The following is a 57671-nucleotide window of genomic DNA, read 5'->3' as shown; positions in this document are numbered from 1 at the left end:
TTTTATATTCAAGTCCTGGACGTTCGTTCTGATGCTGAGGCGGTAACGTTTTCTTTGGCTGCTTTGTTGACACGTCAGACCACTCCTTCCTTTTTATCTCGTTTATTTTTATGTGTTGCTCATTTTTTTATGTATTTCGCTCTTGTTTTCATTAAAATGTATGATTTTCAGCATCGTGGAAAAATTATACACAACAAGTGACTGGAGGCGACAACATGGAACAAGAACATAAAGGATCGGAACAAGCAAAGTCATTATGGCTAGCTGATAGTGAGAAGCCCTCTTTTCCTACTGTCAGCGAAGATCTTACAGCAGATGTCATCATTGTCGGTGCTGGTATTACCGGTATCGCTACTGCATTTGAAATGACAGAACGCGGACTGGATGTCATCATCATAGATGCTGATCAAGTATTGCAAGGAACCACCGGACATACAACAGCGAAAATTACCTCCCAGCATGATGTGTACTATCATGATCTGATTCAACATATTGGTATGCCGAAAGCCCGTTTATATGTAAAAGCAAATGAAAAAGCTAAGGAACTCATCCAAGCACGTGTGAAAGAGTATGACATTGATTGTCATCTTGAGGTAAAAGATGCTTATCTTTATACAACAGAAGAAAACGGCGTCAAAAAGTTAAAGAAGGAATTAGATGCGTACAAACAGCTCGGTATCGATCGCGAATGGAAAACAGCGCTCCCGTTTGATGCTGGCATCAAGGCAGCCCTCGCCATGACGCAGCAGGCACAATTTCATCCTCTTCATTATCTTCATGCACTGATCGATCAGCTCATTGACAGAGGCGTGCGCATATTTGAACAGACAACGGCAGTCGATGTAAAAGAAGGAAAACACCCTGCTGTCATCACAAAAAGTGGCCATCATCTGATGGGGCGCTCTATCATTTCATGCTCACACTTTCCTTTTTACGATGGCAAAGGACTGTATTTCACGCGAATCCATCCTGAGCAATCTTATGTCGTCGCAGCCAAAACAAAAAAACCGCTTCCTGACGGCATGTACTTAGGAATTGATCAGCCTGCCCATTCATTAAGAACGGCGAAATTCCATGGAGAAGATGTCGTGCTCATCGGTGGACAAGGCCATAAAACCGGACAAGGCGGAGATGAATCCGCACACTATGAAGCACTAGAAAAGTTTGGTGAAGCCACCCTTGGTATAACGGAAGTCCTTTACCGCTGGTCCACGCACGATATGGTCACAATGGATCAAATCCCTTACATTGGCCGCCTGACATCGCATCATTCGAATATTTTTGTGGCAACAGGCTTTAGAAAATGGGGCATGACCACAAGCCACGTAGCAGCGACACTGATCGGAGATTTGATCGAAGGAAAATCGAATCCTTACGAATCCATCTTTACTCCATCAAGACTCGTATCAGACGCATTCGTAAAAGACTTTATCAAAGAAAACACCAATGTTGCAGCAAAGCTGATCAGCGGTAAATTAAAGCGAGCTGATCAAACAATTGATGATTTAAAACCGGGTGAAGGCGGCATTGTATCTTATGAGCACAAAAAATGTGGCGCTTTTAAGTCAGAGGACGGCGATCTCTTTCTTGTCGATACAACCTGTACTCACTTAGGCTGCGAAGTCGCGTGGAATAATAGTGACCGCACGTGGGACTGTCCTTGTCACGGGTCTCGTTTCTCCATTACGGGAGAAGTAGTAGAAGGTCCGGCGAAAAAACCACTAAAAAGGTCATATAAAGAACAGTAAAATTTCACTGTTTCCCCTTTAAAAAATCCAATATTATCCGATAAAAAACATAAAGTCTGATATTTTTGATGATCATGGGGGGACAAACACATTGTTATTTAAAAAAGAGAGTAAAAAGAAAAACACTGCTTTTTTCACACAGCAGGATGATGGGATAAAACGAATCAATTTTCCGGAGAATACGGACATTGCCAAACAAATTAAAATGATTGATTTGACGCAGCAAGACCTTTTTATCTTGAAACAGCTGAATCCAATCGTTCAAGATGAAATTGAACATATCGTCGATAAATTTTATAAAAACCTAGAAGTCGAGTCTTCCTTGATGCACATCATTCAAGATAACAGCTCAGTCGAGCGTTTAAAGAAAACACTACGCATTCATATTAGTGAAATGTTTGCCGGTGTGATTGACGAATCTTATGTGGCCAAAAGAATTAAAATTGCACAAGTTCATTTAAGAATTGGACTTCAACCTAAATGGTATATGGCAGCCTTCCAAGACCTATTGCTATCCATTATGGATTTATTTGCCCAGCATATCCAAGATTTCAAAGAATATCAGACGGCAGTGAAAGCGACGACGAAAATTTTAAATCTAGAGCAGCAGCTTGTCCTAGATACGTTCCAAAATGAATACTCTAAAGTTCGTGATGAAGCAGAACTACAGCAAAAAGAGCTTCATACAAAAATTACAGAAACATCTAATTCACTTGCTTCTCTCTTCTCAAACACAACAAATGCAGTGGACAAACTTGTATCAAAATCTGATGAGATGGCGGATATGTCACAGGCTGGCACAAAGATCTCAGCACAAGTTGAAGAGAAATCAATTGGCGGTAAAAAAGAGTTAGAAATTCAGCAGACGCAAATGAACCAAATTGACGGCAGTATGACAAAGATTGAAACAGAAATTAAACGCTTAGAAGAAATTGCGAAACAAATTGAACAAATTTTTGGGATCGTCACAGGTATTGCGGAGCAAACGAATTTACTATCTTTAAACGCTTCAATCGAATCAGCTCGAGCAGGTGAACATGGCAAAGGCTTTGCTGTCGTTGCAAATGAGGTTCGCAAATTATCAGAGGATACAAAGAAAACGGTTTCAACTGTATCTGAGCTCGTCAACAACACAAATTCACAAATCGCCATTGTGTCACAGCATATTGCTGATGTGAATTTACTTGTGACAGACAGTAAAGAAAAAATGACCCAAATCAACTCGCTATTCGATGATATCGTCAGCAGCATGAACTTAAGCAAAAACCAAAACGGAAAAATTGAAATAGATTTGCAAACATTCCTAAACGAATTGAAAGAAGTCAAACAAACAGTGTCCCAAGTGGCAAGTTCGGTCGAGTCTTTAACGAGTCTGACAAATCACTGATCCAGTCATTCTTCTTCTGTTTTAGTATAATAGAGGAAAAGATAGAAAAGGCGGGATTTGATTGACAGCAATTTGCCTAGTCAGACACGGAGAAACCGATTGGAATGCAGCAAAACGAATTCAAGGACGAACAGATATCCCTTTAAATGACACTGGTAAATGGCAAGCGGAACAAACCGGTCTTTACTTAAAAAATGCCCACTGGGATGTTGTCATTTCCAGTCCGCTATCAAGGGCAAAAGAAACAGCTCATTTGATTTTACAGCATGTACATGCACCGCTCGTGATCATGGACGATTTTATTGAACGTGACTATGGCGACGCTGAAGGCATGTCATTTGAGGAACGTCAGAAACTGTTTCCAAATAAACAGTATCCAAATATGGAACCACTATCGGCACTTCAAGATCGAATGCTAGAAGGTATTGAAAAAGTGAGAGCAACCTACCCAGATCAACGGGTACTAATCGTAGCACACGGTGCTGCCATCCATGCCTTACTCACCTCACTAGCTGACAAACATATGGGTATTAAGGATACAAGACTTGAGAATGCCTGCTTAAATTATGTGGAATGGACAGATGGTGAATGGAAGGTGAACGATTACAACGTGGTCAGCCATTTAACACAATCTGCCCCTTCTTAAAGAACCTGTTTTCATAACAGGTTCTTTTTCATGTCAAAAATAATGATAAAATAATATTTTTTTATATCGAAATTCGAAATAGATGATAGCCTTTTCTACCTATTTTATGGCATTTCGGGTATCGAATGTTTATCCTCAAATGGATCATGAGAAAAAAAGCACGATTCCTTTTTAATAGAAAACCGTTGGAAATACAGAATAAACATATTTTACCATCATTTCCAAGCGACTTAATTCCCTATTTTTCGCTAGGACTTCCACAAAAATTCGGGTCTACTCTTATTTGCCTATCTCTATTAAACTGAAAATACAGAATAATCAAACGGATCATTCTAATAGACTACGGATGATTATTCTGAAATAAGAAAAAGGGATGTGGAATGTGCGTGAAAAAGAAAAATGTGATGACAAGTGTTTTATTGGCTGTCCCTCTTCTGTTTTCAGCAGGGTTTGGAGGCTCGATGGCAAATGCCGAGACTGCCTCAAAGTCAGAAAGTGAAAAAAGCTATATCGTTGGCTTTAAAGCTTCTGCCACCACAAACAGCTCTAAGAAACAAGCAGTGACACAAAATGGTGGGAAATTAGAAAAACAATACCGCCTCATTAATGCTGCACAAGTGAAGATGTCTGAACAAGCCGCAAAAAAACTTGAACACGACCCTAGCATTGCTTATGTAGAAGAAGACCACAAAGCAGAAGCATATGCACAAACCGTCCCTTATGGTATCCCTCAAATCAAAGCTCCAGCCGTACACGCTCAAGGTTATAAAGGTGCTAACGTCAAAGTAGCTGTCCTTGATACTGGAATCCACGCCGCACACCCTGACTTAAATGTTGCAGGCGGTGCTAGCTTCGTCCCTTCAGAGCCAAATGCCACACAAGACTTTCAATCACACGGAACTCACGTAGCCGGAACCATTGCTGCCCTTGATAACACGATTGGTGTTCTTGGGGTTGCGCCAAGCGCCTCCTTGTATGCCGTTAAAGTGTTAGATCGTTATGGCGATGGACAATACAGCTGGATTATCAGCGGTATTGAATGGGCTGTTGCCAATAACATGGATGTCATCAATATGAGCTTAGGCGGACCAAACGGCTCCACAGCGCTTAAAAATGCTGTAGACACAGCGAATAATCGCGGAGTAGTTGTCGTTGCCGCAGCAGGGAATTCAGGTTCAACTGGCTCTACTAGCACCGTTGGCTATCCTGCTAAATACGACTCAACCATTGCTGTTGCCAACGTGAACAGCAACAATGTCAGAAACTCATCTTCTAGCGCAGGTCCTGAATTAGATGTTTCTGCACCTGGTACATCGATTTTAAGTACAGTACCAAGCAGTGGATATACATCTTATACGGGAACATCGATGGCATCTCCTCATGTAGCAGGAGCAGCAGCGCTTATCCTTTCTAAGTATCCGAATCTATCGACTTCTCAGGTTCGTCAGCGCTTAGAAAATACGGCAACACCGCTTGGTAATTCGTTCTATTATGGAAAAGGATTAATTAACGTTCAAGCAGCTTCTAACTAAAATAAGTGTGACAAAAAATCCGGCTAACTGAGCCGGATTTTTTTATTTATTGCTTTTTCGATGTTTCCTCTTTTTTCGCTGCCTTTTCCATATCGATGATTCTCTCCATCATCGTTGGGTGCCCATAGCGGAATATTTTCACTAAAAGTGGCGGATTGACTTGGGAAAGCCCTGATTTTGCAAGCTTTTGAAATGACGTCACCCCCGCCTCTCCATCCTTTGTCAAGTTCACAGCATATTCATCAGCTGCACGTTCTTGATGTCTTGACACAGCATTTGTAAAAGGAGAAGCAACAAATGACAGCATAGATACAATGATCAACAGAAGCGGAAGAGCAGCAACGTCATGTGGTGCCTTCAGACGAAATGGAGAAGCGCCTTTTTGGTAAAGGTAAAAATAAAGACGGTCAATGGCAAAAAATCCAACCAGAGACAGCACTAAATATCCTGCTAAACCGATATACACATGCTTCATCACGTAATGTCCCATCTCATGCGCCATGATAAATAAGATTTCACGGTCTTTCAGCTTTTGAAGTGTCGTATCCCACAAAACAATACGCTTATTTTCACCAATTCCTGTGACGTAAGCATTCATCGTGTTTGTTTTCTCTGACATGTTGACTTCATATACATGATCTGCTGGAATGTGTGCTTTCTCTGCAAGAGTTAATATCTTTTTCTCAAGCGCTTGATCCTTCAATGGGTAAAAATCATTGTAGAGTGGATCAATAACGACCGGCTGTATAAAGAAGAGAAATAGAGTAACTGGAACGGTTAAACACCAAGCATACAGCCACCAATACTTCCTTTTCTTTTGAATGAGCCAAAAGAACACAATCGCGCATAGAACAAGCAGTGGATATTGAATCCAAAAATCAAGCGTTTGGTCTTTTAGCCAACTTGCCGTGCTTTGTGCTGAAACACCGTAGTTCAAGGACAACTGGTAGCTCACCCACTTGACCGGCAATGTGATCAGCATCGTCAAAAATGACAGCACAAACACATACACAAGTTTGCTCAAAAGGTCAAAACGAGCTGCTGCCAAGCTCCAATCTGCTAATTTCCTTGAAAACCCTGAAATGAGCAAAAGGAAAAAGACATACCAATCTAAAGGAATTGTCATAAAGTACAACAGGTTACGAATGTTCGAGTAATTTCCACTGATCAAAAGCTCATGGCTTGTCATAAATGTATGCGGGTCTGCACTTGTCCCTTTCACACTGTCAGGGACAGATGAATCCCCCATTAGAAATAAGTAAGAATAAATAAAAAGACCGTACAATATGTATGCTACCGTTGCAAGAGCTACCCATTTGCGTACTCGCACTGGTCAGCCTCCTTTCCATTTCTCTCTCTATTGTAATCACGCACGTTTTTGTTTAGAACCTGTCTCATGTGGCTCCATCATAGCATGCCCTATCTGAAAAAGCTTGAGTGAAAAAAATGATTATGCTGTTCAAAAATCGGAGAAACTAACCATAAAAAAGTGAGTTGGAGGTTCATCATGAAGAAAATCCTTGCAGGAATTGTGATCTTTGGGCTTTTACTGATTACCTTCTTTTATGTGTTCAGCCGGACAAGTGACATCTTCGATGAAAATCGAGCAGAGAAATTATTGCTTTCACCGACGAACCAGTCTATTTCTTATGAAATAGATGATAAAGATACAACTGAGGATCTAATTGAACAATTAAACAAAGGGAAACAAACAAGCAGCCATCTCAAAAAGAATGTAAAGAAGCCAGATTATATCGCCAAGGTCATGTTCGGACGGACAAATGGCACTTCTTTTCAGCTATGGACCAACCGCTCTCAAGTTGTTTTTTTAGTAGACGGCACCTATTATGAATTAAATCAAAAACAGTCAAATTCCTTTCGAAAACAGGTACAAGAAGCGATTCAAAAAGGAGACTCTTCATAGGAGACTCCCCAGCGTGTAGACAAACCCTCGCATTCTTTGTCAGTCCTGCGTGCTGGTGCTCACGAATGTGAAATTCGCTCCGCGCCAGTACTCGTCCTTCCTAAACTTCAAAGGTTTTCTATCACACTGAAAAGAAGACAAAGGGCTAAAATAAACAACATTTTAGCCCTTTGTCAACAATCTGAGGAGCCTCTTCAAGAGGCTCCCTTTTTATTTACTTGTTTCTGCTTGGTACTTGTCTTTTAGCGCTCTTCTTAAAATTTTACCAGTCGTGTTTTTTGGAATATCATCAATGAAATGGATCGTTTGGGGCTGCTTATATTTCGCCAAATAGCGTGAACAATGTGTGATGATGTCTTCTTGATTGATGTGAGCATGTTTCTTAGGGGAAATGTAACAGACAACAGCCTCTCCTGTGTTTGGATCTGGCACACCGATGACAACGGCTTCTGCTACAGCTTCATGTTGATAAAGCACTTCTTCTACTTCTCTTGGATAGACATTATACCCACCAACGAGAATCATATCCTTTTTTCGATCGACGATATAAATATATCCGTCTTCATCTCTTCTCGCCAAATCTCCTGTGTACAGCCAGCCGTCTTTCAGGGCCGCCTCTGTGTCTTCTGGCATTTGATAATAGCCTTTCATAATGTTTGGCCCTTTTGCGATCAGTTCTCCGACTTCGTTTGGTCCAACTTCCTCTCCAAGTTCATTCACAATCTTATTTTTCACATTCATAATATCAGTGCCGACCGAGCCTGGTTTTCTTTTTCCATCAAGGGGATTGAATGCCGTCACTGGGGAAGCCTCTGATAATCCGTAACCCTCTAGCACCGTGACACCGAACTTTTCTTCAAAACCGTGAAGTAAAGCAACAGGCATGGACGCACCGCCTGATATACAAATCCTCACCGACTTCATCGCTTCCTCATGACCGTCCTGGCGGTATAAATAGTTATACATGGTTGGAACACCAACAAATAGCGTTGGTTTTTCTTTCTCCATCATTCGTAAAAGCTCTGATGGGCTGAAATGCGGCAGGACATAGATGGTCGCTCCATGAATCAAAGGGGCATTCATACAGACGGTCAAACAAAACACATGGAACATCGGCAAAGCAGCAATCACCTTGTCCTTCTCATCAATTGACAGGTACTCCGCAATGTCTCTTGCATTTGAATATAGGTTAACATGAGTGAGCATTGCCCCTTTTGGTTTTCCTGTTGTGCCAGATGTAAATAAAATAACGGCCGTATCGTCAGGTTGTATGACAGGATGCTCAGTTTCCGGCGCATCTCCAGACACAAGCTTTCCGAAGAAAACAAGACGATCAGATACTTCTTTTAAACTTGACCTGCACGCAGATTCATTTTGTGCACAAATAATGACTCGTTCAATAGATGGAAGCTGTTCATACACCTGCTCGTATATCGGCAGAAGCTGATCCGGTGCAACAATCCCTTTTACATCACCAGTGACAAGCATATAGCCGATTTCACTTGGCGTATATGTTGGATTGACAGGTACAACAACAAGTCCTGCCTTTAATGCACCAAAAAATGAAATCACAAAATGCGGTGAATTTCCTAAAATCAGCGCGATATGATCTCCCGCTTGAAACCCTTCGCTCACTAAACCATCTGCAAAACGTTCGATACTTGTCATCAGTTCTTGATAGGTCCACTTGTTCCCTTCAAAGATCAGTGCGACGTTCTCTCCCTTGGTCATCGCAGTCTGCTCAAGATTTTTGATCAAATCCATTCTCCCACCCCTTATACTTCATCAATGAATGAATAGCCATTCATTTTATGACCAAACATTCCTCCTTTCTATTATAATAGACAATCGAAAAAATTCACAAGATCAAATGTAAACCGCTTTCATCTCTTTCATTAGAAAAAGCACCGCTATCTCTAGCCGTGCTTGTCCTTGCTTAATAAATCAAATCCAGAAAATCTTCTTTTGATACGTTACCAAAATAATGGCGCATATCCATGTCTTCTAATACATCACTAATGGTTTTGCGATCATATTGCTGCCCAATGAGTCGTTTCTCAATATCAGCAATATCCCCTACACCGAAGAAGTCACCAAAAATTTTGCAGTCTTGAATGATGCCTTTTTTCACTTCTAATCGAAGATCAATCGATCCAGCTGGAAAACGCTTAGAGTGCTGCAAGTTAAACTTAGGTGAACGGCCGTAGTTCCATTCCCATTTTTGGTATCGATCACGAGAAATCTCATGAATCTTCTCCCAATCCTTTTCTGTCAGCTGATACTCAGGCACGTCTCCGTTCGTGTCAAAAATATAGCTTAAAAGAATTTTTCTAAATTCTTCTGTTGTCATCTTTTGATCCATCAGTTCACTAATATTCGCAACCCTGCTTCTAATGGATTTGATGCCTTTTGATTCGATCTTTTCTTTCTTCACATTTAATGCCGAGACAACATGTTCGATTTCTGAATCAAATAATAGGGTGCCGTGACTGAAGATACGTCCTCGTGTAGCAAATTGAGCATTCCCCGAAATTTTACGCCCATCTGCCATGATGTCATTTCTGCCGCTTAATTCCGCTTTGACGCCAAGCTTTTCAAGCGCTTTGATGACTGGCTCGGTGAATTTTTTAAAGTTATGAAAGCTGTCCCCATCGTCTTTTGTAATAAAACTGAAGTTCAAGTTTCCTTTGTCATGGTAAACTGCACCACCGCCAGATAACCTGCGAACGACTTTGATGCCATTGTCTTCCACATATTTTGTGTTGATTTCTTCTATTGTATTTTGGTTCTTTCCAATAATAATAGACGGCTGGTTGATGTAAAACAGCAAATACGTTTCTTCTGGATCTAAATATTTTAAGCAATACTCTTCAATTGCTAAATTAATCATTGGATCATAATGTTGCTCGTTATCGATAAACAGCATCTCTATCTTCCTTCCTTGTTCCATCTAAGCCCTGAATGGGCAAGCTGTATATTGCCAGTATATAACGCCTGTGCTTCATTGACTAGGTCTTTATGCCGACCGAAATGAGGCAGATGGGTGATGATGAGCTCCCCAACATTTGCTTCACTGGCCAGCTTCCCTACTTCAGTACTGTTCATATGTCCTGCACCCGATCCGTCTTGTCCGGCGTAAAAGTTGCTTTCGGCAATAAGTAAGTCTGCATCCTTGCTAAAAGGGATAAATGCATCTTGATAGCTGGAGTCGGCTGTATACACCACCACAGCCTCATGTGCCTGAATTCTCATCGCATAGCATTCTGCCGGATGAACCGTTTTCAAAAAATCAATTTGAAATGGTCCGATTTGAATGCCCTCTTCTGGGTGATAAGGTTTTGTCTTTGTATGTACATCATCAGAGAGCCGCTGAAATGCTGCTTGATCCCCGGTATGTCCGTAGATCGTCAGCGGACCACTGCTTTTTCCTAAATGATAACCCACTAGCTTCGCATATTGGAGAGGTCCGATATCTGCAATATGATCGTGATGATAATGAGAAAGGAGTACAGCATCTAGTTCTTCTATATCAATGTATTGCTGAAGCTTTGACAGAACTCCGCTCCCGCAGTCGACAAGCAGACGAAAACCATCTGATTCAAAAAGATAACCTGATGTGGCTTCACCAGCTGCTGGAAATCCTCCGTAGCAGCCAATCACGGTTAATTTCATCGTCATATTTCCTCCTTTTCAAAAAATCCCCTTCTTACAATATACCCATTTTTCATAAAAAAAGCATTCTTCTTGCCTATTGTTACAAAACAGATTGACAATTATAAATCTGTTATAATACAATGATAGCAATAAAACGTATTGGAGGATGACAAATGCTAGGAAAAATCACTGAGTTTTTTAGAAATTTGCCTTCAAAAAAATGCACAAAATGTGGAAATGATTTAATGGAACAGCACGAGTGTTACGGTAATGAATGTGAGGAATGCTCACAAGTAAGTTATCTTAAATAAGGAAATAAATAGAATAAAAAAGCACTTTTTTCCTCCTTCGTCAGTTGGAGTCAAAAGTGCTTTTTATTTTTTCTGAAAAATAGGTAAAAAGGTAAAACCCTTGGTACAGAAGGGTTTTTTAGTATTTTCATATGATGACTTTTAGTTCGGAAGGCACTTTTTATTGACTTAAAACAACGAAGGGGGTTCGAAGTGTCCATTTTTTCAAATAATTTTGTATTTTCTTAATATAATTTAATCGTGGACGAACCTCTTTAATTTTAGTTATACTTTAATTCATATATTAAAACTTAATATAATGGGAATATTCCTTTAATGAATATGTTAGGGAGGAAATCTATGAAAAAATTAAAATTTGGATTAGCAACTCAAATCCTAATCGGTCTTATTCTCGGTGTCGTGGTTGGTGCGATCTTTTTCGGTAACCCTGGTGTTGAGACATATTTAAAACCAATTGGAGACTTCTTCTTACGACTCATTAAGATGATTGTCATTCCGATTGTCGTATCTAGCTTAATTTTAGGTGTTGCAGGTGCGGGTGATGGTAAAAAAGTAGGGAAGCTTGGTTTTAGAACCATTCTTTATTTTGAAATTATCACAACGTTTGCGATCATCCTTGGTCTTGTGCTTGCGAACTTTGTTCAACCAGGTGCAGGCGTTGACTTTGGACATACAGAAAAACAGGATATTAGCCAGTATGTTGAAACGGAAAAAGAACAAAGCAGTAAATCAGTTGCTGATACGTTCCTTCATATCGTTCCGACGAACTTCTTCCAATCATTGGCGGAAGGTGATTTGCTTGCGATTATTTTCTTCACTGTATTATTCGCACTTGGCGTTTCAGCGATTGGTGAACGCGGCAAACCAGTGCTCGCCTTCTTTGAAGGTGTGTCACATGCGATGTTCCATGTCGTCAATGTTGTGATGAAAGCTGCACCATTTGGTGTGTTCGCACTCATTGGTGTGACAGTATCAAAATTTGGTCTTGAATCTCTCGTTTCATTAGGTAAGCTCGTAGGTCTTGTTTATTTTGCGCTCGCTCTCTTCCTTATCGTTGTATTCGGAATTATTGGAAAGATGATTGGCGTCAATATTTTCAGATTTCTTGCTTACATGAAAGACGAAATGCTTCTCGCCTTTAGTACATCCAGCTCTGAAACAGTTTTACCGAGAGTCATGGATAAAATGGAGCGCATCGGGTGTCCAAAAGGAATTGTTTCTTTTGTTATCCCAATTGGTTATACGTTTAATCTGGACGGCTCCGTCTTGTATCAAGCCATTGCGGCGCTTTTCTTAGCGCAGGTATATGGCATTGACCTCACGATCGTACAGCAGCTCACACTAATCCTTGTATTGATGGTGACATCAAAAGGAATGGCTGCCGTTCCTGGTACATCCTTTGTTGTATTACTTGCAACACTTGGAACGATCGGTGTTCCTGCTGAAGGTCTAGCCTTTATTGCAGGTGTTGATCGTATCATGGATATGGCAAGAACCGTTGTCAACTTAACTGGTAATGCACTTGCAGCTGTCGTGATGTCTAAATGGGAAGGGCAATATGACCCTGAAAAAGGACACCGCGTGATGACTGGACAAGATGTACCTGAGCCAACACAACTTTCAAGCTAATCAAAAAGAACCCCGATCATGGGGTTCTTTTTTTATACTGTGATTAATTTGCTTTGAACATAGTGGTACAGAAGATTGGCTGTATGAATCAAGGAGTCTTCATGGGTTCTTTCAAAGGCATGCGAAGAGTCAATGCCAGGTCCAATCAGTCCATGAATGATATCATGCCCTGCTCGAATCGCTGCCGACGCATCTGAGCCATAATAAGGGTAAATATCAAGGCGGTAATCGATTTTATTTGCCTCAGCTAATGCTGCTAAATGTTTGCGCAGACCATAGTGATAAGGACCGCTAGAATCCTTCACACATATTGACACACTGTATTCATCGGTTGATTGACCATCACCGATGGCTCCCATATCAACAGCTAAATATTCCACCGTTTCTTCCGGGATATTCGAGTTCCCACCATATCCGATTTCTTCATTATTTGAAATTAAGAAATGTGTCGTATGCGGCAATGTGATGTTCTCTGTTTGAATGCGGTGAATCAATCTCAGTAACAACGCCACACTTGCCTTATCATCAAGGTGTCTTGATTTAATAAAACCTGAAGACGTCACTTCCACTCTAGGATCAAATGAGATAAAGTCTCCTACTTGAATGCCGAGTGCTTGCACATCGTCTGCATTTTTCACTTTCTCATCTAAGCGAATCTCCATATTTTCTTGATTTCGCTTCGCTTTTCCAGCATCCTCATATACATGAACGGACGTTTGATGCATCAGAATGGTACCTGTGTATGTACGACCTGTTACTGTTTCAATTTCACAATACTCGCCTTCTATCGAGTTATATTGAAAGCCTCCAATGAGTGCAAGACGCAGCCGGCCATTTGATTTAATTTCTTTGACCATCGCACCAAGCGTATCGACATGTGCTGTCAGCATGCGGTGTTCCTTGTCATCTGTTCCTTTTAGGGTGGCAATTAATCCGCCTTTTCGATTTCGCTTCGTTTCAATATGTAAATCTTGTAAAAAACGTTCGACAAAGCCAATCACTTTCTCAGTATTTCCTGATGGACTTGGGATTGACACAAGCTTTTGAATAAGCTGAACCGTTTCATTTACTTCCGTTGTCATTCGGCATATCCTCCTTCATCTAAAAGAAATTCTTTCCAAGCATGCCTTTTTTCAGCATCCTTCTTAAAATATATCGCTTCGGGTTCCTGATGTCTAATTTCTAATCAAAAAAACCATTCTCATGGAAGAGAAAGGTTTTTTTGATTAAGCTTCTTCTTGTTTCATTTTTCTTATGTTCCAAGCAAAGTATGCTGTTGTTGCAGCCATCATGATGATGGCTACTGTTCCAAGAATCGCTGCTTGGTGCCATAAATAACTGTTATCACCGCTTGCAATGATCGTTCTAAATCCGTTGATGGTATACGTCATTGGAAGCAGACTGTGAATGACTTGGAAGAATTTTGGTACAAGCTCAAGCGGGAATGTACCCGCACTTGCTGCAAGCTGAAGAACCAAGATAATGACGGCAATGAAGCGTCCTGGATTCCCCATCGTCGTCGCAAGAAGTTGAATGATCGCTAGGAATGTCAGACTGACGATGATTGCAAAGAGATAGAAGCGCCAGAGGCTTTCCACTTCAAGTCCAAGTCCAAAGATGAGCATGGAGCTTGCAATCACTGCCTGCAAGATACCGACTAAGAGAAGCACACTATATTTGCTGACAAACCATTCAAACGCATTTCTAGGGCGTCCTGCAGGATCTTTCATTGGGAATACAACAGTCAACATTAGAGCTCCAACAAAGAGTCCCATTGATAAAATATATGGTGTGAGCCCTGTTCCATAGTTATCAATTTTTTTCGCTGTATCATTCTCTGTTTTGACTGGACTTGCAATCATATTGTAGTTGTCCTGCCCCGCATCAATGTCTCCTGTTTCATCTGCAGCGCTTTTTAGCTTATCAGAAAGCTTTCCAGTTCCACTTTTTAAGTCACCTAATCCTTTATCAAGGGATTTTGACCCTTCAGCCAGTTTAGATGAGTTGCTTTGGATACTCGCTGATCCACTTTCTAGTTTATTCAATGCTGCACTAAGCTGGCTTGAACCATTTGCCAGTTTATCCGCACCACTTTTCGCTGTATCAAGCTTTCCATTTGCTGTTTGCAGGCCATCTTGTAATTTCCCTTGGCCCGTTTGAAGCTTCAGTGCACCTTGATACAATTTATTCGTACCGGATGTCATTTGATCAATCGCATTTTGTATGGCGACTGTCGATGTATACAGCTGTTCTGTTTTCTCTGGCAGCTGCTTGACTTGCTGTAGCTGTGCTTTTGCAGATGCAACCGCAGACTGAACTTCACTTGCGTCAGGCAGTTCCTGCAGTGCCGCTAAGCTTTGCTCAAGACCAGACAAATCAGGCAGTTCAATTTTAGGAAGACTGTCTAGCTGATCCATTGCCGCCTTTTTCTCTTCATCTGTCATCGAGCTGTTTTGAATAATACTTTTTACTTTTGCATCTCGATTAGATAATGCTTCTTTTAAAGAAGCAAGTTTGGTACTGAACGTTTTTGCATCTTCTTTCACCTGATCAATCTTAGGCGCCATCTTTTCAAGATTCGCTAATTCAGGTGAAGACAATACTTTCTCCACAGCAGCGATTTTTTCTGAAAATGACTGTGCTTTATTGTTCAGCTGCTCAATGCCTGCTGTGAATTGCGGCATTTTAGAAGAAAGCTGCTCATGTCCTTCACGGCTTGTGTTTAACCCTTCGGTCAATGTATCAATTCCTGTGCCAAGCTCACCAAATTTCTGATCAATCGTTTGATAGCCTGTTAAGAGCTGACCAAGACCGCTATCAAGAGATTGAATGCCAGTGTTCAGTTCACCCATTTTTCCTGCAAACTGATGAACACCTTCGCTATACGTTAACGTTCCTTCTGCCAATTTCGCCAGATTGTCTTTTAACTTTTGGCTACCGTCTTTTGCGCTTTTTGTTCCGTCATCAATTTTCTTCGCTCCATCGCTTGCTTGATCTAATCCTTTTGCAATCGTTTTGAAGTTATCAAAGATGACCTCTGCATAATTTTCTGTGACTTCCTTTGAAACCGAATCTTTTAATTTGATAATGGCGTTATTCGCAATTTGAGACGCAGCATAGTTTGCGCCTGGATTCGTATAATATTTCAGATTCGATTTTTTCGGATGTTTGTCTAGTACTGTACTCGCATTTTTCGAGAAATCTTTCGGAATCTCGACGACGAGATAATAGTCTTCGTTATTTAACCCTTTGATGGCCTTTTCTTCACTATCAACAAAATGCCATTTAAAACTATCGTTTTTCTTCAATTCCTTCACTAAATCATCGCCCACTTGAAGGGTTTTGCCGTCATAATGACTGCCTTCATCCAAGTTGACAACCGCTACAGGTAATTGATCAACTGTACCATATGGATCCCAGTAAGCTTTTAAAAATACACCACTATAAATCAGTGGAATAAATAAGACAGCTAAAATCGGGATCAGTAGTTTTTTGCTCGTCACAATGTCTTTCCATTGATTCCGAATTACATTCATTGCTGTTTTCCTCCCATTGATGAATGACTAAATTAAGAATTCGGTCATTTGAACTCAAAAAAAATTATGTTGTTGCAGACAGTCCTTTTAGTACATAAAGCTCGAGCGATTCAGCGACCTCTTCTTTTGTTAAAGGCTCATATCGCTTTTCCCAGTCAAAAATAAGTGCAATATATAGTTTCACCATCACAAATGCCGTCAATTCAGGATCACAGGGCTTAATGTCGCCTTTTTCAATCGCTTCTTTTACTTTTGTTTTAATATAGCGAATGATCATCTGCTCCATTTTTTCAATCATTTCTTTCACTGCTGATGTGCCAAGCTCCGCATTTTCCTGAAAGATTTTAATTGTAAGCTGGTGGTTTTTTCGAAATTCTAATATTGCAAAGAGTGCTAAATGAAGGTTTTCTGAGAAACTATTCCTCTCATCTATTGCTTCATCTGCAATTTTCCTCATCTCCATTAACAGTGATGTGAAAATTTCATCGAACAGCTCTTCTTTGTTTTTGAAAAAAGTATAAATCGTTCCTTTTCCAACGTTGGCAAGCTTTGCTACAAGGTCCATTGTCGTGGCTTTATACCCGAACTGGGTAAATGCCTTTGTTGCTCCATCTAAAATCATTTGTCTCCTATCAACACTCATGATCTCACTCCCAAAATGACTATTTGAACGTTTCGGTCATTAAGTACAGAAAGTAATATACCACATCCTTTTCCTCAGATGCAACAACTTTGTTCAATTTTATTATTCACCACTCTTTTCTAAACATACGAACATGAAAAACTCCCTTTCCATGACAGAAAAGGGAGTTTGTTTTTTATGAAAATAGATAAGATACAGCTTCTGAGATGGCAGCTTTTCCTTGATCAATACAATCAGGAATCCCAACACCTTCAAATGCAGCACCCGTGATATAAATACCAGGATATGATTGCTTAAACGTTTCTCGCATCGTCGAAATCTCTTTTTGATGACCCACATGATATTGCGGCATGCTTGTTTTCCAGCGAGTCACTGTCGTCAGCTCTGGATCTGCTTTAATATCCATGATTTTCTTCAAATCCTCCAGCACGATGCTCACGATTTGATGATCAGACTGTTCGACAATTGATTCATCGCCAGCTTTCCCAACGTATGCACGGAGCAATGTTTTTCCTTTAGGTGCAGTGTGAGGCCATTTCTTATTTGTCCACGTACATGCTGTAATGGAGAAATCACTATTTCTTGAGATGACAAAACCAGTACCATCATATTCATTGTGAACATCTTCTTCTTTAAATCCGAGTGCAACTGTTGCAACAGAAGTCGATGTCATGTCATGCAAGTACTCAAGCCCTGCTTCTTTTGGAAACATGGAATAGATCGATTGATGAGGAGTTGTCACAATGGCAGAATCTGCAAAAAGCGTTTGACCGCTGTCTAATTGAACGCCATAACCTCCCTCGGCTTTTTCGATCTGGGTCACTTTTGTCCCTTTGTAAATCTTCGTCAGCTTGAGTTTACTTTCGACCGCTTCAACAAGTGCTTGCAGCCCTTGATTGATTGTCTGGAACTGTCCTTGCTTTTTCGCTGTCACTTGTTGCGCTTTTGCATGCTGCTGTGATTTTTTCATCCCAAGAATCAAACTGCGATGCTTCTGTTCTGTTTGATAGAACTGCGGGAAGGTAGACATTAAGCTCAGGCGATCAATGTCACCAGCATAAATGCCTGATAGTAGCGGTTCAATTAAATTCTCCACCACTTCATCACCCACACGTCTTCTAAAAAATTCCCCCAGAGACTGATCTTCTGTCTGTTTGCTTTTTGGCAAAACGAAATCCATCGCTGCACGTGCTTTTCCGGCAACTGAAAAAAGCCCAGTTGTAATGAAAGGACTGATTTGAGTTGGAATGCCCATGACAGCGCCCTTTGGCATCGGATGAAGGGTTTCATTGACTAATACATACGCTTGCCCTGTTTCATTATTGACGAGCTGATCAGATAGGCCAACATCTTTTGCCAGCTGGGGTCCACTGACCTTTCTTTCTAAAAATGAATCGGGTCCACGTTCAATGATATAACCGTCTTTATATAATGTTTGAATTTTTCCACCTAGCCTAGGACTCGCTTCAATAAGAGATATTTGGATAGGAAGGCCTTTTTCTTCAATTTCCTTTTCCAAATAGAAGGCGGCGGCCAAACCTGTGATGCCACCGCCAATGATGACAAGGTGTTTTTGATTGTCATGCATAGGATCGCCTTCTTTTATATGATTACTTGCTTTCATTAAGCTTCTTTAATACGACTGCTGCCAGTGCATCAATAAATGCTGGTTTCGCATTTGGCATTTCTGGACGATAGTAAGCTGCACCAATTTCATCCGTGACGACTTTACATTCATAATCATTGTCGTATAACACTTCAAGGTGATCAGCGACAAAACCAACAGGCACGTATACAAATGTTTTATAGCCTTTTTGCTCAAATAGGTCACGCGTGAGATCCTGTACGTCTGGTCCAAGCCACGGATCAGGCGTATTGCCTTCACTTTGCCAGCCAATTTCATAATGCTCAATTCCTGCACCTTCAGCAATCATTTTTGCAGATTGTGCAAGCTGATCAGGGTATGGGTCCCCTGCTGCAATAATTTTTTCAGGAAGACTGTGTGCAGACACAATCAGCACTGCTGAATCTCTCTCTTCCTGACTCATGGATGCATACGTCTCTTTCACTTGTTTCACCCAATAGTCCACAAACTTCGGCTCATCGTACCAGCTTTCAACAGAAGTGATATTTAACTGGCCAAGCTTTTCTGCTTCATCTTGTGCACGTTTGTTATACGATTTCACACTAAATGTGGAGAAGTGCGGTGCAAGGACAATACTCACCGCTTCTGTGATGCCATCTCGGTGCATATCAGCGACCGCATCCTCAATGAAAGGCTCGATGTGTTTTAACCCAATGTATACATGAAATTCAATCTCGTCTTGGATCTCATTCAAATGTTCACACAAACCATTTGCCTGCTGTTCTGTAATTTTGGATAAAGGAGAAATGCCGCCAATTGCCTTGTAGCGGTCCTTTAAATCTTGCAGCATCTCCGGCTCTGGCTTTCTGCCTCTACGGATATGTGTATAGTAACGTTCAATGTCTTCTTCTTTATATGGGGTGCCATATGCCATGACAAGTAGCCCCATTTTCTTTTTCTCCACAACCAACACTCCTTCAGATCATTTGAAATCATTTAGATGGATGTTTTTTTATGTTTAGCTGAATAATCGTGAATAAAATCAGTCAGTTTCTTTAACGTGTCTGGTGAGACATCAGGAAATACCCCGTGACCTAAGTTAAAGATGAATTGATCTGATTTCATCCCTTGATCTAAAATCGCTTTTGCTCTTTCTTCAATCACTTCCCAAGGAGAAAGTAAAATCGTTGGATCAAGGTTTCCTTGTAACGTTTTTGTTAAGCCTTCTTTTCGCGCTTCGTCTATACTCATACGCCAATCCAGTCCAACGACATCAAGCGGCAAGTCATGCCAATCTTTCGCCAGATGGCTCGCACCGACACCATACATAATCATTGGTACGTTTTCAGACTTCAGCTCTGTGAAAATACGCTGCATGACAGGCTTAATGAAGGTCCGGTAATCTGCTGCATTTAAAGCGCCAACCCAAGAGTCGAAGATTTGAAATGCTCGGACGCCTGCTTTTACCTGAGCGCGTATGTATGTGATCGTCATATCGGCTAATTTATTCATCAAAATCATCCATGTCTCTGGCTCACTGTACATGAGCGCCTTTGTTTTATGATAATTTTTAGATGGACCGCCTTCGATCATATAGCTTGCCATCGTAAAAGGTGCGCCTGCGAAACCAATCAGCGGAACATTCAACTGCTCCTCTGTTAACAGCTTGATCGTATCAAGCACATACGGCAGGTCTTCTTCAGGATGAAGCTCTCCAAGACGCTGGATATCTGCCTTTGTCCGAATAGGCGAGTCAATCACTGGTCCAATTCCATTTTTAATTTCAACATCCACTCCAATAGCTGGAAGCGGAGTCATAATATCTTTATATAAAATAGCGGCATCTACACCATATTGTTCTACAGGAAGTCTTGTTACGTAAGCACATAGCTCTGGCTGATGCGTAATTTCAAATAGCCCGTATTTTTCTTTAAGGGCACGATATTCAGGCTGCGAGCGTCCTGCCTGTCTCATATACCAAACCGGTACATGGTCTGTTTTTTCCCCTTTGCACGCCTTTAAGAACGTGTCATTAAAAGCCTTCGTTTTTCCCATTACCTTTCATTCCACCTTTCGCCTCACACTCTCTTTGTATAAGGCTCAAACACTGCTTTTACTATACCGCTTTTTCAAGGCTCGGTATACTAAAGCGGCTCAATGTTCAAAAAATCGCCGAATATTAACGTCCAAAAGCCTCTGGCTTGATATAAGCACTACCTTCGCCTTCTTCTTGTGTTTGAGTATTGTATGGAACAACCTTATACTGCGCATCTGAAAACACATTTGCATACGGCATTGTGTAGCTGTTTGTTCCTGTTACAGAATCGATCAGGGTCTCGCTTCCATTCCTCTTTTCATAAATACGATATTCAACGCGTTTGTCTTCCTGTTCATCCCATGACAGCTCCAATGTAAAGAGCCCTTTGATTTTAAATGCATAACGTGCTTCAAAGCCTGACAATCCTTCTAAATGGATTGGCGATTGAAGTTCTTTAATTCCCTCTGGTTTTTGGAATGTTTCATTGGTTATTTGGGCTGTTGTTAAAATATCTTTCATTAACTGCACTGGGTACTGACTTCCGCCAGTTAAATAATGACTGTTATCCGTTTTGTCATACCCCATCCAGATTGCCCCTGTTGTACTAGGCGTGTAGCCAGCAAACCAAGCATCTTTCGTTGCCCCTTTGACGCCGGAATACGTAGTTGTACCTGTTTTACCAGCCAAATCTCCAGCGTATGATCCGCTCTGAGCGGTTCCGCCTTTGACGACTTGTTGAAGCATTCTTGTCATATTCCAAGCATTTTGTACGCTAAACACTCGTTCTTCTTTGTTTCGATTTTTTTCAACGGTTTCTCCATCATCATTCGTGATTTTCTGAATGAAGAACGGCTTTTTATAGACGCCTTCATTTGCAAATGTATGAAATGCTCCAGCTATCTGCAATGGAGAAACTCCTTTTTCTAAACCGCCAAGCGCTATGGCAAGTCCTTTATCCGAAATATCCATCCCCATTTTCTCAAGATAGGATTTAGACGTATCGATGCCAAGCTGGCTTAACGTCCATACGGCAGATGTATTTTTACTTTTCATGAGAGCCTCTACCATCGTGACCCTGCCCTCGTACTGTCCATCGTAGTTCTTTGGAGAATAGCCGTCATAGCTTTTTTCCTTGTCCTCAAGCAGTGAATACGGTCTGAATTTTTTCTCCTGCATCGCTGGACCATATACTGCGATCGGCTTAAAGACAGAACCAGGCTGTCTAACAGCTGTGACTCTGTTATAGCCTCTTGCCTGATATTCTCGTCCGCCTATTGCTGCTTTTACACCACCAGATGCGTTGTCAATAAACACAGCGCTTCCTTCAGGTGACCCGCTTTTTCCCGGGAAATAACGATTGTTTTTCATCGCATCATAGGCAACTTTTTGCAAATTCATATCGATTGGTACCGTAATGGTATAGCCGCCTTGAAGCAATTGTTCATGCGAAATCGAATACTGTGATTCTGCTTCTTTAATCATGAGATCTACATAACTGTCCACCCAAGGGGTTTCAGATTTCTTTTTTAAATGAATACCAAGTGTTCTTCCTTTTGCTTCAACTGTTTCTGTAGAAGACAAATATCCTTGTTCATTCATTAAATTCAGGATGGTATCCCGTCTTTGTTTATTTTTATCTGGGTGTAGAACAGGGGAATACGTTGAAGGTGCCTTTGGCATGGCAGCAAGTGTAGCTCCTTCACTAACTGTGAGATCTTTTACATCTTTACTAAAATAGTAATTGGCCGCTGCTTGGATCCCATAGACGCCATGACCAAAGTAAAGCTGATTCAAATACATTTCAAGCAGCTTGTCCTTTGAATAATCTCTTTCTAAATTGATCGCAATAATGACTTCTTTTGTTTTTCGAAGAAACGTTTTATCATTTGTGAGAAAGATATTTTTGGCGAGCTGCTGGGTGATGGTACTGCCGCCTTCTACCTTTCCACCTGCTAATATATCTCGATAAACCGCCCTTGAAATCGATTGTGCATCAATTCCGTGGTGCTCATAAAAGCGCTTGTCCTCTACAGCAACAAAAGCTTTCGCCACTTTATCTGGGACCTCTTTTAATGACACAGGGTCCCGATTTTCTGAATACATGCTTGTGAGTTCTTTTCCATTCTGATCAATGATTTTCGAGGAAGCGTGAAAAACGAGCTTCTTCTCATCTATGACATAATGTCCTAAAAATAAAATGGTCAGATAGCCAATAAATGAAAGCACGATTGTACTTCCTGCAATGACTAATGGAATGATTATCTTCTTTTTCTTCAAATTAGGTCACCTCATTCCTTTATACGGATAGTATGGGATGTATTGCTTCATAATATGTTTTATGGATTGACTACCAAAGAATTATATATCATTCTTTTGTTATACTATCAAGCAGGAGGCGGTTTAGATGAATTTCTATATTACATATGGAACAGCAGACTTTTTGCAAAAAATCGCAAAAAAACATCATCTTGAAAATCTGCTTTATACGGTCGGTAAGGAACAAGCGGCTCTTTTTCATGAAACGGAGGGTGAGACAGTCTTTAAAGCACCCCATGCCTATGATGTGATTTATACAAAAGGTGAGCTCGTCCAATCTGGCTTTGTCACGCTGAATCATATCCCTGTAAAGCTCGAAAGCAGAGCGCTTTTTGAATCCACCTTTCAGAAAAAAACAAACATGTCAGAGCACCAGCGCGGCTTTCAGGCGCTTCGTGTGTTAAGACCAAAAAAGGATGAAGAGGTGTACTTAATTTTGACCCTTTGGGAATCTGAAGACTTATTTCAAGACTTTCAAGAGTCAGAAGCATTCTTTCAGCCGCACGAGGATACTGGCTCCATCTTCTCTCGTCCTGCCTATCTGACATCCTATCATGCCGTCATAGACCATTAAAGAAGTGCTGCTCTTCGCACTTCTTAGATTGTTGACAAAGGGCTAAAATGAACTTGATTTTAGCCCTTTGTCTTCTTTTCAGCGTGATAGAAAACCTTTGCAGTCTAGGAAGAACGAGTACTGGCGCGGAGCGAATTTGACATTCGTGAGCACCAGCACGCAGGACCGACAAAGAATGCGAGGGTTTGTCTACACGCTGGGAAGTGCTGCTCTTCGCACTTCTTTTTTTCATAAAAAAAGCCCTTCTGCTGGGCTTTCAACGCTTATCTCTAAGCTCGTACCGATGAATGATTGGCTGAAGTACATAAAAATTCAGCAAGATCCATCCTAACAAGATTGGCCATTTGAGCATAGGTGAAGCACCTTTCATCTGAATAAGTAGTATCAACAGTGGAATCAAACAAATCATCAAAAAGCTCATCTTCGAAACGAACGTTTCTTTGATTTGATGCCGGCAGCTTGGACAAAGCATCATTCTCGTATGCGATAAATGAAATTTTTCGACGAAAGAAAATGCTTTTGAACAATTTGGACAGCTTCCCAATGCCACTCCCCCTTTTTCAAGCTTCATACTTAACCTTCGACTTTTATGTAAAATGACCTTTTCTATCATTCTCGACATCCTCTTCTGTTGAAAGATTCTAACAATTACCATACAATCAGTAAAAGAGCCTAAAGGAGGTTTTCGGATCAATGACAGTATCCACTTTACACAAAAGGATCAATGAACGTCTTGATGAACATTATGAGGAAATGGTTGAAATTAGACGCCATCTCCATATGAATCCAGAACTTTCTTTTCAGGAAGAGGAAACAGCTGCTTACATCGCTCAATATTATGACAGATTACATATCCCAACACGCACACATGTAGGCGGACATGGTGTACTCGCTTTTATTGAAGGAGCTTCCCCTGGACCGACCATTGCATTGAGAGCTGATTTTGATGCACTTCCCATTCATGATGAAAAGGATGTACCTTACCGTTCAACAAAACCTGGCGTCATGCACGCATGCGGTCATGATGGCCACACAGCAACACTTCTCGTCTTAGCGAAGATCTTACATGAGCACCGAGATCAATTAAAAGGAAAAATCGTCCTCATTCATCAACACGCTGAAGAATATGCCCCCGGCGGTGCGAAACCAATGATTGAAGATGGCTGTTTAGACGGTGTTGACGTCATTTTCGGCACCCACCTTTGGTCCTCAGAGCCATGCGGCACTGTTCTTTATAAAAGCGGGAACTTTATGGCAGCCGCCGATCGTTTCTCTATTCAAGTGCAAGGGAAAGGCGGACATGGCGCACAGCCGCACCTGACGAAAGATGCCGTACTCATCGGTTCACAAATTGTAGCCAATCTTCAGCAGGTCGTGGCCCGTAAAGTCAACCCGATTGATTCTGCGGTGGTATCTGTAGGGGGATTTGTCGCTGAAAATGCCTTTAACGTCATTGCAGATTCGGCCGTGCTAACAGGTACTGCACGTTCCTTTGAAGAGAGTGCACGCCATATCATTGAACGTGAAATTGAACAGGTGGTGAAAGGTGTCTGCCACATGCACGATGCCTCTTATACTTATGAATATGTAAGAGGCTATCCTGCAGTCAAAAATCACCCTGCACCAACTGAATATATAGCAGAAATAGCCAAACAGACAGAAGGAGTCACAAAAGTAAAAGAAGCCGAAACCCAAATGGGCGGAGAAGACTTTGCTTACTACCTTCAGCATGTTCCTGGTACTTTCTTCTACACAGGCGCTATGCCAGAAAACAGCCAAGATGTGTATCCACATCACCATCCGAAATTTGATATTAACGAAAACGCAATGCCTGTCGCAGCAAAGGTACTCGCTCATGCCGTCCTTTCCTACGATGAATAAAAAAAAGCCGCTGCCACCAGCGGCTTTTCTATTTCGATTCTTTCAACACTCTCAAGTGAAACACATGGCGTGCGACTTCACCAAGCTGTCCTGTCAGCTGATGATTTGCCACCCCGCCAACAGCGGCACCGACTACAGGCATTAATTGAAACAGCTTCACAAGATCAATATAATCTCGATATTCCTGCTGAAAGCTATACCAATCCATTTCTTCCCGAGTTGTTTCCCATTCTTCAATGAGTTTCATCATTTTTTGACGGTGTGTACTGCTTGAAAAGGCGAGTTGAAAAATACAAAGCAAAAAGAGCCTTTCCTCTTTTTGAGACAAGTCAAATCCATATATACAAGCAAGTTCATATAGACATTTCATTTTAATACTCAAAAGGAGAGGGAAATCCGCCATTCCGAGAAACAATCCACCCGCACCTGTGCCAATTCCTTCAATCGCAGCGGCCTTTTGATAATATGTCACCTTTTCCTTTGCCAGCTCATTTCGCTCTACAATAGACAATTGTTCATCAATGACTGTAAATGAAGTAAAATGGCTTCCTGATACGGTGGATTCAACCATTGTTTTCACCGCACTTGTGATGACTTGATGAAATCGAGCAGGGATTCGGCGATTCACTTGCTGCTGAACGCCTTTTGAAAACCGCTCGATCTTGGATGGTTTTCTTAAAAAACGCATTTGAAAAAAAATGGCCTCTTCATACAGTTCCCGTTCAGCTGCATTCATCCCAGTTCCCTCCTTGGTGACATCATACACACGCTGTAAAAAACGCTTATCTCATCTTTTTTAATCTACTTTGTACGTAAGGCTTGAATAGGACAAGCACAAATACCAATGAAATGAGAAGAGCAAGTCCGCTTCCCTTCCATCCACCTGCTGGGAAAACGGCGGAGCTCAGTACAATTGACTGGATGATGAGTACATTTCGTACGAGAACAAAAAAGCTTCGATCTTTTTCTTGCTGAGACACAGGATAAAGTGCCTGTAACGACAGATGAGCAAAGTGCTTTGTTAACGGGACAAGCTGTACACCTGTGATAAAGACTGTAAACAAGACAAGTAATGCCCCCACCCAGCCTGCTGCACCTGTATACAAGAGGATGAGCACAAACACGACCGTTAACCTAAACACAAGACCAAAATAGTCATTTGAACGTAAAAACGCCCTCACATACATATAAGAAAAAGCTTTACGCTGTTCATAAGGGACAAACTGCAAGACCCAGTCCATATACGCCCTTCTTTTCACTTGTTTCTTTAAATGAGGGACATCCGTAAATAAGTTTGCCAAGCGGTAAAAACGCTGTTTTCGTTTTAACTCATCAGAAATATGCAATTCCCATTGAAAGGGCTGTTTTTTTACTGCATTTGTTAGATAAATGAGATAGACAGCATATAAAAGATAAAAGACGATGGCAATGGCATAAGCTGCTTGTAAAACGGTATACATTAACATTGTATTGAGCAGAAAACGAATCACTGCATCAATCCATCTGACATGTTTCCCTTGAAAATAAGTGATTCTCCATTGAATTGCTGTATTCAGACCTTTTATTAAGATCATTTGCGCCAAAATGAGCACATATAGCATCAGATCGCCTGAGGAGACAGCCGAATATAGCGGAAGTGCAATAATGGACACGGCAATCAAAGGAAATAACTGAGAAATGAAGCTAAAGTTAAACGCTTGTTTTAAATAAGGGTCCATCTTAGCTTCCAAAGGAAGCATAAACACAAGATCTGCCTCTTTGATCAACGTTCGCACGTAAGAACTAGTCAGTACCAATGAGAAAACAACTGCCATGACCCAATAGGATGGGAAGTGAGCTGGAATATGCTTCAGCCAATTACTGTACCAGCTCGCCCCGCCTGCAAGGAAAAAAATGAGCACAATCACAAGATGATCGTTGAACATATATTTTAAATATTTTCTTGTTTCTTGCACGTGTTCTTCTAATCGTGATTTCCAAATGGTTTGCGTTGTTTTACTCATAGCTTTCTTCCTTTGTTAATTCCAAATAAAGATCATCGAGTGTCGCATCTCTCATGTTGAACTGCTCTCTTAGTTCTGTCAGTGTTCCTTTCGCTCTAATTTCCCCTTCATGCAAAATAATAAAGGAATCACAATAACGTTCCGCTGTGGCTAAAATATGCGTTGACATCAGAACACTTGCGCCGTTTTGTTTCGCCGCATTCATCCGTTCTAATAATGCGTTGATCGCAAGCGGATCAAGCCCTAAAAACGGCTCATCGATAATATACAACTCTGGCTCCACAAGAAACGCACACATAATCATCACCTTCTGCTTCATCCCTTTAGAAAAATGAGCAGGGAACCATTTCAATCGCTTCTCCATTCGGAATTCCTTCAGCAAAGACGGCAGACGTTCTTCTAATTGTTCTTTTGAAAGGCCGTAAGCCATCGCTGTCAGCTCTAAATGCTCTTTTAACGTTAATTCTTCATATAAGACAGGTGTCTCTGGAATAAACGTAAATTGTGAACGATACGCCTCTTGATCTTCTTGAAGGGTTCGTCCGTTCAGCTCAATGACCCCTTTATGAGGTTTCATTAATCCAATAATATGACGAATGGTTGTACTTTTTCCCGCCCCGTTTAAGCCAATGAGACCAACGATTTGGTTTCTTTCTAATTCAAATGAAATATTTTTCAGAACGGGATTCTTTGTATATCCACCCGTTACATCTTTTACAGTTAGAAGGGACATCAGTTCGTTCCTTTCTTTCTTTTTTCCTTTATAGTACCAAAAACGAAAGACAATTTGAAATGTTTACCTATAGACAACTCATGAATAAAACATCGGCATACTGGTCATCATAATGTATGTAGAAGAAATGAACTTGATGACCAATACGTAAATGAGGTGTTTGTTAAAGGCAATAACCGCATGACAAGTTGGTTTTTCATCTAAAAACCTTAGCTTCTGTTTTGCTTCACTGATTCTTGATTTTTGTGTCCTATACAAATATGTATACGACGAACCAAAACGTCAAATGAGGTGTTTACGGCAGAAATAGCAGGCATATGAATTCTTTATTTCAGTAAATAGAGAATTCAAAAGGCATATCAAATGAAAGCATCAGCATTTCTTCTGCAGGAGCAGGATGAGCGACCAAAGGAGTTCGCTTGTCCTGTTTTCTTTTTTGCTTCTTTTTGTGATACGATAAAGGAAAAATAATGAGGAGTGACATGGCGTGAGCGACTGCATTTTTTGCAAGATCATTGATGGAGACATTCCATGTGCAAAAGTATATGAAGACGAGCATGTATTGGCTTTTCTTGATATCAGCCAAGTAACAAAAGGACATACCCTTGTAATCCCGAAAATACATAAAGAAAACATTTATGACATGACACCAGAAGTGTCTAATCATTACTTCCAAGCGATTCCAAAAATCGCTAGAGCCATCAAACAAGAATTTGAACCAATTGGTTTAAACCTTCTGAACAACAACGGTGAAAAAGCCGGACAATCTGTGTTCCATTACCATATGCATATTATTCCGCGTTATGGCAAAGGCGACGGCTTTGGTGCCGTATGGAAATCTCACCAAGATCAATATACATCAGAGGATTTAAAAGACATTTCTTCTGCCATCCATACGCGCCTTACCTCATCTTAATTGATGAGGTTTTTCTTTTTTTCGCCTCTTTTCTGAGCTTATCCTCTGAATCGTAAGATATTTAGGACGATTCAAATTTTTTGTCCAAATGCTTCAAATTTGTGATAGGATGGTTTTATCTTTTGATCCATTAACGCGAGAAATAGGGAGAGATTGTGATGAAGCGAACGACGAATTTTAATGCTGGTCCGGCGGCGCTGCCGCTAGAAGTGCTTCAAAAAGCACAGGAAGAACTTGTTGATTTTAAACAAACCGGGATGTCTGTGATGGAACTTTCTCATCGCAGCGGTGAGTATGAAGAAGTCCACAATAAAGCGAAAGCACTCTTGGTAGAATTGATGGACATTCCAGAAGATTATGAGGTCCTCTTTTTACAAGGCGGGGCAAGTCTTCAATTTGCAATGATTCCGATGAACTTCTTACATGAAGGCGAAACGGCTCATTTCATCCAAACAGGTGCTTGGTCAGAGAAAGCCTTGTCAGAAGCAAAAGGGTTTGGTGAAACATCAGTGTTTGCCTCAAGTGAAGACGACAACTATTCGTATATTCCAGATGTAGATGCGTCCGTTTTAAATGACGGTGCTTACTTGCACATCACATCGAACAATACCATTTTCGGTACTCAGTGGAAAACGTTCCCGAACACGTCACTCCCGCTTATTGCCGACATGTCCAGTGATATTCTCAGCAAAAAAATAGACGTGTCTTCATTTGATTTCATTTATGCCGGGGCACAAAAAAATCTAGGGCCTTCTGGTATCACGATTGTGATCGCGCGCAAACGTTTATTAGAGAAAGAAAAAAGCGGCACACCTAAAATTTTAAAATATTCAACACATGCCAAAGCCAATTCTCTTTATCACACACCACCAACTTTTGCGATTTATATGCTGTCCCTTGTCCTGGAGCATGTGAAACAGGCGGGCGGTGTAGAAGCAGCAGAAAAACGCAATGAACAAAAAGCAGCGCTTCTGTATGATACGATTGATCAAAGTGGCGGTTTTTACAAAGGGCATGCACGTGCTGACAGCCGTTCACATATGAATGTCACGTTTACCCTGCGTGATGATGCACTCACTGCATCCTTTGTGGAGAAAGCAAAACAAGAACAAATGGTTGGACTCGCCGGCCACCGTTCTGTTGGCGGATGCAGAGCCTCGATTTACAACGCCGTCTCTATAGAAGACTGCCAAAAGCTTGCGGACTTTATGAAAAAGTTCCAGCAAGAAAATGAGTAAAAAGGCTTTTCTATCGTGAAATAAATTTGTTATAATAACGAGAAATATAAAGTCATGACTCTTGCAATAAATGATCAGCCATATTATTGGAGAGTTCTAAGAGCTTAGCAGAGGAGAGCATAGAAATGAAAACAAAAGAATTAGTGATTATGTCATTGCTTGCAGCAATGGGAGCTGTTTTGCATACGATTTTTCCGCCCATCTTTTTCGGAATGAAACCTGATATGATGCTGGTCATGATGTTTTTAAGCATCATCCTTTTTCCGAAGGTACAGCATGTCGTTGTGATCGCCCTAGTCACTGGGGTCATTTCCGCTTTGACAACAGGTTTTCCAGGCGGACAAATTCCAAATATGATTGATAAACCGGTGACAGCCTTTATCTTCTTAGCCCTTTTCTTATCTTGCCAGAAGATCAAGAACAAAGTCGTTCTGACCGCTGTACTCACCGCTGTTGGGACCGTCGTATCAGGCGTGATTTTCCTATCTGCCGCTTTACTGATTACTGGACTACCGGCTGCGTTACCAGCACTTCTTGTAGGTGTTGTCCTGCCAGCAACTGTGATCAATACGATAGCTATGGTATTTGTCTTCCCGATTGCTCAGTCCATATTAAAGCGCGCAAGAATGATTGAAGTCGCTTAACGAATAACTGAACCTCTTCATTAGATGAAGAGGTTTTTTTCATATTGTTGACAAAGGGCTAAAATGATTCTTTATTTTAGCCCTTTGTCTTCTTTTCAGCATGATTGAAAGCCCTTGAAGTCTAGGAAGGACGAGTACTGGCGCGGAGCGAATTTGACATTCGTGAGCACCTGCACGCAGGACTGACAACGAATGCGAGGGTTTGTCTACATGCTGGAACCTCTTCATTAGATGAAGAGGTTTTTTTCATGCTTCTATAAAAGAAAAAGCGTAAGCAGCAAAATGGAGAGCGAAATCCCTGCACCTGCAGCACACACAATTGCTTTTTGTCTTAATACATGTTTTGGCGGATAAGACGCCGCATACCCAAGCTGCCTTACATAATGAATAGAACCACCTGCGAAAATCACACACATACACGTAAAAACGAACAGAAAGACAGACAACCTTCTCCCCTCCCTTTTCTTCAAAAGTATGCTAAAATAAAGCAAGCTATGTATGGAAGTTCAATGAAGCTGATCGTCAGCTCAGAGAGAACATGCGAATGTGTAAAATTTGACTAGAGGTGATTGGAATGGCTAGTGGACGTTCTTTATTAACAGGATTATTTGTAGGCGGTCTCCTCGGAGGTGCGGCAGTGCTCCTGACGACCCCCTCTTCTGGCAGAGATGTACGCGGAAAGATGAAAGACGGCTATGACAAATTCGAAGATACGCTGACAAGATTAAAAAGAGATGGACAAGCTTTAAAAGAGCAGATTGTTGAAACCGCAAAAGAAAGTGCTGAAGTCATTAAAGAGGTCGGAACTGAATTACAAACATCGATACAGCAATGGCGCGAGGAAATCAAACCTCATCAGCAGGACTTACAAAAGGAAATTCAGGAAATTGAGGAAAAGCTCAAACAACTGGAGAAAACCTTACAAAACTAATATACTCACAAAAAAATATTCGTTTACAAAAGTGTGCGGGGTGCGTATCCCGCACTTTTTTTGTTGAAAAAAGGTTATTTTGTCAATGTTTTTCATGACTTTTAAAAATTCTTGAATTTTCAGCTTTATTAATCTTTATTTTATTGGCATAATAGAATTACAAGAAAAAGAGAAGTAGGTGAAATGGATGAATCATTCGGAACAGCCTTTCGATGTAAAAGAAGCACTTTTATTCAGTCAAAGAATGGCCCAATTGAGCAAAGCTCTTTGGAAATCCATTGAAAAGGACTGGCAGCAGTGGATCAAACCGTATAACCTAAATATCAATGAACATCATATTTTGTGGATTGCGTATCAATTAAAAGGAGCTTCAATATCAGAAATTGCAAAGTTTGGCGTCATGCATGTATCAACGGCGTTTAACTTCTCTAAAAAATTAGAGGAAAGAGGATTTTTAAAATTTTCTAAAAAGTTAAACGATAAACGCAATACGTATATTGAACTAACGCCAAAAGGCGAAGAGACATTCCATAAACTACTCGAAGATTACGACCCGGCCCGAACTGGTATTGTCAAAGGCGCACAGCCGCTTCATGACATTTACGGAAAGTTCCCTGAAATTTTAGAAATGATGTGTATTATCCGAAACATTTATGGTGAGGATTTCATGGAGATTTTTGAGAAATCGTTTTCAAACATTGAGAAGGACTTTTTGAATGAACGTGGGAAAGTCACGAAAAAGCCTGAAGAACTTGAAGACTCAGCAGAGGAAAAAGCTTCTAAAGCAAATCAAATTGTTTAATGATCTTTATAAATTCATTCATTAACGGCTGAAACAGCCCTTGATCATGCAAAGCAAAAATCGTCTCATGAACATCCAGCTTTTCAATTAACTGTCCCGCAAACAGCGCAAGGAGATCGTCGAACATGACGTAGCCTTGTGCTTTTTGCTTGTCCATTTCATCTGAGAGCTCAGCACAAATACGCTCAATGTCCTTTGCCTCTTCTTTCGATACACGCTGCCGGATCAATAGCGCATAATATGGATAACGGCTCATATCTGTCGCCGTCAGTAACAGTTCCATATAATATTCGAGCTGGCTCATTCGTTCCTCAATACTCATGTACGTTCCCTCTTTCTCTTAGTCACTCTATTTTAGCCGAAATTACTCATTGACGAAAGAGACGAACCTCCCTCTTATGTCTTTTTTTCTTGAAAAACCCAAAGTTTCCTCTCTTTCATCCATATGAATGTAACAATTTATTTTTTTTCTTGAAAACCATTGATTTTTATCCTCAGGAAGAGTAAATTATCTTGAGATATTCAATTAGTTTTTTTGAGATTGGAAGGATGAAAAATGAATTGTTGGAAGACCATTAATCTTGAAAAGGATTATGGTTATACGAGAATGATGATTTCAGCCATATGTCTTACTGTATTTTTTTTCATTATGGCATTTTTATGTTTTCAACTGACTCATCCTGAAACGAGACTCAGCAGTCACAATGCACCGCTTTTTATCGTGCTTTTACTTGCGACATTGCTTGTCCACCGCGTGGTTCACTTGATCCCAGTCATGAAACATAAGAAAAAAATGACGTTATTTAAACGAAATTGCTGGCAGCGCGTGCCTAAGAGAGTGATGCTTTTCTCACTGCTCAGCCCGTTTTGTGTCATCTCACCTGTTTACTTTGTTTTAGGAATGGCATTTCCAATGTACGCACACTATTTTATCATGATCGCAAGTATTCATGCAGGCTATTGTTTGCCTGACTTTTTATTTGCTTGGAAACTGCTAAAAGCGCCAAAATCATGCATCATTGATCAAGCCCAAGACGAGTTTGATATTTTAGTTGACCCAACTTCCTCATCATGAGGTTTTTAAAGCCAACTTCTATCTTTTTCATAAAAAATTTGGTAATGTAGTATGGGAATAGCAAAGAGAGGGGGGATCTCCGATAGTTTTATTTTACTTCATTGTCTTTGCCGCGTTTATTGTGTATTCAATAAACAGGCTTACTAATACATTATGCCTTGTCAGAGAGATTCCTGAAGAACGGCAAGATAAGGTGTTTCGCTTTATCAATGTATCGATACTGATCTTACTGATCTCATCATTTGTTGAAATTACCATATCTATTTAAGATCAAAGCAAAAGCTGCCTGTTTGATGGCAGCTTTTTGTGTATGATGATCTATTAGCAAATCCACGATGCACCAATAATGATCAATAAGATGAATAACACGACGACTAGTGCAAAACCGCCAGCAAAGACTTCTCCTCCCATGTGAAAACACCTCCTGCCAGTTCTTCCTCTGTTCTAAGCTCAGTGTATGCAGAAAATTTTAAAACGTTTAGGCACCTGTCATCGTTTTAAAAAAGAACCGCCCGCACGCATGGCAGGACGGCTCCTTTCTGTAACAGCGATTTAATTAATAAAGATATGCTGCACCAACGATGATCAGCAAAATGAATAGCACGACCAATAAAGCAAACCCATTAGAATATCCTGCTCCCATATAATTCAGCCTCCTTTTTGTGATCAATATATGTGTATGTTGGTCGCAAAAATTTGACTAGACGAATGCCCTCCCATTTGCATTTCTTTTTACAGCATGTCACAATATGTTATGATACAAGCAATGATAAATAAATTGGAAAGATTAGGAGTGTTTTTTGAATGAAAAAAATGGCTTTAGCAGCTGTAACAGCAGTAAGTGTTTTAACTCTTGGCGCATGCAGTAGCGGTGACAAAGAAGTGATCGCAACAACAAAATCAGGAGATGTCACAAAAGAAGAGCTTTACACAACTCTTAAGAAACAAGCAGGTGGAGATGCTTTAAACCTACTTGTTCAACAAAAGGTTCTTGCTGACAAATACAAAGTATCAGATAAAGAAATTGATAAGAAATTGGAAGAATATAAAAAGACACTTGGTGAAGATCGTTTAAAACAACTTCAAGATGAATTCGGAAAAGATTACATCAAAGATCAAGTAAAATATGAGCTGCTGACTCAAAAGGCTGCCAAAGCTAACATCAAAATCACTGACAAAGAAGTAAAAGCGTATTACGATGACCTAAAAGGGAAAATCCGCGCAAGCCACATTTTAGTTGCTGACAAGAAAACAGCAGATGAAGTAGAAAAGAAATTAGATAAAGGCGAAAAATGGGATGACCTTGTATCTGAATATTCAACTGACACTGCTTCAGCAGCACAAGGCGGCGATGTAGGCTGGTTCGCAAAAGATGGCCAAATGGATGAGAACTTCAGTAAAGCTGCCTTCAAACTAAAAGTAAATGAAATCAGCAAACCAGTAAAATCTCAATTTGGTTACCATATCATTAAAAAGACCGAAGAACGCGGTAAATACGATGACATGAAAGCAGACTTGAAAAAAGAACTGCTTGATCAAAAACAAGCAGATAACAATGAAATTCAAACGATCTTAAACAAATTGGTGAAAGATGCTGATGTGAAAGTAAAAGATAAAGAACTTGAAAATACATTCAAAGAAAAATCTGAGCAAACCACACAACAAACAACAAACCAATAATGAACGAAAAACCCCTCTACATGAACTTGTAGAGGGGTTTTTTTATTCTTATTGATTATGCAATCGAATGGTCCTCATGCTTCGCCGTTTCCTGGGATCGTTTCATTTGCTGTCCTTGACGTCTACGCTCTCTCTCCTGCTCCATTCGTTCAATAAAGATTTCTCCCTCTTTTTCAATAAAGGATTGATCAATCTCTTGCTCCTCTTTGGCTGTCGTCATTAATTTATAGGCACAAAAAATAATGCCAATGATACATGCATATACCCACCATGGAAAAAACAACATCGTCTTCGCCTCCTTTTTTAGGACAAACCTCTCTCCCTTTGTGTTACATGCTTATGCGAAAAGAAGACAAGTTATGAAAAAAAACGCCCGCATCAAACGGGCGTTTTCTCATGATGATTCATTGTGAAAGGTTGGTTTATAAAACGAACGATTCTCTAGTGCAAAAATACGCTCTGTATATTCTCCTGGCTTCACATGCTCAAGCGCACGATCCATCATGTTCATTTTTGCATCTAAATTATCTATATAGTGGAGAATTTCGGCTTCCTTCACCATTGGTGGTTTAGGACTGCCCCACTCCCCTTTTCCATGATGACTCAGCACTAAATGCTGCAGAATCAGAATTTCCTCAGAATCAATGCCAAGCTCCTCTGCGGCTTTCGCAATTTCTGTCACCATAATAGAAATGTGGCCAATTAAGTTCCCTTCTACTGTATATGTGGTGGAGACAGGACCCGAAAGCTCTTTGACTTTCCCTAAATCATGTAGAATGATCCCTGAATATAAAAGATCTCGATCTAGTGATGGGTATAGATCAACAATGGATTTCGCTAAATGAAGCATCGATACCACGTGATAGGCAAGACCCGAAACAAACTCGTGATGGTTTTTCGTAGCTGCTGGGTAATCAGCGAATTCCTGTCCATATTTCTTCAGCAAATGTCTTGTGACACGCTGAATATTAGGGTTTTTCATATCAAAAATATATTGCATGATGGTATCCATCATATCGTGCTTTGGAATAGGAGCTGTTTCTAGAAAATCATCAATGCGGATTTGCTCGTTTTCAGCAACAGGACGTATATTCCTAAGCTTCAGCTGATTCCTTCCGCGATAATGATGAATATCACCTACTACCTTCACAATGGTTTGCGCAGCATATGTGATTTCATCATTCTGCTTTGCATCCCATAGCTTCGCCTCAATATCTCCACTTTGATCTTGAAGAATTAACGTTAAAAATGGTTTGCCATTACTCGCAATCCCTTTAGTAGATGATTTAATTAATAAATGCAGGTCAACTTGTTCGCCGACGTCATAGGTCATGATCCCTTTAGCCATTCAATAAATGCTCCTTCCATGTTTCTGCTCATATAAGTATAACATAAGTCATAATTTGTCAATCATTCCACTACTAAACTCGTAATCTGCCCGTCTTCCGCTGCTTGTTTCATATAATGATGACAAGTGAAATAAAACAGCTGTGTTTCAAAACGAGTGAGTTCACTCATCAGCTCCAGCACCCTGTCTAGACGGACATGATCAAAGTGAACGAAACTGTCATCCATCATAAATGGGAGCTGACAATCTTGCTGGTGGGACAAAGCAAGTGCAAAACGAATCGAGAGATAAATTTGCTCACATGTTGCTTGTGAAAGCTCCTCCGGGCGGAATAGGCGTCCATCCCTCCGTTTCACAATCAGACGGTCATCTTCGGCAGAAAATAAAATCACTTCATATCGATCATTCGTTAACGGCTGAATAAATCGTGAAGCTGTTTGGAGGAGTGCTGGTAGCCTCGTTTCTTTATGCTCATTGAGTTTCTCTCGAATGACGGAACGAACGAGCTGAATAGCCGCCCATTTTTTCGCTAGATGCTTTGCCTGCTCCTGCTCTACAGCAAGCTGATGAGTCAAATCAGACACTGTACCTGATGCTTCTATTTGGCGTATTTCTACTGCTAATTCTGCCAAGCGTTTTTTCATATTCGTCACATTCTCTTGCATGTCATTCAGACGTCTTTTTGCTTGTGCACACTGCTCCTCAAGGGTGCGTAAACCTTTACGGACAATGACCTCTTCCTCATCTATATAACCGCTTTTGTGCAGCTCTTGGTTCTGCTGCTGCAAATTGTACAGCCGCTCACGGTATTCTTTGGATAGATGAGACAGGACATGATAATCTTCTTTTGACGCTGCTTCTACTTTTCGAAAAAGCTCGTCCGTTTGTTTTTCATAATATTGAACTTCTCCTTCTAATGTTGTCAGCTGCTGCTCTACATGCTGAATGGATACGTGCAATGTCTGACGTTCTTTTTCTCTTTTTTCCTCATCTTTCAATATCTCTTGAAAGGCTGAGATATTCTCTTGAATGGTCCCTTCTTTTCTTTGAAGGAGACTCATGAGCGCTGAAACTCTTTGCTCGTAGGTCGATTGCTGCTGTGTGAGCATCTTTATTTCCTTGTTAAGCGCCTCATATGCCGCTGTATTCGCTTTTAATTGTTTCAAGATATGGAAAGCTTCCACAAGGAATGAGAGCTCTGAGGACAACCCCAGCTGCCTTCTCATATCTTCTACTTGCTGCTGTACAGGTTCCAGTTCCCGCTCCCAGTCTTCATATTGCTGTATCATTCTTTCGTATAAAAGCTCCTTTTGCTTCACTAGCGTTTCAGCTGAAGCTGTTTGAACTTGAAAAGAATGATAGGCGTTACTGTCGTTTGCTTCCTTCATCTGAGTCTGTTTAAGCACTGGATAAATAGCAATCAAGATAAATACGGAAAATCCTGCAAACAGTAACGTCACCCAGCTCTCTGCTAAAACGAATAAGACCGTGAGAATGATAGCACATAGCACGAACATCAGCGGGAATAACCACACTCTGGAATGCTTCTGTTTCACTGTAGCCTTTGTGCCCCTGACATCTTCTGCATCTTGCTCTTTAACGGGCTGTTCCTTTAATCCTTTTAGAGCGGTTTCCGCTTCTTCTAGCTCATGTCTTGCATGATCAAACCGGTCATCGAGCTGCGTTTTCCTATCCATTAAACGAACGTATTGGCTCACAGCCTCTTTTAATTCCCACTCAAAGTCAAGTGAATCATCCAGCTGGTCAAGCTTGATTGGACGCTGCCACTTCAGCTTCGCTGATGCTTCTTCTATTTTTTGTTTCAAAGAATTCTGCTCTGTTTTCCCTTCTGCTAAGCGTTTCTTCACAAGTTCAGCATCAGATGATTCAGCTATGACTCGCTTCATCTCCAATACCGTATCCTTGTCATAGAGTGGCTGAACTTGCGTGAGCGACGTTTGCAAATGATCTAATTTTTGTTTCAGTGCCGTCACTTGCGCCTTTTTTGGGTGAAGGTGTGATTCTAATTTATCAAGTTCATGCGCGGTTTCCGGTCTAAACCGTTTGACTCGTTCTGGATAACTAGCCAAATCTTTTTTTAACTCTATCTTGTTTTCTATCATAGGATAAAGTCGAATATGTTCAGTCAAAAGCTGAATCTCTTCTTCAGTCTGTCTCATTGCATGCTGAAGCATTTCTACCTTCTCGGTTAATTCAGCTTGTTCTTTTTTCTTTGCAGTATAACGACTTTCTACCAATTTGGCCTGTTTCAACTTACTTGACAGCTCTTTTACATGATCAAGCTGCTGATTTAATTCAGGCTTACGTCCATTCGGTTTAAAAAGCTGCTCCTGCTGTTTTAGTAACCTGCTGTCCATTTTGGATGCCGCATCTGAGCCAAACAAACTTGAAAAGAGTAGAAATTCCCCTATTTGATCTTGATTTAATGCTTGTACATTTTGCAGACCAAACACGTCAAAAGAATAGATCGATTGGTATAATCTGCGATCCGTTCCCTTTAACATCGCATGTAGAAAAGCTTCATCTTTCACTTCACCATTTGGAAGCAACACCTGAGCTTGGCCGCCATGATCAGATGTTCTTTCAATATGAATCACACCTAATTCCTCATCTAAACACGTAAGAGAACCACCATAAAACGAGCCATGCTTTGGCTTATACATATGGCTTTTGGAAAAACCAAATAACATCGATTCAATAAACGCCTTCAATGTCGTTTTCCCCGATTCATTCAGGCCATAAACTAACTGAAAACCGTCATCAGAAAAGTGGAAGGTTTGATTGGAAAATTTCCCGAAATTCGCAATATGGAGTGAACGTATTTTCATCATGCCTCTCCTTTTCTCATAATTGCTTCAGCTGTTCTGCCAGCAGCCTTTGTGCCTCTTCTTTAATATCGATCTCGTCCTCTTTTGTAAGAGCTTTTCCTGCTTTTCTATAGGTTGGATGACGCTTGATCGGTAAAAGCAGCTCATCATACGCATCAAACTCGGCAATTTCTGCTGTTAGTTCTGTCAAAAAAGAATCTTCTGGATAGACGGCATCTTCATATGTCCGGCAGTCAATCGACATCACCCAAACGAACAAGTCTTCATCTTCCTCCTGTTCATGAAGTACAACCATCAGCTCCTCAAGCACTTCAAGCTGCGTGAGCTCCATATAAGCAGGAGCATCGCCAGTTAGTACGATTTTCACAAAATGAGGAACACCTCTCTCTTTCAGTCCACTCATCTTTTTGTCCACAAGTGTCACAAGATCGGTCATATGAGCGGTATGTGTGATATCTATTGTCAATGTCTCAAAGATGACATCTGAACAGCTCATAAACTCCGCTCTTTGAGCATCTTCAGATAGGTAAACGACATAACAGCCTTTCTCTCCTGTTTCTTTTATATGTCTTCCTTGCACGTTTCCAGGATAGATCACCATTGGGTCTTCATGCAGAAGAGTCCGCTTATGAATATGTCCAAGCGCCCAATAATCAAAATCCCGCGCTAGAAGCTGCTGAAGCTGAAATGGTGCATACGCATCATGCCCTTCTTGACCTGCTAATGTGCCGTGAAGCATGGCAATATGATAGGGGGCATCTGTTTTTTTTTCATAATAAGGTGTCATATTTTCATGGACAGCTCGCTCTTTGTAGCTGAACCCGTAAATACTTGCCACAAGCTGACCATCTCTATAAAAGGCTTGCTCACTTGGCGTACTGCTCAAAAAAACGTGAACATTCTCTGGCCACTCAATTGGTGTCCATTCACCACCTAAATGATCATGATTACCATAAATAATAAACACTTCAATCCCGTGTGATTGCAGCTGAAGAAACTGATTTCTTAAAAAAAGCTGTGCTTTTAGGCTGCGATTCGATTCGTCAAATAGATCTCCGCTAAGCAGCATAAAGTCTACTTCTCGATCAATTGCAAGTTCAAACATGTTCTTGGCACTTTGAAATGTACTTTCTTTCAACCTCTTAAAAATTCGGTTCGGTATATTGGACATTCCCGCAAACGGACTATCTAAATGAAGATCTGCGGCATGAATAAAAGTGAGCTTCGTCAAACGTCTATCTCCTTGTACGTTACTGTAGTTGTCCATATTTTATCACGCCGTTTTTACGAATGCACGTTCTATCGCTCTTATTCTAAAAAACACATTTTTAGGGGTAAAAAAAGAGGTTTTAACTTCCTCCTTGTATAATTCATTAAAAAACAAGAAGAAAGGGAAGATCAGAGATGGAGAAAACCTACTTTTTGACTGTATTTGATTCGTCAGGTGAAACCTTATTAAACGAAAAAATCACCACAGATAGTGATGAAAAAGCAAAAGAGTTAGGACGTCATCGTTTAATCGAACAACAATACACAAAGCATTCTCACCGGCTCGTCAATGATGCAGGTAAACTTCTTTTATTTGAACGTTAAAAAAGCCGGCATCCGCCGGCCATTCATTCTTCTATTTAATGAAACACAGGACGTCTTTTTTCCAAAAACGCTTGAACACCCTCCTGATGATCACGGCTTTGTCTCAGTCTAGCTTGTGCAGCACGCTCTTTTTGAAGAACGGCTAACAGCTGTGATTCTGACTGCTGAAAATAAATCATCTTTGTTTCAACAAAGGCTTGAAGCGGCATATTTAAAAACGGCTTGACGCACGCTTTCTGATACGTATCCACCTCATCTTGAAACACGCCGTCTGCAAGGCGAAGCTTGAGCGCTTCTTCAGCCGGCAGCTTTTGCCCGCTCCAAATCAATTGTTTAGCGGTTTGTTCACTAACTCTTTTGGTGAGGAAAAAATGCCCTCCGCCATCTGGGATTAACCCGATTCCATTAAAGTTCATGGCAAGTTTAGCATCTTGATGCATAAACAAATAGTCACAGCTAAGGGCAAAGCTAAAAGCAAGACCAGCCGCTGCCCCGTGGACAAGTGCAATCGTCACTTTTTTCATACTGGCTAAAGAAAGTGTAATTCCCTCGATCAGATCCATCACGCGATGAAAATCTTCTTCACGATCTTGCTTTAGCATCATGCCAATATCTCCGCCTGCTGAAAACCCTTTGCCCATCCCCTTGAGTACAACAATTTTCGCACTGCTCTCACTCGCTGTATCACACGCTTCCTTCAATTCAGCAAACATGTCAACATGAAACGAATTATACGCTTCAGGCCTATTGAAAACGATTTCAAAAATATCCCCATCTACCTGACAATTGATATATGTCATCATCCATTCCCCCTCTTTCTTTTCAAGCTCATGACTTACTTCAATTTCCATCAAGCAATTCCTTTTCCTCTACATAAAAAATTTCAAGATCAACTGATACTAAAATAAGCATAATTGTTGAAACGAGAAATATATTTTTATATAGTAAAATAAGAAATAAAACATCATATGAAAGGGGGAGAATGATTGATAAGAAGTTCCATATGTATATTGATTAGCTGCATCGTCATGTTTTCTCCCTTTTCAAATGTCGTTTTTGCTTCACAAGCAGAAGCGAGCACACCTAGCCTGATTTCTCCATCGATTTATGATGAAGAAATCAATGCTGTGAAGACACCTCCATTCTCAAAAAAACATGCTACATCTCTTCTGTTAAAACAGAGGTTATCAATGGGCGCTTCAAAAGCTTTTCTTGTAAAGTTTGCATCAACCACAGCGCATTCTATTGATTTATGTTTTTTAGAAATGAAGTGTGCAATCCCCATTATGTACCAATCAAATTACCTCGACTGATTCATTTTATTTCATCCGTACTCACTATATGAAAAACAAAACCTATCATATTCGGAGGGATAAAATGAACATTAAAGAAAATGATCTTCCTGGGATTGGAAAGAAATTTGAAATTGAAACGAGAAATAGAGAAAAGATGACGATTGTGATTCATGATGATGGCAGACGGGAGATTTATCGTTTCGACGATGAAGATCCAGATGAAATACTGTCCACCATTTCTCTCGATGATGCTGAAGCCCGGCAAATTGCTGCCATTATTGGCGGTATGGTGTATAAGCCGCAAGCACTTGAAACGATTGAAATGGCGTTCAATGATTTGATCATTGAATGGTTTAAGGTAGAAAAAGACGCAAAAGCGGTTGGACATACACTCGGCGATTTAGATGTGAGACAAAATTATGAAGTCACCGTCATTGCGATCATTAAACATACAAATGAAAAATTACTCAACCCCGGTGCCGATTCGATAATTCAAGCAAATGATACGATGGTCATTTCAGGCGAAAGAAAACACTTGAAGCGATTGATACGTGATTTTCTTTCTAGAGGGGGAGAGTGATGAATGGATCATTTAGTCTTTGAAGTTGGAACGGCGCTTATTCTCATCGCCATTGCCAGCTTAATCGCCAATAAAATTAAATTTTCTATCATTCCTTTTCTCATTGTCCTCGGGATGATTGTTGGTCCGCATGCACCAACCATCGGGATCATTGATTTGAAGTTTATCGAGAGCACCGAGATTATTTCGTTTTTTGGTAGAATGGGTGTCCTGTTCCTTCTATTCTACCTCGGGCTTGAGTTCTCTGTCGGCAAACTCATAAAATCGGGTAAATCCATTGCAGTCGGCGGATCTATTTATATTTTGATCAACTTTAGCTTAGGATTGCTTTATGGGTTTATCACAGGCTTTGGATTCCTTGAAGTTCTCATTATGGCAGGCGTTATCACCATTTCATCCAGCGCCATTGTCGCCAAAGTCCTTGTCGATTTAAAACGGACAGCGAACCCTGAAACAGAGTTAATTCTTGGGATTATTATGTTTGAGGATATTTTTCTCGCCGTCTATTTATCTGTCGTATCCGGTCTTGTCCTTGGAGATGCCACGTCCGTTGGCGGTGCCTTATTATCTATTTTAATCGCTTTTGGTTACATGATGATTTTCTTTATCATCGCACGTAAGCTGCCAAAACTATTAAACAAACTATTCGATATCCGTTCAAATGAAGTATTTATCATTGTCATTTTTGCCGCTTTGTTCTTCGTGGCTGGTTTTTCAGAGACGATTCATGTCGCAGAGGCCATTGGCGCTCTCTTACTAGGTCTTGTGTTTTCAGAAACAGAGCACTCAGACCGCATTGAACATCTCGTTGTTCCTTTTAGAGATTTCTTTGGCGCCATGTTCTTCTTCAGCTTCGGATTGAGTATTGATCCATTTACATTAGGAGATGCCTTCTGGCTTGCGATCGGCGCTGTCATTCTCACCTTAATTGGGAACTTCACCGCCGGGATGTTTGCTGGAAGAAGAGCCGGTTTCTCTCATAAAGCTTCTTCTAATATTGGATTAACCATCGTATCAAGAGGAGAGTTTTCCATCATTGTAGCCGAACTTGGGATTGCAGGCGGGCTTGCCGCTACATTGAAGCCATTTGCTGCATTATATGTATTAATCCTTGCGATTTTAGGACCGCTAGTGACGAAAGAATCAAAGCGTATCTATCAAATCCTAAACAAAATCTTCAAATGGAAAACTGAAAAACCAAAAGTAAAAAGAGAAACAACCATTTAATTGAAAAGGGCCCTGTGCTGGGGCCCTTCTTTTTATATTAATTCAAATTGCTGAAATGCTGTTTCTTGCTTCACTTGTTCTTTCGTATCCCCGCGAATGGTTCGGATGACTTTCTGATTGCGGTAGATCGATAGTTTTAAATTGGTCGCCGCTGTTCCATGAGAGTGATCAAGGTTCGTGAATGTAAAGAAATGATGAGACCGTTTGTCTTTAAACACAAGCCTGAAGTCGTCTGTCACTTTAAAATGCTCATCGCTTTCCCATTCAATCAATGGTTCATATGCGCTAAACCATTCCGGAATATTAGGCGTATATCCTGTAGCCAATACCACATGATCGGCTGTCATTTTCTTTTCTTTCTTCAGTTGCCATTGTTTCAAATGCAGCTCTAACTGCTGCTCATCCTCCATATGTATCGCTTCAAGCTCAGTCATTGGCTGAATGAGTACAGAAGGCTCTTCTCCTGAAACGGAGCGATGGTACAATTCCTGATAAATACGAGAAAGCGTCGATGCATCTATGCCATTCCTTAATCCTGCCAGTCTAGGCAATGTGTTCATCCGTTCTTCATAAGGAAGGGAATGAAAATATTCAACATACTTAGGTGTAAATAGCTCCTGACCAAGCTCCGCTGTCTCTAGCTCTCTAAATTCACTTGAACGTGTAAACCACGAAAGCTGCTGTCCTTTCTTCTGATGCTGAAGCAGGTCTAAGAAAATTTCAGCTGCACTCTGACCTGAACCAATCACCGCCACCGTTTCAGCTTCATGAAGTTCTTTTTGTTGATCTACATAACGGCTGCTATGGGTCACATGCGGCAACGCAGCTTCTGGCACATCGACAGGAATCATCGGCTTGCTTCCAGTTCCAAGGACGACATGCTTTGCACGATATTCAGAAAGCGCCCCATCTTTCAACCGCCGAACTTTTACAAGATACCCGTCTTCACAGTCGGTCACTTCTTCCACCTTCATCCCGAACTGACAGCTATCTAATTCACCTGCAACCCATGATAAATACTCATTGAATTCTCTCCGGGGAATATCAAATTGTTCAAATGTATAAAATCGGTGAAGCCTGTTTGATTCATGTAAATAATTTAAAAATGTATACTTGCTCCTTGGATTAGCCATTGTCACAAGGTCCGCTAGAAAGGAAACTTGTAAGTCCGTTCCTTTGATGAGCATACCAGGATGCCAAGCAAATTCGGTTTCCTGTTCAAAAAAACAGCATGTCACATCTTCATACTCCTCTAATAAAGCGGCCAATCCTAAATTTGCTGGCCCAATCCCAATTCCGATCACATCCATCATATGTACACCTGCTTTACCTTTTTACCCCCTATATACCCTTTTACAAATGAAAAAAACACTGCGTCACCGCAGTGTTTACATGTGAGAAACAAATAATGACTCAAGAAACTGAATCTTCTCTTCCGTATAGTGCTCATAACGATCATTATAAGACTTTGGATCTTTTGGATTGGCATACTGCATAATTTTTCCGGTTCGCGGATCAATGAATTTACTCGCAGCGCCGCATCCAATGCCAATGATCGTCTGCACCTCTTCCATAATGATAATATTATACAAACTTTCCTGTCCATCTAACGAATACCCGACATTTTCGAGATTCCCCAAAATGTTTTTTTGTCTGTATAAATAGTACGGATGATAGTCATGTGCCTTTGTCCAAGCAACCGCTTCATCCATCATACGTGTGATCTCTTCACGGTCTGCCACTTGATACTTTTCCTTATTGCGGGTCATTTCAGACGCTCTCTTAAAGGAAAGGGTATGCACCGTTAAAGATTCAGGCTTCAGTTCTTCTGTTTGCTGCAAGGAATGTTGGAATTCCTTTAGCCCTTCTCCTGGCAGCCCAATGATTAAGTCCATGTTAATATTATTCATGCCATACTGCCTTGATAAATGATACTTTTCAATCGTTTCTTCCACACTATGGTGCCGGCCAATCGCTTTCAATGTTTCATTCTCATATGATTGCGGATTGATACTAATCCGGTCAATATGATAACGGTTGAGCACCTCCAGCTTATCAGGTGAAATCGTATCAGGTCGTCCCGCTTCTACAGTGACTTCCCGAATATGTTTCACATCTGGAAAAGAGCGATACATCTCCTCATACAGCAAATCCATTTCTTCTGCTGTAATACTCGTTGGAGTACCTCCGCCAAAATAAACAGTCGTCACTTTAATCCCATGTTCCTTTAACCATTCGCCCATTTTTTGCATCTCATAATGCAGCCCAAAAAGAAACGTTCCCACTCTTCCAGCTTGTCCTTGAATGGCATAAGCAGGGAACGTGCAATAAGCACATTTTGTTGGACAGAAAGGAATACCGATATAAATACTCACTTCCTCCTGTAGATCGTACAGATCTGGAATAGCTTTGATTTGACGATCAACAATCTCCTGCATCAAATGGATCTTTTCATCATGAATCAAGTAATCGCGCTTTAACGCTGCATGTGCTTCTTCCTTTGTCATGCCTTCTCTTAGCATCTTATGAAGTAATTTCGTAGGGCGTATCCCCGTAAGAATCCCCCATTTTTGCGTCATTCCTGTATATTCCTGAAGCAGATGTAAATAAACAGACAACACAGTGTTTTTGATTTGCTTCCAGCGCTCTTTTTCATTCAAGCTCTCTGGCATCTCTCTTGTAAAACGACTCGTCATATCTGATCCAGCAATATGGCCAGAAGCCTCCACCATACCGCCATTTTCTTTCCAATCAAACACCATCACTAGGCCATCGTTTGCTTCACCGGAATCAAACAGCACTTCACTATCTTCTTCAAATAAATTGGCTATATTGACAAGCGGTCGATGAAATCGTTCATCAGACAGCCCTTTAACTAAAATTCGCATCGTATCACCTTTATCTTCAAACTTGTTTCATTTTACAAAATTCATCTAGGAAAAGCAATGAAGAGAACAGACGAAGGCCCTGCCATTTCTTAATAGACAGGGCCTTCATTATATTATCGTTTAATATCAAATTGATGTAAAAAACCTTCCCTTTGCTGCATTCTAAAGTATTCTTTGATCATATAAGCAACACCCTGTTCATCATGAGAACGTGTCACCCAATCGGCTTTACGTTTGACCGAATGAGGTGCATTCCCCATCGCAACGCCTAAGCCAGCTAACTCAAGCATCGGGATGTCGTCTGTCCCGTGACCGATCACGACCGTATCTTCTAATGTAAAACCTAGTGCTGAAGTTAAAAGAGAAAGTCCTGCTTCTTTCGATACCCCTTTGCATACAATGTTCATTTTCTCATCACTGATCTTAATCAGATCCACAGATGGGAATGCTTGTTGAATGGTTGTGTGGATTTCAGGCTGAAGTGCTGCCGTCGAATACACTTCAATGACAGGTGTGCTAACCGGTTCATCCATGAGCATATCACTTAATGATTCAACAAATTGAACGGGATAGAAAATGGGATCAGATGGATGAATCAACGTTTTTCCCATCAGTTGAGACTGTGTTTTTTTCCGATTGCCGATTGAGAATTTTTCATGTAACAAGCGAACATTACAATCAAAGCTTTCAAGGATCTGCACAAGATTAAATGTTTTCTCTTCCGTTAATTTCTTCACATGGAGCGGCTCATCAAGCTTATCAGCGATAAATGCACCACTATGCGTCACAAGAGTTGAAGTCGGTATTTTCAACGCCTTGGCAATTTTTTGCGCGGATCGAAAATGACGGTTGGTGACAATCGTCACGTAAACCCCTTTTTTCTTAACATATTCCACAGCTTCTTTTGTAGCGGAATGGATTTTCCCATTGGAACGAAGTAACGTTCCATCTATATTGAGTGCAAGTAGCTTTTTTGACACTGAGGCATCCCCCTTCTTGATGACTGTACTTACGATGAGGATATGCCCTAGCTTATCGCTTTAGAACATGCAGTTGAAGCAGCCCTTGTTTTATGCCTCAATCGCAAATAAAAAAAGCCTACCCCTAGGCTTTTTTTTATGTATGGTTTGGATGCGTAACAATGGCGTGATGAAGCTCCCCATGATCCCCTCATCTTTCACACACCAAAGCATTGCTTATATCATATCCCCTTATGCTTTGCTTTTCTCCCAGAAGCGCTTCTCTCTCATTTGGCTCATCGCCGTAAATCCAAAGTGGAACGCACCCAATTCATCACGATAGCGCTTTTTGAAAGCACTTTCAATAAGTATTATCGCAGAATTTACGAGCTTCGACAACCCTTTTTTTAAAGATATACAAGCGGCGATATGAATGAAAAAAAGGGCGAATATGATCGCCCTTTCAATTAATTTTCTTCTGTATTTCCATAAAGCTCTTCAAGAGGCTTCATGATAATTTTATTTAATTCACCGATGAGAACACTTACGCGTTGTTCTGCTTCCATCAACTGAGAGATTTTATCGTGTTGCTGCACAAGTGCAACCGTTTTTTGCGCTTGCTCTACTTCTTCTTGTGTAATCTCTTGACCAGTCATTTGTTTTTGTTGAAGGTTTACTTGAATGTCACGGAAGTTCTCAAACATTCTTTTAGAGGACTCATCCCCATTTACCTCATCATAAAGATTTCTTAAAGCTGAATATTCTTCGCTATGACGCAGTGCTTTTTCAAGGTCATATGCAACATCATAAAGATTTACAGACATGTTATGTCTCCTTTCTATCCGTTATCACCGATATGGATCGGCGGACACCACTCCACTATAACAAACTATGGCTTTCGTTTCACATATATACAATAAATTCATCGAAATTTCTCGATCTTGCCTTAGAATAAGGTGACAAAAATCGCTTGGACAGCACCGATCAATCCACCTAAAAGACCGCCTAAAAATGTGATCATCTTCAGCTCCTTATTAGATATGCTGATCACAAGCTCTTCCATTTTTTCAAGCGGGAAAAGTTCAATTTGTTCACGAATAATTTCTTCAAATTGGAGCTTTGCGAGCAGTCCCTCAAGCGCATTAGATGCGGCTTCAATCCCTTTATCAATGAGAGATGGAGCAAATTTGGTCTTAAGATCATCCGCTACTGCACTGATGTAAACTCCTACTGGTCTATCTAACAGCACCTTTGTAGAAAAATGTGAAAGCAATTGCTTTTTCACACTAAATAGAAGCTCTTTCACATTCCATTTTTTATCAAGCTCATGTAAAGAAAATTGCTTTACCTTGTCCCATTCTTGAACAAGTAGATCTGATAAAAACCTTTTTGTCTCTGCATTCTTTAAGAACTTCATCATTTCAGGATGTACGCGATCAATTAAGCTTGAATTCCCTAAAAACATTTGGACCATACTGCCAAGCATTCCTCGTTCTTTTAAGAAATCATCTATCATATGACCGAGTCTTGCTTTTCCCTCATCACTTTCAAAGTAATGAATGCCTCTCTTTAAAATATAATCTGCGGCATCTGGAATTTTGGATGCAAGCTTATTTTCTACATCCTGTGGCAGCAGCTCAGACAGCGTTTGCTGATCATACTTTTCAAGCAGTGAGTGGAGCTTATGATCAGTCCACTGATGAAGCCATGCGTCAGCTTTAACGTCAGCCTCTGAAAAACCGTATTTTTCTAACATAGAGAAAACCGTCATTTCCATATCAGCACCTTTATCAATATATCGGTGCACTGCCTGCAATATCTCTTGCTTTGCCTCTGATGATTCAAATCGTTTTTTAATACCCTCTGGCGTTAGTAAATGCTCCATCACCATGACGCCAACCTGCTTGGCTACTTCATCTCTTCTTTTAGGAATGAGACCCGGTGTAAAAGGGAGCTGCTTCCCAAATAAATAATATGGCTTATACGGACGAAAAAGCATTTTAATTGCGAGATGGTTTGTTGCTGCCCCTATCACTGCACCTATCACAATCATAAAGAGAAACGTTGTGAATATATCCAAAGTCGTCATCTACCTTTCAAACAACACCTGAAGTTTATTGTTTTTATCTATACGTATTATAGTTGTTGTCAAGAGTCCAAGCAAATGAAGCATTCAATGTGACATATGAGACAACGATCTGTCGTAATGATATAGGAACGCCAAGTTTATGTAAAATCAACAAAAAGTGTTTTTCAGATGTTAAAAAATGAATTTGAAAAGTAGGTGTTGTTTCATGATGTCAACGCTCGGCATTGTCACTCTTTCTCCGAAGCATGAAGAAGCATTCACACATCAGCTTGCCAAAGCAGCCTCTTCTTTTGAATTAGAAGTTGTTCGTTTTTCACCTCTAGATTTAAAGCCTGCTTCAAATGTCATTCACGGTCAAAAATTTAAGACTGGCAAAGGATTTGAAGCGTCAGAATTTCAGATTCCTGACTTGATTTATGATCGTTGTCTTTATCAGCATGACGCACAATCAAAAAAAGCAAAACCTATCATGAATTGGTTAAAAAAGTATCCAAAAACCGTTTTTTTGAATACTGGAATTTCAAATAAAATGCGGCTATTCGAGCAGCTCCGTCTCCTCCCTTCTTTACAACCATACTTACCTGTCTGCTCTCTATTGACAGAGCCTTCAGACCTTCTCAACTTGGTCAGAAAGGGCGGATATTGTAAAATACAGCCGCTTTCTCAACAGCACGCAGCACCCTCTTGCTTCATTTCTTTAAGAGACAAATCACTCATTACTGTGCAGCTAAACGCTAAGCAAATCATCACCTTTTCACATTCAGAAGAGGTTGAGCGTTGGTGCAAAAAGTATATCGGCCGATCTTTCCTTCAATTTTTTAACACGAATGATCAAAAAGACGTTATTTTCAATGAAATTAGGATTTTTCTTATAAAAAATTCACAAAATCAATGGAATAGCATGGGGATTCATACAAAACCATCAGTAGAAAACAGCCTTTTAAGCAATACACAAAATTCCATTCATGTGGTAGCCTTTGATCACTATTTAAACTCATTAAAGCCACACATCAAGGAGCTGCTGTTAGATGATATTGCCTCCATTCAGTCATCTCTTCCAGCGTTTATAGACAAAACTTTCTCACCGTGTATTGAATTCGCTATAGACTTGCTTCATACAAATGAAGGCAGACTTTTCATCTCAAATGTAAGATCAAAGCCAGGACGATCCTCTTTTTTAAAAGCTTACCCTGAGAGGGAGAATCAATTGATTCAGACCATACTTGAACATGCCAAATCGATGATGGCTGAAGAAAAGGAGGTTCCTTATGAACAGAAAACGCTACATCATCGCTCCTCATTCAGCAAGTGAAAAAACAGTACATCTCCCTGTCCAGTTTAAAGAGCAGGGGGCAATTTTATCTATTGCTTTAGGTTCTTGTTTAGTAGATGATTTCACCATTTCCTATCATCATCAATCACAAAGGATTTTATTATCAGAAGACCTTTATCGCGCTTTACTCATTCCATACAAAACGAAAGCTGATGTCATATTAGTTCAACATACACTCTATATAGGACCTCTCATCGGCATTTTCACTGCAGGATTCGAACAAAATACAGCACCTTTAGGCGCAAGATCTTCCTATTTTATGAAACTGCTGCAATCTTGCAGGCAGCATGCTGGTTTTGCATATCTTTTTGGTACTCATACTATCGATTGGGATAAAGGAATAGTAGACGGTTTGCTTTACCAAGAGGAGCGCTGGGTAAAAAAGAAGATGCCCCTCCCATCCGTTGTTTATGACCGGCTGCCTAATAGAAAGGTTGCTCAGTCGGCATTCATTCAAGAAACAAAACGAAAACTCACTCAAGATTACGATATCCCTTGGTTCAACCCTTATTTTTTTAATAAATGGGACATTCATGAACAGCTATTAACAGGTGAAAAAACAAGCTTTTTCTTACCACATTCCATACGATTAGATCCTTTTGATGCTTTAATTAAAATAGAAACACTCCTTCATCTGCATCATGTCATTTATTTAAAACCAACAAACGGCAGTCACGGAGACGGTATTTATCAGTTAAAGAAGACGGAAAACGGGATCACTGTCTGCTCAAATAAAGGGAAATCCACTTCATATCATTCCGTAGACCATTTCGTGAAAAAACTGCGAAAAGATTGTGCAATGCAAGACTTGATTGCACAACAAGGCATTGAGCTTCTTCAAATAGACAATCAACCACTGGATTTTAGAATTCATACGAATAAAAATAAGTATGGTCATTGGACTGTTACAGCCGTTGCTGGAAAAGTTTCAGGAGATCACACTGTCACAACCCATCAACTGCATGGTGGTTCAGTAAAAACACTGTATGATATCTTTCCTGATGCAGAGAAACGTTTGAAGATTTTGCAAGAGCTCTCTGATACTGCCCTAGCACTTAGTCGTGTGATAGATGAAAAAATGCCTGGTCTGATTGGGGAAATTGGCTTTGACTTAGGTATTGATCACTTGGGTGCTATCTGGATGTTTGAAGCCAATTCTCGTCCAGGCCGCGAGATTTTTCTGCATGCACCATTGAAAAACTCAGAATGGCTGATTGGGAAAAGAATCGTTGAATACGCATCTTACCTAACACAAATGGCTCTTACTCCTATAGACCATGCAAACGCCTACTGATGTTTTCTTTTCATGTCTCTGAAATCTGTGCTTTCCCTATGCTCTTTTCATCAGATGAGATACAATAAAACCAAGTTCAAGGTTGTTTCCGTATTGTCGTGTGTATTTATTGTTTCATCAATAAAAGCAAGGAGGCAATGATGATATGATTTCTCATTTTCAATGGAAACCTCTCTTTAAAAAAGCGCAATTACCTGGCTGGAAAATATCCTTTTTTCATAATGGTTCACACTATGAAGGCATTTATCACAAAACGGGTGATATTGAATGGGGCTCTCAGCTTCCGCCTCATGAAGTTGAACCAACCTTAAAAGAAGAAATCCACGAATTAATGCTATTCCATGTGTATGATTAAACTGTTTAAGGAGCCTCGCCATGTTAGAAAAACTAAAACTTGTTTACGGACACCATATCATCAGTTCACCAACAAATGATAAACAAATTCTCTGGTATCAAACAGACGAAGGCGAAATTTTCGGAGTAAACAAAACGGAGCTAACAGAAAGGGAAACGCTTCTTCTCAATTCATTCCTCACACCAATTGATGTACCTCATTCGCAGGAAACGGAAGAAGAACAGAAATGGTACAGCTATCTCTTTGAAAACAAATCAATCACCATCGATCAATCCGTCCGTGTTCATTTTTTCAAAATGGATCACCAAGCAGAACAAAGGCAGCAAATAAAAGAGGCTGTGAACAGCAGCCTCGAACATATTCATTTCATATGGACAGGCACTGAAACAGCTATGCTCATTCAAACAAACGCTACATCAGAAAATGGCCAACTTGAACAGCTACATGATTTGTCTCAAGCCATCACAAGTGATTTTTTAACAGACGTTGTCTTCATGCAAGGACAGCTGCATTTGCCAAATGAAAATTTAAAAAAGAGATTATTAAATGAACATCAGCTCTTCTTATGGCATCTGAAGCAAGGAAAACTTAGGTCAGGGGTTGCAACATTTTATCAATGTCTACCTGCTTTCATTCGCCATGATACAGACATGGTTTCTGCCGCTATTTCAGATGCATTTATAGAAACAATCTTTGATCGGGACGTTTACCGGACTCTCACGACCTATATGCAGTGTAATTTAAATGCATCGCAGGCAGCAAAAGCTTTATATGTTCATCGAAACAGCCTTCAGTATCGGATTGATAAATTTATTGAACGGACAGGACTAGATATACGGCATTTTCAAGAAGCGTCAGCTGCCTATTTCATGATGAATCTTCTCGATCTTTCTTAAATGATCCTATCATGAGCACCTTGCCTAAAAATGAAAATAAGATGTTGTGCACGTTGTCCATTTACAGACACCCTTCCTTTTTATACACTTCATTTATAAGTAAAGCGCTTTCAAAAAAAGGACTGGGAGGCTACCACCTATGGCTGAAATGATGCTGAATCAAATTTATAAAGTGTACGATAACAAAGTAACAGCAGTAGATAACTTTAATCTACATATTGAGGATAAAGAATTTATTGTGTTTGTTGGTCCATCTGGGTGCGGAAAATCAACAACCCTCCGCATGATTGCAGGCCTTGAAGAAATTTCACAAGGGGATTTTCTATTAGACGGCAAGCGAATGAATGATGTGGCACCAAAAGATCGGGATATTGCGATGGTTTTCCAAAACTATGCCTTATACCCTCATATGAATGTGTACGATAATATGGCTTTTGGATTAAAGCTTCGAAAATTTCCTAAAACAGAAATTGATGAGCGGGTACGAAACGCTGCAAAAATATTAGGGCTTGAACAATACTTAGATCGAAAACCTAAGGCATTGTCTGGAGGTCAAAGACAGCGTGTTGCACTTGGAAGGGCCATTGTGCGCGATGCAAAAGTCTTTCTTTTGGATGAACCTCTCTCTAATTTAGATGCTAAACTTCGAGTTCAGATGCGTGCCGAAATTTCTAAACTTCATCAGCGGCTGCAGACGACATTCATCTATGTCACACACGATCAAACAGAAGCCATGACAATGGCTACTCGGCTTGTTGTCATGAAAGATGGCTTTATTCAGCAGGTTGGCGCACCAAAGGATGTGTATGAAAACCCAGAGAATGTCTTTGTAGGAGGATTTATTGGCTCTCCAGCGATGAACTTTTTTACAGGAAAACTGTCTGACGGAGCCATTGCCATTGGGAATACGCACATTCGTGTACCAGAAGGAAAAATGAAAGTATTACGCAGTCAGGGCTATATCGGAAAAGATGTGATTCTAGGCATAAGACCAGAAGATTTCCATGATGAGCCTGTGTTTATAGAGGCTTCTGAAGGAACAAAAATTGAAGCAAACGTAGAAGTGGCTGAATTAATGGGAGCCGAAACGATGCTTTATTCTTCTCTCGCTGGTCAAACGTTTATTGCACGTGTTGATTCTCGCACAGATATTCAGGCAGGTCAGACGATCCCTCTTGCCATTGATATGAATAAAGCGCACTTCTTTGATACAGAGACTGAGTTGCGTATCCGCTCAGCTGAATAAGAAGACGTTCCACAAACCATCACCATTGGGTGGTGGTTTTTTGTATATGAAAACAACATTTACCATGTTCTTTTTCCGTATGTTTTTTTCGTAGCGAACCATAATATTTAGTACAAAGCAGTTACCGCATTGGGTTTCGCCAAGTGGCAAATGACTTGGTCATTTCGCTGGTGCGACTCCAGCAAACCCAACCAAAAAAATCATATATAAAAAGGAGATTCACATCATGGCAAATTCTAATAGTTCAAATCAATTACTAGTTCCTGGAGCAGCGCAAGCAATCGATCAAATGAAATACGAAATCGCTTCTGAGTTTGGTGTAAACCTTGGAGCAGAAACAACAGCTCGTGCTAACGGTTCAGTTGGTGGAGAAATCACGAAACGTCTTGTATCTTACGCTCAGCAAAACCTTGGCGGAACAAAAGCTTAATTTCATATCTGGATCATAGAAGGCACCTCTTATGGTGTCTTCTTTTTTTGGTTTTATCCCTCACCGATTCCTTTTGAATTCATATGATGTATTAGAAAGGAGCGGATCTTCATGGACATTATTTCAGGTATGAATTTTGAACTTCTACAATTTGTCGGTCTCTCTCTATTATGTGAATATGCTCATAGTATTCGGTCCTTTCATCTTTATAAAAAAAGCATGACATAAAACTGTACCATTTTAAGTTCTTTTCACTTATAGTATGTAGTGGAGGGATCGATCAGATGAAAATAGCTCTTTTCGGTGCTCATGGACGTGTAGGACAAGCATTTCTTCGTTTCGTAAAAGAAGATGATCGTTACATGGTTCGCTCGTTAATTCGGACAAACCGGGAAGAAATGCTTGCGGGTATGTTTCAAGTCACCGGCAATTCCAGAAATCAAGAGGATGTTCTTGAAACAATTAAAGGATCAGATATTGTCGTGAGCTGTCTATCAACAGATGGTGATGATACTTTATCTGTTTCAATGGAGCATATCGTACAAGCCATGAAGCAAACAGGAACATCAAGAATTATAACGATTGGTACAGCAGGGATTTTGAAAGCAAGGCAGCAGCCTGAGCTTTACCGCTTTGAAACAAATGAATCAAGGCGAACCACTTCCCGAGCTGCTAAAGAACATGCCAAAGCATTTGAAATTCTTCAATCAACTGAACTAGATTGGACAATCATTTGTCCAACCTATTTACCAGATGGAGAAGTGACACGGTCATATCGCTATGAAAAGAATTTTCTCCCTATAGATGGACAGAAAATCTCAGTTGAAGATACCGCACACTTTTTGTATCAGCAGTTAAACTCAAAAGAATTTGTGCATCAACGCGTCGGTATCGCTTATTGACCATTTAGTTCGTGTAAATGATATACAACCAGTAAAAGTCGAGATCATTTCATGAAGCCTCGACTTTTTTCATTGCCATGAAAAAAGCCTCTTTCAAATTGAAAGAGGCTTTTTCTACTCATCCTATCAGCTGCTCGTCACAGCTCCCTTTTGTAATTCGTACATTTGCGCATACAGTCCGCTTTGCTCCATGAGCTCTTCGTGGCTGCCGCGTTCGACAATTTCACCCTTTTCTAACACCAAAATCATGTCAGCTTTCTTAATAGTAGATAATCGGTGTGCAATGACAAAAGTGGTTCGTCCTTCTTTGACGACATCCAGTGCCCGCTGAATGATGGCTTCTGTTTCTGTATCGATGTTAGCCGTCGCTTCATCTAGAATTAAGATTGCTGGATCGTATGCCAGTGCACGGGCAAATGAAATCAATTGACGTTCCCCAGAGGAAAGAGTACTCCCCTTTTCAACAACTGGTTCATCAAAACCTTCAGGCAAATGCTTTAACAGTTCTGCTGCGCCCACTTGCTTTAACGATGTTTCAATCGTTTCTCTTTTAATGTCTTCATTTCCTAAACTGACATTGGACGCAATCGTTCCAGAGAACAAATAAGGATCTTGTAGTACAATGCCCATTTGCTTACGCAGCGTTTGGCGCGACTGATCATAGATGCTTTCTCCATCAATGAGGATGTCCCCATGCTGAATATCATAAAAACGCAGCAGCAAATTCATGATCGAACTTTTCCCAGAACCGGTATGTCCAACAAGTGCCACCGTCTGACCTTTTTTCGCCTCAAAGGTGATGTTCTTTAATACATTTTTCCCTTCATTATACGCGAAGGTAACATCCTGAAATTGAACGTGTCCCTCTAGTTTCTTCTGAACTGGTTCTTCCACTTCAGTACCTGGCTCATCTAATAATCGAAAGACCCGTTCAGATGAAACCCTTGCTAATTCTAATCTA

General features: G+C 40.5%; 57 protein-coding genes (2 of these 57 only partly in view). 27 read left to right on the top strand and 30 right to left on the bottom strand.

All coding sequences use genetic code 11. From position 1 onward, the window contains the following. Positions 1 to 73 carry the start of an SDR family oxidoreductase gene (locus V7L95_RS12035; RefSeq protein WP_008348806.1) on the bottom strand. 788 nt of this gene lie to the left of the window's left edge, so the window shows 73 of its 861 coding nt (coding positions 1–73); its start codon is at positions 71 to 73; its stop codon lies off the left edge, out of view. A gap of 142 nt (positions 74 to 215) precedes the next feature. Between V7L95_RS12035 and V7L95_RS12030 the strand changes: the two genes are divergently transcribed. The 4 genes from V7L95_RS12030 to V7L95_RS12015 all read left to right on the top strand — a co-directional run bounded on the left by V7L95_RS12030 (position 216) and on the right by V7L95_RS12015 (position 5313). Next, a complete protein-coding gene (locus V7L95_RS12030; protein ID WP_340966522.1) occupies positions 216 to 1748 on the top strand; it encodes an FAD-dependent oxidoreductase in 1533 nt (510 codons plus the stop codon). Positions 1749 to 1839: 91 nt separating this feature from the next. Then, a complete protein-coding gene (locus tag V7L95_RS12025; protein ID WP_007497200.1) occupies positions 1840 to 3135 on the top strand; it encodes a globin-coupled sensor protein in 1296 nt (431 codons plus the stop codon). A gap of 61 nt (positions 3136 to 3196) precedes the next feature. Then, entirely contained in the window at positions 3197 to 3781 is a 585-nt protein-coding gene (locus V7L95_RS12020) for a histidine phosphatase family protein (RefSeq protein WP_008348812.1), read from the top strand. Positions 3782 to 4167: 386 nt separating this feature from the next. After that, positions 4168 to 5313, top strand: coding sequence for a S8 family peptidase (locus V7L95_RS12015; RefSeq protein WP_008348814.1), 1146 nt, complete (start codon positions 4168 to 4170; stop codon positions 5311 to 5313). Positions 5314 to 5359: 46 nt separating this feature from the next. Here V7L95_RS12015 and V7L95_RS12010 read toward each other — a convergent pair whose 3' ends face one another. Further along, positions 5360 to 6643, bottom strand: coding sequence for a M48 family metallopeptidase (locus V7L95_RS12010; RefSeq protein ID WP_058213978.1), 1284 nt, complete (start codon positions 6641 to 6643; stop codon positions 5360 to 5362). 177 nt (positions 6644 to 6820) lie between these two features. Between V7L95_RS12010 and V7L95_RS12005 the strand changes: the two genes are divergently transcribed. Continuing rightward, the gene (locus tag V7L95_RS12005; protein WP_008348821.1) at positions 6821 to 7237 is read left to right on the top strand and encodes a hypothetical protein; all 417 of its coding nucleotides are present in this window, start codon (positions 6821 to 6823) and stop codon (positions 7235 to 7237) included. A gap of 210 nt (positions 7238 to 7447) precedes the next feature. Here the strand turns inward: V7L95_RS12005 and V7L95_RS12000 are convergent, their stop codons facing one another. The 3 genes from V7L95_RS12000 to V7L95_RS11990 all read right to left on the bottom strand — a co-directional run bounded on the left by V7L95_RS12000 (position 7448) and on the right by V7L95_RS11990 (position 10909). Then, positions 7448 to 9001, bottom strand: coding sequence for a fatty acid--CoA ligase family protein (locus V7L95_RS12000; RefSeq protein ID WP_008348843.1), 1554 nt, complete (start codon positions 8999 to 9001; stop codon positions 7448 to 7450). A gap of 172 nt (positions 9002 to 9173) precedes the next feature. Next, positions 9174 to 10163, bottom strand: coding sequence for a lipoate--protein ligase (locus tag V7L95_RS11995; RefSeq protein WP_008348846.1), 990 nt, complete (start codon positions 10161 to 10163; stop codon positions 9174 to 9176). Between the two features lie 2 nt (positions 10164 to 10165). Further along, on the bottom strand, positions 10166 to 10909 hold the full coding sequence (locus V7L95_RS11990) for an MBL fold metallo-hydrolase (protein ID WP_029575465.1): 744 nt from the start codon (positions 10907 to 10909) through the stop codon (positions 10166 to 10168). Between the two features lie 155 nt (positions 10910 to 11064). Here V7L95_RS11990 and yhfH point away from each other — a divergent pair, with 155 nt between their 5' ends. Together yhfH and V7L95_RS11980 are read left to right on the top strand one after the other, a co-directional pair. Continuing rightward, entirely contained in the window at positions 11065 to 11202 is a 138-nt protein-coding gene (gene yhfH / locus V7L95_RS11985) for a protein YhfH (RefSeq protein ID WP_008359029.1), read from the top strand. Positions 11203 to 11541: 339 nt separating this feature from the next. Then, positions 11542 to 12831, top strand: coding sequence for a cation:dicarboxylase symporter family transporter (locus tag V7L95_RS11980; protein ID WP_008348850.1), 1290 nt, complete (start codon positions 11542 to 11544; stop codon positions 12829 to 12831). A 32-nt stretch (positions 12832 to 12863) separates the two neighbouring features. Here V7L95_RS11980 and V7L95_RS11975 read toward each other — a convergent pair whose 3' ends face one another. The 7 genes from V7L95_RS11975 to V7L95_RS11945 form a co-directional block, all read right to left on the bottom strand. Beyond that, the gene (locus V7L95_RS11975; RefSeq protein WP_025207042.1) at positions 12864 to 13913 is read right to left on the bottom strand and encodes a M42 family metallopeptidase; all 1050 of its coding nucleotides are present in this window, start codon (positions 13911 to 13913) and stop codon (positions 12864 to 12866) included. A gap of 144 nt (positions 13914 to 14057) precedes the next feature. Continuing rightward, positions 14058 to 16367, bottom strand: coding sequence for a YhgE/Pip domain-containing protein (locus V7L95_RS11970; RefSeq protein ID WP_017360304.1), 2310 nt, complete (start codon positions 16365 to 16367; stop codon positions 14058 to 14060). A gap of 64 nt (positions 16368 to 16431) precedes the next feature. Further along, the gene (locus V7L95_RS11965; RefSeq protein ID WP_025207040.1) at positions 16432 to 17010 is read right to left on the bottom strand and encodes a TetR/AcrR family transcriptional regulator; all 579 of its coding nucleotides are present in this window, start codon (positions 17008 to 17010) and stop codon (positions 16432 to 16434) included. A 175-nt stretch (positions 17011 to 17185) separates the two neighbouring features. Beyond that, entirely contained in the window at positions 17186 to 18598 is a 1413-nt protein-coding gene (gene hemY, locus V7L95_RS11960) for a protoporphyrinogen oxidase (RefSeq protein WP_025207039.1), read from the bottom strand. Positions 18599 to 18620: 22 nt separating this feature from the next. Then, complete coding sequence (gene hemH / locus V7L95_RS11955) at positions 18621 to 19559, bottom strand: ferrochelatase (protein ID WP_035703469.1); 939 nt, start codon at positions 19557 to 19559, stop codon at positions 18621 to 18623. Between the two features lie 32 nt (positions 19560 to 19591). Further along, the gene (gene hemE, locus V7L95_RS11950) at positions 19592 to 20650 is read right to left on the bottom strand and encodes a uroporphyrinogen decarboxylase (RefSeq protein WP_076821943.1); all 1059 of its coding nucleotides are present in this window, start codon (positions 20648 to 20650) and stop codon (positions 19592 to 19594) included. 124 nt (positions 20651 to 20774) lie between these two features. After that, positions 20775 to 22910 (bottom strand): transglycosylase domain-containing protein, encoded by a 2136-nt coding sequence (locus V7L95_RS11945; protein ID WP_017360307.1) that lies wholly within the window; start codon positions 22908 to 22910, stop codon positions 20775 to 20777. 127 nt (positions 22911 to 23037) lie between these two features. Between V7L95_RS11945 and V7L95_RS11940 the strand changes: the two genes are divergently transcribed. Both V7L95_RS11940 and V7L95_RS11935 read left to right on the top strand, forming a co-directional pair. After that, positions 23038 to 23523: an antibiotic biosynthesis monooxygenase gene (locus V7L95_RS11940; RefSeq protein WP_007497177.1), complete on the top strand. Its 486-nt coding sequence runs from the start codon at positions 23038 to 23040 to the stop codon at positions 23521 to 23523. A 693-nt stretch (positions 23524 to 24216) separates the two neighbouring features. Continuing rightward, complete coding sequence (locus tag V7L95_RS11935) at positions 24217 to 25404, top strand: M20 family metallopeptidase (protein WP_076821947.1); 1188 nt, start codon at positions 24217 to 24219, stop codon at positions 25402 to 25404. A 28-nt stretch (positions 25405 to 25432) separates the two neighbouring features. Here the strand turns inward: V7L95_RS11935 and V7L95_RS11930 are convergent, their stop codons facing one another. Genes V7L95_RS11930 through V7L95_RS11920 form a run of 3 tightly spaced genes read right to left on the bottom strand, consistent with a single transcriptional unit; the run spans position 25433 to position 28140 of the window. Then, the gene (locus tag V7L95_RS11930) at positions 25433 to 26140 is read right to left on the bottom strand and encodes an EcsC family protein (protein ID WP_017360311.1); all 708 of its coding nucleotides are present in this window, start codon (positions 26138 to 26140) and stop codon (positions 25433 to 25435) included. A 46-nt stretch (positions 26141 to 26186) separates the two neighbouring features. After that, the gene (locus tag V7L95_RS11925) at positions 26187 to 27407 is read right to left on the bottom strand and encodes an ABC transporter permease (RefSeq protein WP_007497169.1); all 1221 of its coding nucleotides are present in this window, start codon (positions 27405 to 27407) and stop codon (positions 26187 to 26189) included. After that, on the bottom strand, positions 27400 to 28140 hold the full coding sequence (locus tag V7L95_RS11920; RefSeq protein ID WP_008348877.1) for an ABC transporter ATP-binding protein: 741 nt from the start codon (positions 28138 to 28140) through the stop codon (positions 27400 to 27402). Before V7L95_RS11920 ends, V7L95_RS11925 begins: the two co-directional genes overlap by 8 nt. Before the next feature lie 487 nt (positions 28141 to 28627). On the opposite strand from V7L95_RS11920, the gene V7L95_RS11915 reads away from it, so the two are divergent. The 3 genes from V7L95_RS11915 (at position 28628) to V7L95_RS11905 (ending at position 30938) form a co-directional block, all read left to right on the top strand. Next, positions 28628 to 29056, top strand: a complete 429-nt coding sequence (locus V7L95_RS11915; RefSeq protein WP_008348883.1) for an HIT family protein — start codon at positions 28628 to 28630, stop codon at positions 29054 to 29056. 158 nt (positions 29057 to 29214) lie between these two features. Further along, positions 29215 to 30294, top strand: a complete 1080-nt coding sequence (gene serC, locus V7L95_RS11910; RefSeq protein WP_007497164.1) for a 3-phosphoserine/phosphohydroxythreonine transaminase — start codon at positions 29215 to 29217, stop codon at positions 30292 to 30294. A gap of 125 nt (positions 30295 to 30419) precedes the next feature. Continuing rightward, positions 30420 to 30938, top strand: a complete 519-nt coding sequence (locus V7L95_RS11905; protein ID WP_008348886.1) for a tryptophan transporter — start codon at positions 30420 to 30422, stop codon at positions 30936 to 30938. A gap of 254 nt (positions 30939 to 31192) precedes the next feature. Here the strand turns inward: V7L95_RS11905 and V7L95_RS11900 are convergent, their stop codons facing one another. Further along, complete coding sequence (locus tag V7L95_RS11900) at positions 31193 to 31384, bottom strand: hypothetical protein (RefSeq protein WP_048002575.1); 192 nt, start codon at positions 31382 to 31384, stop codon at positions 31193 to 31195. 128 nt (positions 31385 to 31512) lie between these two features. Here V7L95_RS11900 and V7L95_RS11895 point away from each other — a divergent pair, with 128 nt between their 5' ends. Then, positions 31513 to 31869, top strand: coding sequence for a YtxH domain-containing protein (locus V7L95_RS11895; protein ID WP_007497160.1), 357 nt, complete (start codon positions 31513 to 31515; stop codon positions 31867 to 31869). Between the two features lie 187 nt (positions 31870 to 32056). Continuing rightward, positions 32057 to 32671, top strand: coding sequence for an HTH-type transcriptional regulator Hpr (locus tag V7L95_RS11890; protein ID WP_007497158.1), 615 nt, complete (start codon positions 32057 to 32059; stop codon positions 32669 to 32671). Here V7L95_RS11890 and V7L95_RS11885 read toward each other — a convergent pair. Continuing rightward, positions 32649 to 32993 (bottom strand): YhaI family protein, encoded by a 345-nt coding sequence (locus V7L95_RS11885; RefSeq protein WP_007497157.1) that lies wholly within the window; start codon positions 32991 to 32993, stop codon positions 32649 to 32651. The genes V7L95_RS11890 and V7L95_RS11885 overlap by 23 nt on opposite strands. A 234-nt stretch (positions 32994 to 33227) precedes the next feature. On the opposite strand from V7L95_RS11885, the gene V7L95_RS11880 reads away from it, so the two are divergent. Together V7L95_RS11880 and V7L95_RS11875 are read left to right on the top strand one after the other, a co-directional pair. Continuing rightward, positions 33228 to 33746: a DUF3267 domain-containing protein gene (locus V7L95_RS11880; protein WP_008348895.1), complete on the top strand. Its 519-nt coding sequence runs from the start codon at positions 33228 to 33230 to the stop codon at positions 33744 to 33746. 82 nt (positions 33747 to 33828) lie between these two features. Further along, complete coding sequence (locus V7L95_RS11875; RefSeq protein WP_072368131.1) at positions 33829 to 34014, top strand: hypothetical protein; 186 nt, start codon at positions 33829 to 33831, stop codon at positions 34012 to 34014. 53 nt (positions 34015 to 34067) lie between these two features. On the opposite strand, the gene V7L95_RS11870 is transcribed toward V7L95_RS11875, so the two are convergent. Together V7L95_RS11870 and V7L95_RS11865 are read right to left on the bottom strand one after the other, a co-directional pair. Further along, positions 34068 to 34157 carry a YjcZ family sporulation protein gene (locus V7L95_RS11870; protein WP_017360317.1) on the bottom strand — a complete coding sequence of 30 codons (90 nt, stop codon included), beginning with the start codon at positions 34155 to 34157 and terminating at the stop codon, positions 34068 to 34070. 145 nt (positions 34158 to 34302) lie between these two features. Then, the gene (locus V7L95_RS11865; RefSeq protein WP_008361129.1) at positions 34303 to 34389 is read right to left on the bottom strand and encodes a YjcZ family sporulation protein; all 87 of its coding nucleotides are present in this window, start codon (positions 34387 to 34389) and stop codon (positions 34303 to 34305) included. A gap of 161 nt (positions 34390 to 34550) precedes the next feature. Between V7L95_RS11865 and V7L95_RS11860 the strand changes: the two genes are divergently transcribed. After that, a complete protein-coding gene (locus tag V7L95_RS11860; RefSeq protein WP_007497153.1) occupies positions 34551 to 35426 on the top strand; it encodes a peptidylprolyl isomerase in 876 nt (291 codons plus the stop codon). Between the two features lie 55 nt (positions 35427 to 35481). On the opposite strand, the gene V7L95_RS11855 is transcribed toward V7L95_RS11860, so the two are convergent. From V7L95_RS11855 to V7L95_RS11840, 4 genes are all read right to left on the bottom strand, one after another. Beyond that, positions 35482 to 35712: a sporulation YhaL family protein gene (locus V7L95_RS11855; protein ID WP_017360318.1), complete on the bottom strand. Its 231-nt coding sequence runs from the start codon at positions 35710 to 35712 to the stop codon at positions 35482 to 35484. A gap of 108 nt (positions 35713 to 35820) precedes the next feature. After that, on the bottom strand, positions 35821 to 36774 hold the full coding sequence (gene yhaM, locus V7L95_RS11850) for a 3'-5' exoribonuclease YhaM (protein WP_052321011.1): 954 nt from the start codon (positions 36772 to 36774) through the stop codon (positions 35821 to 35823). 62 nt (positions 36775 to 36836) lie between these two features. Further along, on the bottom strand, positions 36837 to 39623 hold the full coding sequence (locus tag V7L95_RS11845; RefSeq protein ID WP_144610760.1) for an AAA family ATPase: 2787 nt from the start codon (positions 39621 to 39623) through the stop codon (positions 36837 to 36839). A 16-nt stretch (positions 39624 to 39639) separates the two neighbouring features. Then, complete coding sequence (locus V7L95_RS11840) at positions 39640 to 40854, bottom strand: DNA repair exonuclease (RefSeq protein WP_046343091.1); 1215 nt, start codon at positions 40852 to 40854, stop codon at positions 39640 to 39642. 173 nt (positions 40855 to 41027) lie between these two features. Here V7L95_RS11840 and V7L95_RS11835 point away from each other — a divergent pair, with 173 nt between their 5' ends. Further along, entirely contained in the window at positions 41028 to 41216 is a 189-nt protein-coding gene (locus V7L95_RS11835) for a YhzD family protein (protein ID WP_008348907.1), read from the top strand. A gap of 35 nt (positions 41217 to 41251) precedes the next feature. Here V7L95_RS11835 and V7L95_RS11830 read toward each other — a convergent pair whose 3' ends face one another. Further along, positions 41252 to 42067, bottom strand: coding sequence for an enoyl-CoA hydratase (locus V7L95_RS11830; protein ID WP_081105402.1), 816 nt, complete (start codon positions 42065 to 42067; stop codon positions 41252 to 41254). Positions 42068 to 42593: 526 nt separating this feature from the next. Between V7L95_RS11830 and V7L95_RS11825 the strand changes: the two genes are divergently transcribed. Beyond that, on the top strand, positions 42594 to 43091 hold the full coding sequence (locus V7L95_RS11825) for a cation:proton antiporter regulatory subunit (RefSeq protein WP_008348915.1): 498 nt from the start codon (positions 42594 to 42596) through the stop codon (positions 43089 to 43091). A 3-nt stretch (positions 43092 to 43094) separates the two neighbouring features. Next, a complete protein-coding gene (locus V7L95_RS11820; RefSeq protein ID WP_007497140.1) occupies positions 43095 to 44318 on the top strand; it encodes a cation:proton antiporter in 1224 nt (407 codons plus the stop codon). 32 nt (positions 44319 to 44350) lie between these two features. On the opposite strand, the gene V7L95_RS11815 is transcribed toward V7L95_RS11820, so the two are convergent. The 5 genes from V7L95_RS11815 to V7L95_RS11795 form a co-directional block, all read right to left on the bottom strand. Continuing rightward, on the bottom strand, positions 44351 to 45631 hold the full coding sequence (locus tag V7L95_RS11815) for a SidA/IucD/PvdA family monooxygenase (protein ID WP_035703452.1): 1281 nt from the start codon (positions 45629 to 45631) through the stop codon (positions 44351 to 44353). Between the two features lie 75 nt (positions 45632 to 45706). Then, on the bottom strand, positions 45707 to 47206 hold the full coding sequence (locus tag V7L95_RS11810) for a coproporphyrinogen III oxidase (RefSeq protein WP_340966485.1): 1500 nt from the start codon (positions 47204 to 47206) through the stop codon (positions 45707 to 45709). A 113-nt stretch (positions 47207 to 47319) separates the two neighbouring features. Next, positions 47320 to 48186, bottom strand: coding sequence for a Cof-type HAD-IIB family hydrolase (locus tag V7L95_RS11805; RefSeq protein ID WP_008348923.1), 867 nt, complete (start codon positions 48184 to 48186; stop codon positions 47320 to 47322). A 446-nt stretch (positions 48187 to 48632) separates the two neighbouring features. Then, the gene (locus tag V7L95_RS11800; protein WP_008348927.1) at positions 48633 to 48989 is read right to left on the bottom strand and encodes a YlbF family regulator; all 357 of its coding nucleotides are present in this window, start codon (positions 48987 to 48989) and stop codon (positions 48633 to 48635) included. Between the two features lie 122 nt (positions 48990 to 49111). Further along, a complete protein-coding gene (locus V7L95_RS11795) occupies positions 49112 to 50245 on the bottom strand; it encodes a DUF445 family protein (protein ID WP_060832210.1) in 1134 nt (377 codons plus the stop codon). Positions 50246 to 50459: 214 nt separating this feature from the next. On the opposite strand from V7L95_RS11795, the gene V7L95_RS11790 reads away from it, so the two are divergent. From V7L95_RS11790 to V7L95_RS11760, 7 genes are all read left to right on the top strand, one after another. Further along, positions 50460 to 51566 (top strand): YheC/YheD family protein, encoded by a 1107-nt coding sequence (locus V7L95_RS11790; protein ID WP_284564977.1) that lies wholly within the window; start codon positions 50460 to 50462, stop codon positions 51564 to 51566. Further along, on the top strand, positions 51523 to 52881 hold the full coding sequence (locus V7L95_RS11785) for a YheC/YheD family protein (protein WP_017366932.1): 1359 nt from the start codon (positions 51523 to 51525) through the stop codon (positions 52879 to 52881). The genes V7L95_RS11790 and V7L95_RS11785 overlap by 44 nt, the downstream gene beginning before the upstream one ends. Positions 52882 to 53026: 145 nt before the next feature. Beyond that, complete coding sequence (locus V7L95_RS11780; RefSeq protein WP_008348933.1) at positions 53027 to 53236, top strand: YheE family protein; 210 nt, start codon at positions 53027 to 53029, stop codon at positions 53234 to 53236. A 20-nt stretch (positions 53237 to 53256) separates the two neighbouring features. Further along, entirely contained in the window at positions 53257 to 54132 is an 876-nt protein-coding gene (locus tag V7L95_RS11775; RefSeq protein ID WP_017366931.1) for a helix-turn-helix domain-containing protein, read from the top strand. Positions 54133 to 54271: 139 nt separating this feature from the next. Next, positions 54272 to 55378, top strand: a complete 1107-nt coding sequence (gene ugpC, locus V7L95_RS11770) for a sn-glycerol-3-phosphate ABC transporter ATP-binding protein UgpC (protein WP_008348937.1) — start codon at positions 54272 to 54274, stop codon at positions 55376 to 55378. 226 nt (positions 55379 to 55604) lie between these two features. Beyond that, complete coding sequence (locus V7L95_RS11765) at positions 55605 to 55808, top strand: alpha/beta-type small acid-soluble spore protein (protein ID WP_008348940.1); 204 nt, start codon at positions 55605 to 55607, stop codon at positions 55806 to 55808. A 284-nt stretch (positions 55809 to 56092) separates the two neighbouring features. Then, positions 56093 to 56710: an NAD(P)H-binding protein gene (locus V7L95_RS11760; RefSeq protein WP_008348943.1), complete on the top strand. Its 618-nt coding sequence runs from the start codon at positions 56093 to 56095 to the stop codon at positions 56708 to 56710. 126 nt (positions 56711 to 56836) lie between these two features. On the opposite strand, the gene V7L95_RS11755 is transcribed toward V7L95_RS11760, so the two are convergent. Beyond that, a protein-coding gene (locus tag V7L95_RS11755; protein WP_017366929.1) for an ABC transporter ATP-binding protein crosses the window boundary here: on the bottom strand, positions 56837 to 57671 show its end. The gene runs 1181 nt beyond the window's last position; 835 of the gene's 2016 nt are visible here — the last part of the coding sequence; the start codon falls outside the window, past its right edge — the gene reads right to left on this strand; its stop codon occupies positions 56837 to 56839.

It is taken from the genome of Bacillus sp. PPSBB_11 (assembly GCF_038023285.1).
Classification (GTDB): Bacteria; Bacillota; Bacilli; order Bacillales; family Bacillaceae; genus Bacillus; species Bacillus altitudinis.
This window is presented reverse-complemented; position numbering and strand designations above follow the sequence as displayed.

Excerpts from the sequence above, each read along its gene's own strand:
- V7L95_RS11780 (WP_008348933.1), top strand. The coding sequence starts at position 53,027 with ATGATTTCTCATTTTCAATGGAAACCTCTCTTTAAAAAAGCGCAATTA.
- V7L95_RS12005 (WP_008348821.1), top strand. The coding sequence starts at position 6,821 with ATGAAGAAAATCCTTGCAGGAATTGTGATCTTTGGGCTTTTACTGATT.
- V7L95_RS11760 (WP_008348943.1), top strand. The coding sequence starts at position 56,093 with ATGAAAATAGCTCTTTTCGGTGCTCATGGACGTGTAGGACAAGCATTT.
- V7L95_RS11860 (WP_007497153.1), top strand. The coding sequence starts at position 34,551 with ATGAAAAAAATGGCTTTAGCAGCTGTAACAGCAGTAAGTGTTTTAACT.
- V7L95_RS11785 (WP_017366932.1), top strand. The coding sequence starts at position 51,523 with ATGAACAGAAAACGCTACATCATCGCTCCTCATTCAGCAAGTGAAAAA.
- V7L95_RS11925 (WP_007497169.1), bottom strand. The coding sequence starts at position 27,407 with ATGAGTAAAACAACGCAAACCATTTGGAAATCACGATTAGAAGAACAC.
- V7L95_RS11815 (WP_035703452.1), bottom strand. The coding sequence starts at position 45,631 with ATGATGGATGTGATCGGAATTGGGATTGGGCCAGCAAATTTAGGATTG.
- V7L95_RS11885 (WP_007497157.1), bottom strand. The coding sequence starts at position 32,993 with ATGAGTATTGAGGAACGAATGAGCCAGCTCGAATATTATATGGAACTG.
- V7L95_RS11980 (WP_008348850.1), top strand. The coding sequence starts at position 11,542 with ATGAAAAAATTAAAATTTGGATTAGCAACTCAAATCCTAATCGGTCTT.
- V7L95_RS12030 (WP_340966522.1), top strand. The coding sequence starts at position 216 with ATGGAACAAGAACATAAAGGATCGGAACAAGCAAAGTCATTATGGCTA.
- V7L95_RS11890 (WP_007497158.1), top strand. The coding sequence starts at position 32,057 with ATGAATCATTCGGAACAGCCTTTCGATGTAAAAGAAGCACTTTTATTC.
- V7L95_RS11835 (WP_008348907.1), top strand. The coding sequence starts at position 41,028 with ATGGAGAAAACCTACTTTTTGACTGTATTTGATTCGTCAGGTGAAACC.
- V7L95_RS11940 (WP_007497177.1), top strand. The coding sequence starts at position 23,038 with ATGAATTTCTATATTACATATGGAACAGCAGACTTTTTGCAAAAAATC.
- V7L95_RS11920 (WP_008348877.1), bottom strand. The coding sequence starts at position 28,140 with ATGTCCCTTCTAACTGTAAAAGATGTAACGGGTGGATATACAAAGAAT.
- V7L95_RS11775 (WP_017366931.1), top strand. The coding sequence starts at position 53,257 with ATGTTAGAAAAACTAAAACTTGTTTACGGACACCATATCATCAGTTCA.
- V7L95_RS11935 (WP_076821947.1), top strand. The coding sequence starts at position 24,217 with ATGACAGTATCCACTTTACACAAAAGGATCAATGAACGTCTTGATGAA.
- V7L95_RS11765 (WP_008348940.1), top strand. The coding sequence starts at position 55,605 with ATGGCAAATTCTAATAGTTCAAATCAATTACTAGTTCCTGGAGCAGCG.
- V7L95_RS11870 (WP_017360317.1), bottom strand. The coding sequence starts at position 34,157 with ATGGGAGGAGAAGTCTTTGCTGGCGGTTTTGCACTAGTCGTCGTGTTA.
- V7L95_RS11975 (WP_025207042.1), bottom strand. The coding sequence starts at position 13,913 with ATGACAACGGAAGTAAATGAAACGGTTCAGCTTATTCAAAAGCTTGTG.
- V7L95_RS11830 (WP_081105402.1), bottom strand. The coding sequence starts at position 42,067 with ATGGAAATTGAAGTAAGTCATGAGCTTGAAAAGAAAGAGGGGGAATGG.
- V7L95_RS11995 (WP_008348846.1), bottom strand. The coding sequence starts at position 10,163 with ATGCTGTTTATCGATAACGAGCAACATTATGATCCAATGATTAATTTA.
- V7L95_RS11845 (WP_144610760.1), bottom strand. The coding sequence starts at position 39,623 with ATGAAAATACGTTCACTCCATATTGCGAATTTCGGGAAATTTTCCAAT.
- V7L95_RS11810 (WP_340966485.1), bottom strand. The coding sequence starts at position 47,206 with ATGCGAATTTTAGTTAAAGGGCTGTCTGATGAACGATTTCATCGACCG.
- V7L95_RS11880 (WP_008348895.1), top strand. The coding sequence starts at position 33,228 with ATGAATTGTTGGAAGACCATTAATCTTGAAAAGGATTATGGTTATACG.
- V7L95_RS11790 (WP_284564977.1), top strand. The coding sequence starts at position 50,460 with ATGATGTCAACGCTCGGCATTGTCACTCTTTCTCCGAAGCATGAAGAA.
- V7L95_RS11855 (WP_017360318.1), bottom strand. The coding sequence starts at position 35,712 with ATGTTGTTTTTTCCATGGTGGGTATATGCATGTATCATTGGCATTATT.
- V7L95_RS11965 (WP_025207040.1), bottom strand. The coding sequence starts at position 17,010 with ATGAGTGTTGATAGGAGACAAATGATTTTAGATGGAGCAACAAAGGCA.
- V7L95_RS11865 (WP_008361129.1), bottom strand. The coding sequence starts at position 34,389 with ATGGGAGCAGGATATTCTAATGGGTTTGCTTTATTGGTCGTGCTATTC.
- V7L95_RS11820 (WP_007497140.1), top strand. The coding sequence starts at position 43,095 with ATGGATCATTTAGTCTTTGAAGTTGGAACGGCGCTTATTCTCATCGCC.
- hemE (WP_076821943.1), bottom strand. The coding sequence starts at position 20,650 with ATGGGAAAAACGAAGGCTTTTAATGACACGTTCTTAAAGGCGTGCAAA.
- serC (WP_007497164.1), top strand. The coding sequence starts at position 29,215 with ATGAAGCGAACGACGAATTTTAATGCTGGTCCGGCGGCGCTGCCGCTA.
- V7L95_RS11800 (WP_008348927.1), bottom strand. The coding sequence starts at position 48,989 with ATGTCTGTAAATCTTTATGATGTTGCATATGACCTTGAAAAAGCACTG.
- hemY (WP_025207039.1), bottom strand. The coding sequence starts at position 18,598 with ATGCATGACAATCAAAAACACCTTGTCATCATTGGCGGTGGCATCACA.
- V7L95_RS12000 (WP_008348843.1), bottom strand. The coding sequence starts at position 9,001 with ATGGATTTGATCAAAAATCTTGAGCAGACTGCGATGACCAAGGGAGAG.
- yhfH (WP_008359029.1), top strand. The coding sequence starts at position 11,065 with ATGCTAGGAAAAATCACTGAGTTTTTTAGAAATTTGCCTTCAAAAAAA.
- V7L95_RS11905 (WP_008348886.1), top strand. The coding sequence starts at position 30,420 with ATGAAAACAAAAGAATTAGTGATTATGTCATTGCTTGCAGCAATGGGA.
- V7L95_RS11930 (WP_017360311.1), bottom strand. The coding sequence starts at position 26,140 with ATGAATGCAGCTGAACGGGAACTGTATGAAGAGGCCATTTTTTTTCAA.
- V7L95_RS11825 (WP_008348915.1), top strand. The coding sequence starts at position 42,594 with ATGAACATTAAAGAAAATGATCTTCCTGGGATTGGAAAGAAATTTGAA.
- V7L95_RS11990 (WP_029575465.1), bottom strand. The coding sequence starts at position 10,909 with ATGAAATTAACCGTGATTGGCTGCTACGGAGGATTTCCAGCAGCTGGT.
- V7L95_RS11895 (WP_007497160.1), top strand. The coding sequence starts at position 31,513 with ATGGCTAGTGGACGTTCTTTATTAACAGGATTATTTGTAGGCGGTCTC.
- V7L95_RS11970 (WP_017360304.1), bottom strand. The coding sequence starts at position 16,367 with ATGAATGTAATTCGGAATCAATGGAAAGACATTGTGACGAGCAAAAAA.
- ugpC (WP_008348937.1), top strand. The coding sequence starts at position 54,272 with ATGGCTGAAATGATGCTGAATCAAATTTATAAAGTGTACGATAACAAA.
- yhaM (WP_052321011.1), bottom strand. The coding sequence starts at position 36,774 with ATGGCTAAAGGGATCATGACCTATGACGTCGGCGAACAAGTTGACCTG.